Annotated in this window: 54 protein-coding genes (1 of these 54 cut by a window edge); 21 read left to right on the plus strand and 33 right to left on the minus strand. The window is 54.1% G+C overall.

The annotated features are described in order from the left end of the window. The 5 genes from AC4LF3_RS19570 to AC4LF3_RS19590 form a co-directional block, all read right to left on the minus strand. Window positions 1–84, minus strand: partial view of a DUF3299 domain-containing protein gene (locus AC4LF3_RS19570; protein ID WP_491836339.1) — the 5' end (the start) only. It extends 468 nt beyond the left edge of the window; the window shows 84 of its 552 coding nt (coding positions 1–84); it begins with the start codon at window positions 82–84; the stop codon falls past the left edge of the window. 78 nt (window positions 85–162) lie between these two features. Beyond that, entirely contained in the window at window positions 163–411 is a 249-nt protein-coding gene (locus AC4LF3_RS19575; protein ID WP_010796294.1) for a GlsB/YeaQ/YmgE family stress response membrane protein, read from the minus strand. 140 nt (window positions 412–551) lie between these two features. Beyond that, entirely contained in the window at window positions 552–1,634 is a 1,083-nt protein-coding gene (locus AC4LF3_RS19580) for a 5-(carboxyamino)imidazole ribonucleotide synthase (protein ID WP_491836204.1), read from the minus strand. After that, window positions 1,634–2,125 (minus strand): 5-(carboxyamino)imidazole ribonucleotide mutase, encoded by a 492-nt coding sequence (purE, locus tag AC4LF3_RS19585; RefSeq protein ID WP_019367489.1) that lies wholly within the window; start codon window positions 2,123–2,125, stop codon window positions 1,634–1,636. The genes AC4LF3_RS19580 and purE overlap by 1 nt, the downstream gene beginning before the upstream one ends. A gap of 207 nt (window positions 2,126–2,332) precedes the next feature. Beyond that, entirely contained in the window at window positions 2,333–3,241 is a 909-nt protein-coding gene (locus AC4LF3_RS19590; RefSeq protein WP_491836205.1) for a LysR substrate-binding domain-containing protein, read from the minus strand. 168 nt (window positions 3,242–3,409) lie between these two features. On the opposite strand from AC4LF3_RS19590, the gene aspA reads away from it, so the two are divergent. The 3 genes from aspA to AC4LF3_RS19605 all read left to right on the plus strand — a co-directional run bounded on the left by aspA (window position 3,410) and on the right by AC4LF3_RS19605 (window position 7,657). Then, window positions 3,410–4,840, plus strand: a complete 1,431-nt coding sequence (gene aspA, locus AC4LF3_RS19595; RefSeq protein ID WP_010796298.1) for an aspartate ammonia-lyase — start codon at window positions 3,410–3,412, stop codon at window positions 4,838–4,840. A gap of 406 nt (window positions 4,841–5,246) precedes the next feature. Further along, window positions 5,247–6,662, plus strand: a complete 1,416-nt coding sequence (locus AC4LF3_RS19600; protein WP_491836206.1) for an alanine/glycine:cation symporter family protein — start codon at window positions 5,247–5,249, stop codon at window positions 6,660–6,662. After that, entirely contained in the window at window positions 6,659–7,657 is a 999-nt protein-coding gene (locus AC4LF3_RS19605) for an asparaginase (RefSeq protein WP_491836207.1), read from the plus strand. The genes AC4LF3_RS19600 and AC4LF3_RS19605 overlap by 4 nt, the downstream gene beginning before the upstream one ends. A gap of 48 nt (window positions 7,658–7,705) precedes the next feature. On the opposite strand, the gene AC4LF3_RS19610 is transcribed toward AC4LF3_RS19605, so the two are convergent. Continuing rightward, window positions 7,706–8,917, minus strand: coding sequence for a YeeE/YedE family protein (locus tag AC4LF3_RS19610; protein ID WP_491836208.1), 1,212 nt, complete (start codon window positions 8,915–8,917; stop codon window positions 7,706–7,708). 245 nt (window positions 8,918–9,162) lie between these two features. Here AC4LF3_RS19610 and AC4LF3_RS19615 point away from each other — a divergent pair, with 245 nt between their 5' ends. After that, window positions 9,163–11,169 carry a putative bifunctional diguanylate cyclase/phosphodiesterase gene (locus AC4LF3_RS19615; protein ID WP_491836209.1) on the plus strand — a complete coding sequence of 669 codons (2,007 nt, stop codon included), beginning with the start codon at window positions 9,163–9,165 and terminating at the stop codon, window positions 11,167–11,169. Window positions 11,170–11,192: 23 nt separating this feature from the next. Here the strand turns inward: AC4LF3_RS19615 and oadA are convergent, their stop codons facing one another. Continuing rightward, entirely contained in the window at window positions 11,193–12,998 is a 1,806-nt protein-coding gene (gene oadA / locus AC4LF3_RS19620; RefSeq protein WP_491836210.1) for a sodium-extruding oxaloacetate decarboxylase subunit alpha, read from the minus strand. 11 nt (window positions 12,999–13,009) lie between these two features. Then, a complete protein-coding gene (locus AC4LF3_RS19625; RefSeq protein ID WP_219651280.1) occupies window positions 13,010–14,425 on the minus strand; it encodes an acetyl-CoA carboxylase biotin carboxylase subunit in 1,416 nt (471 codons plus the stop codon). A gap of 152 nt (window positions 14,426–14,577) precedes the next feature. Between AC4LF3_RS19625 and AC4LF3_RS19630 the strand changes: the two genes are divergently transcribed. Further along, window positions 14,578–15,531, plus strand: coding sequence for a LysR family transcriptional regulator (locus AC4LF3_RS19630; protein WP_491836211.1), 954 nt, complete (start codon window positions 14,578–14,580; stop codon window positions 15,529–15,531). On the opposite strand, the gene AC4LF3_RS19635 is transcribed toward AC4LF3_RS19630, so the two are convergent. Both AC4LF3_RS19635 and hexR read right to left on the minus strand, forming a co-directional pair. After that, complete coding sequence (locus AC4LF3_RS19635; RefSeq protein ID WP_010796306.1) at window positions 15,503–15,694, minus strand: PA3496 family putative envelope integrity protein; 192 nt, start codon at window positions 15,692–15,694, stop codon at window positions 15,503–15,505. The genes AC4LF3_RS19630 and AC4LF3_RS19635 overlap by 29 nt on opposite strands. A 108-nt stretch (window positions 15,695–15,802) precedes the next feature. Next, window positions 15,803–16,681 (minus strand): transcriptional regulator HexR, encoded by an 879-nt coding sequence (gene hexR / locus AC4LF3_RS19640; RefSeq protein WP_026004183.1) that lies wholly within the window; start codon window positions 16,679–16,681, stop codon window positions 15,803–15,805. A 411-nt stretch (window positions 16,682–17,092) separates the two neighbouring features. Between hexR and AC4LF3_RS19645 the strand changes: the two genes are divergently transcribed. From AC4LF3_RS19645 to AC4LF3_RS19710, 14 genes are all read left to right on the plus strand, one after another. Continuing rightward, window positions 17,093–17,611, plus strand: coding sequence for an Hcp family type VI secretion system effector (locus AC4LF3_RS19645; protein WP_010796308.1), 519 nt, complete (start codon window positions 17,093–17,095; stop codon window positions 17,609–17,611). A gap of 233 nt (window positions 17,612–17,844) precedes the next feature. Then, window positions 17,845–19,908, plus strand: a complete 2,064-nt coding sequence (locus AC4LF3_RS19650) for a type VI secretion system Vgr family protein (protein WP_491836212.1) — start codon at window positions 17,845–17,847, stop codon at window positions 19,906–19,908. Then, complete coding sequence (locus AC4LF3_RS19655) at window positions 19,905–20,759, plus strand: DUF4123 domain-containing protein (protein ID WP_491836213.1); 855 nt, start codon at window positions 19,905–19,907, stop codon at window positions 20,757–20,759. The genes AC4LF3_RS19650 and AC4LF3_RS19655 overlap by 4 nt, the downstream gene beginning before the upstream one ends. A gap of 21 nt (window positions 20,760–20,780) precedes the next feature. After that, complete coding sequence (locus tag AC4LF3_RS19660) at window positions 20,781–24,173, plus strand: toxin VasX (protein WP_491836214.1); 3,393 nt, start codon at window positions 20,781–20,783, stop codon at window positions 24,171–24,173. Between the two features lie 14 nt (window positions 24,174–24,187). Then, window positions 24,188–24,868, plus strand: coding sequence for a hypothetical protein (locus AC4LF3_RS19665; RefSeq protein WP_491836215.1), 681 nt, complete (start codon window positions 24,188–24,190; stop codon window positions 24,866–24,868). Window positions 24,869–24,925: 57 nt separating this feature from the next. Continuing rightward, complete coding sequence (locus AC4LF3_RS19670; RefSeq protein ID WP_491836216.1) at window positions 24,926–25,609, plus strand: hypothetical protein; 684 nt, start codon at window positions 24,926–24,928, stop codon at window positions 25,607–25,609. Window positions 25,610–25,668: 59 nt separating this feature from the next. Beyond that, entirely contained in the window at window positions 25,669–25,791 is a 123-nt protein-coding gene (locus tag AC4LF3_RS19675) for a hypothetical protein (protein ID WP_491836217.1), read from the plus strand. Window positions 25,792–25,922: 131 nt separating this feature from the next. Continuing rightward, window positions 25,923–27,302, plus strand: a complete 1,380-nt coding sequence (gene trhP / locus AC4LF3_RS19680; RefSeq protein ID WP_491836218.1) for a prephenate-dependent tRNA uridine(34) hydroxylase TrhP — start codon at window positions 25,923–25,925, stop codon at window positions 27,300–27,302. Window positions 27,303–27,376: 74 nt separating this feature from the next. Then, window positions 27,377–29,545, plus strand: a complete 2,169-nt coding sequence (uvrD, locus tag AC4LF3_RS19685; protein ID WP_019366458.1) for a DNA helicase II — start codon at window positions 27,377–27,379, stop codon at window positions 29,543–29,545. Between the two features lie 53 nt (window positions 29,546–29,598). Then, window positions 29,599–30,027 carry an EamA family transporter gene (locus tag AC4LF3_RS19690; RefSeq protein WP_122041228.1) on the plus strand — a complete coding sequence of 143 codons (429 nt, stop codon included), beginning with the start codon at window positions 29,599–29,601 and terminating at the stop codon, window positions 30,025–30,027. A 508-nt stretch (window positions 30,028–30,535) separates the two neighbouring features. Further along, window positions 30,536–31,399 (plus strand): Tim44 domain-containing protein, encoded by an 864-nt coding sequence (locus tag AC4LF3_RS19695; protein WP_491836219.1) that lies wholly within the window; start codon window positions 30,536–30,538, stop codon window positions 31,397–31,399. A gap of 159 nt (window positions 31,400–31,558) precedes the next feature. Further along, a complete protein-coding gene (locus AC4LF3_RS19700) occupies window positions 31,559–31,960 on the plus strand; it encodes an SMI1/KNR4 family protein (protein ID WP_010796318.1) in 402 nt (133 codons plus the stop codon). Between the two features lie 156 nt (window positions 31,961–32,116). Further along, complete coding sequence (locus AC4LF3_RS19705) at window positions 32,117–32,878, plus strand: SDR family NAD(P)-dependent oxidoreductase (protein ID WP_010796319.1); 762 nt, start codon at window positions 32,117–32,119, stop codon at window positions 32,876–32,878. A 101-nt stretch (window positions 32,879–32,979) separates the two neighbouring features. Next, a complete protein-coding gene (locus AC4LF3_RS19710; protein ID WP_010796320.1) occupies window positions 32,980–33,477 on the plus strand; it encodes an acyl-CoA thioesterase in 498 nt (165 codons plus the stop codon). A gap of 61 nt (window positions 33,478–33,538) precedes the next feature. On the opposite strand, the gene AC4LF3_RS19715 is transcribed toward AC4LF3_RS19710, so the two are convergent. After that, window positions 33,539–34,603, minus strand: coding sequence for an energy transducer TonB (locus tag AC4LF3_RS19715; RefSeq protein WP_491836220.1), 1,065 nt, complete (start codon window positions 34,601–34,603; stop codon window positions 33,539–33,541). Between the two features lie 85 nt (window positions 34,604–34,688). Then, window positions 34,689–35,657 (minus strand): CobW family GTP-binding protein, encoded by a 969-nt coding sequence (locus AC4LF3_RS19720; RefSeq protein ID WP_491836221.1) that lies wholly within the window; start codon window positions 35,655–35,657, stop codon window positions 34,689–34,691. 55 nt (window positions 35,658–35,712) lie between these two features. On the opposite strand from AC4LF3_RS19720, the gene AC4LF3_RS19725 reads away from it, so the two are divergent. Further along, a complete protein-coding gene (locus tag AC4LF3_RS19725) occupies window positions 35,713–36,081 on the plus strand; it encodes an NADH:ubiquinone oxidoreductase (protein ID WP_286787341.1) in 369 nt (122 codons plus the stop codon). A gap of 263 nt (window positions 36,082–36,344) precedes the next feature. After that, window positions 36,345–36,581, plus strand: coding sequence for a hypothetical protein (locus AC4LF3_RS19730; RefSeq protein ID WP_125888025.1), 237 nt, complete (start codon window positions 36,345–36,347; stop codon window positions 36,579–36,581). 35 nt (window positions 36,582–36,616) lie between these two features. On the opposite strand, the gene glmS is transcribed toward AC4LF3_RS19730, so the two are convergent. The 21 genes from glmS to rpmH form a co-directional block, all read right to left on the minus strand. Next, window positions 36,617–38,452 (minus strand): glutamine--fructose-6-phosphate transaminase (isomerizing), encoded by a 1,836-nt coding sequence (gene glmS, locus AC4LF3_RS19735; protein WP_150348385.1) that lies wholly within the window; start codon window positions 38,450–38,452, stop codon window positions 36,617–36,619. A 77-nt stretch (window positions 38,453–38,529) separates the two neighbouring features. Then, window positions 38,530–39,300 carry a DeoR/GlpR family DNA-binding transcription regulator gene (locus tag AC4LF3_RS19740; RefSeq protein ID WP_010796325.1) on the minus strand — a complete coding sequence of 257 codons (771 nt, stop codon included), beginning with the start codon at window positions 39,298–39,300 and terminating at the stop codon, window positions 38,530–38,532. Between the two features lie 101 nt (window positions 39,301–39,401). Beyond that, the gene (glmU, locus tag AC4LF3_RS19745) at window positions 39,402–40,763 is read right to left on the minus strand and encodes a bifunctional UDP-N-acetylglucosamine diphosphorylase/glucosamine-1-phosphate N-acetyltransferase GlmU (protein ID WP_434154112.1); all 1,362 of its coding nucleotides are present in this window, start codon (window positions 40,761–40,763) and stop codon (window positions 39,402–39,404) included. 141 nt (window positions 40,764–40,904) lie between these two features. After that, window positions 40,905–41,330, minus strand: coding sequence for a F0F1 ATP synthase subunit epsilon (locus tag AC4LF3_RS19750; RefSeq protein ID WP_010796327.1), 426 nt, complete (start codon window positions 41,328–41,330; stop codon window positions 40,905–40,907). Between the two features lie 39 nt (window positions 41,331–41,369). Continuing rightward, window positions 41,370–42,746, minus strand: coding sequence for a F0F1 ATP synthase subunit beta (gene atpD / locus AC4LF3_RS19755; protein ID WP_010796328.1), 1,377 nt, complete (start codon window positions 42,744–42,746; stop codon window positions 41,370–41,372). Window positions 42,747–42,778: 32 nt separating this feature from the next. Next, window positions 42,779–43,639, minus strand: a complete 861-nt coding sequence (atpG, locus tag AC4LF3_RS19760; RefSeq protein WP_010796329.1) for a F0F1 ATP synthase subunit gamma — start codon at window positions 43,637–43,639, stop codon at window positions 42,779–42,781. A gap of 51 nt (window positions 43,640–43,690) precedes the next feature. Next, a complete protein-coding gene (atpA, locus tag AC4LF3_RS19765) occupies window positions 43,691–45,235 on the minus strand; it encodes a F0F1 ATP synthase subunit alpha (protein ID WP_010796330.1) in 1,545 nt (514 codons plus the stop codon). Window positions 45,236–45,253: 18 nt separating this feature from the next. Then, window positions 45,254–45,790 carry a F0F1 ATP synthase subunit delta gene (locus tag AC4LF3_RS19770; protein WP_010796331.1) on the minus strand — a complete coding sequence of 179 codons (537 nt, stop codon included), beginning with the start codon at window positions 45,788–45,790 and terminating at the stop codon, window positions 45,254–45,256. An 11-nt stretch (window positions 45,791–45,801) separates the two neighbouring features. Next, window positions 45,802–46,272, minus strand: coding sequence for a F0F1 ATP synthase subunit B (locus AC4LF3_RS19775; protein ID WP_010796332.1), 471 nt, complete (start codon window positions 46,270–46,272; stop codon window positions 45,802–45,804). A 56-nt stretch (window positions 46,273–46,328) separates the two neighbouring features. Beyond that, window positions 46,329–46,586, minus strand: a complete 258-nt coding sequence (atpE, locus tag AC4LF3_RS19780) for a F0F1 ATP synthase subunit C (protein ID WP_010796333.1) — start codon at window positions 46,584–46,586, stop codon at window positions 46,329–46,331. 116 nt (window positions 46,587–46,702) lie between these two features. Next, window positions 46,703–47,566, minus strand: a complete 864-nt coding sequence (gene atpB / locus AC4LF3_RS19785; protein ID WP_491836222.1) for a F0F1 ATP synthase subunit A — start codon at window positions 47,564–47,566, stop codon at window positions 46,703–46,705. Window positions 47,567–47,582: 16 nt separating this feature from the next. Continuing rightward, window positions 47,583–47,987, minus strand: coding sequence for a F0F1 ATP synthase subunit I (locus tag AC4LF3_RS19790; protein WP_010796335.1), 405 nt, complete (start codon window positions 47,985–47,987; stop codon window positions 47,583–47,585). A gap of 144 nt (window positions 47,988–48,131) precedes the next feature. After that, window positions 48,132–49,004, minus strand: coding sequence for a ParB/RepB/Spo0J family partition protein (locus tag AC4LF3_RS19795; RefSeq protein ID WP_010796336.1), 873 nt, complete (start codon window positions 49,002–49,004; stop codon window positions 48,132–48,134). Between the two features lie 9 nt (window positions 49,005–49,013). Further along, entirely contained in the window at window positions 49,014–49,799 is a 786-nt protein-coding gene (locus tag AC4LF3_RS19800; RefSeq protein WP_010796337.1) for a ParA family protein, read from the minus strand. A gap of 8 nt (window positions 49,800–49,807) precedes the next feature. Next, window positions 49,808–50,458 carry a 16S rRNA (guanine(527)-N(7))-methyltransferase RsmG gene (gene rsmG, locus AC4LF3_RS19805; RefSeq protein WP_491836341.1) on the minus strand — a complete coding sequence of 217 codons (651 nt, stop codon included), beginning with the start codon at window positions 50,456–50,458 and terminating at the stop codon, window positions 49,808–49,810. Continuing rightward, window positions 50,458–52,350 carry a tRNA uridine-5-carboxymethylaminomethyl(34) synthesis enzyme MnmG gene (mnmG, locus tag AC4LF3_RS19810; RefSeq protein WP_491836223.1) on the minus strand — a complete coding sequence of 631 codons (1,893 nt, stop codon included), beginning with the start codon at window positions 52,348–52,350 and terminating at the stop codon, window positions 50,458–50,460. Before mnmG ends, rsmG begins: the two co-directional genes overlap by 1 nt. Window positions 52,351–52,789: 439 nt before the next feature. Continuing rightward, window positions 52,790–54,157 (minus strand): tRNA uridine-5-carboxymethylaminomethyl(34) synthesis GTPase MnmE, encoded by a 1,368-nt coding sequence (gene mnmE, locus AC4LF3_RS19815; protein WP_491836224.1) that lies wholly within the window; start codon window positions 54,155–54,157, stop codon window positions 52,790–52,792. A gap of 61 nt (window positions 54,158–54,218) precedes the next feature. After that, complete coding sequence (yidC, locus tag AC4LF3_RS19820) at window positions 54,219–55,952, minus strand: membrane protein insertase YidC (RefSeq protein ID WP_074820931.1); 1,734 nt, start codon at window positions 55,950–55,952, stop codon at window positions 54,219–54,221. A 14-nt stretch (window positions 55,953–55,966) separates the two neighbouring features. Further along, a complete protein-coding gene (gene yidD, locus AC4LF3_RS19825; protein ID WP_073450114.1) occupies window positions 55,967–56,203 on the minus strand; it encodes a membrane protein insertion efficiency factor YidD in 237 nt (78 codons plus the stop codon). Beyond that, window positions 56,196–56,603 (minus strand): ribonuclease P protein component, encoded by a 408-nt coding sequence (gene rnpA / locus AC4LF3_RS19830; protein ID WP_150348381.1) that lies wholly within the window; start codon window positions 56,601–56,603, stop codon window positions 56,196–56,198. Before rnpA ends, yidD begins: the two co-directional genes overlap by 8 nt. Before the next feature lie 14 nt (window positions 56,604–56,617). Continuing rightward, window positions 56,618–56,752: a 50S ribosomal protein L34 gene (gene rpmH / locus AC4LF3_RS19835; RefSeq protein WP_010796343.1), complete on the minus strand. Its 135-nt coding sequence runs from the start codon at window positions 56,750–56,752 to the stop codon at window positions 56,618–56,620. Window positions 56,753–57,299 lie beyond the last annotated feature (547 nt).

The following is a 57,299-nucleotide window of genomic DNA, read 5'->3' on the forward strand; positions in this document are numbered from 1 at the left end:
GGTCTCAGGCGGCTCGCCTTCTCGGGCTACGGCAGTTGTAATCTGGGAAAAAAGAAGCAGTACGGCGAGGATGAGATAGCGCATGGCAAGAAGAGTATCGGGCAATTGGGTTGCACTAGTGTGAAGCTTCTTGGCGTTGAACCCAACTGCCCGGACGGGAAATTAACGACGCTTGGTCACCATACCCCAGATGAACAGGACGATGATGGCACCGACGACTGCTCCAATGAAACCGGCGCCCTCGCCTGCACGGTAGATACCGATAGCCTGACCGCCGTAGGTGGCAACCAGCGAGCCGACGATACCCAGGATGATCGTCATGATCCAACCCATGCTGTCGTCGCCAGGCTTGAGGAAACGTGCGATCAAGCCAACAATGAGGCCGATGATGATGGTTCCAATAATGCCCATGAATCTTTCCCCTTCTGTGGTTTGCTCGATACGGCATGTGCCGCTTGCTTAATCCGACAGCAAGAAAAACGCAGGGGTTCAGCGAATTTTTATCAAGCGAAGCGGAACTCGGACCCTCGTGCGAAGAGGGCCCGTTTCGGTCACGCTTTAATCAAGGTTTCGACGTCAGCAATACGTGCCCTTAATGTGGCCGCATCGCTGCAACGCAGTGTGGCATGCCCAACCTTGCGGCCCGCCTTGAATGACTTGCCATAATGATGCAGGTGACAATCGTCGATTTGCAGAACCTGCTCCACGGCCGGGACCTTGCCGATGAAGTTAAGCATGGCGCTCTCACCTACCTTCGCGGTTGAGCCCAGCGGCAATCCAGCCACAGCGCGCAGATGGTTCTCGAACTGGCTGCTTTCGCTGCCCTCGATGGTCCAATGACCAGAGTTATGCACACGAGGAGCAATCTCATTGGCTTTCAGCCCACCATCGACCTCAAAGAACTCGAACGCTAGCACGCCGACATAATCGAGCTTGTCGAGTACACGGCCTACGTAGTCTTCCGCCAGCGCCTGCAAGGGATGATCTGTACTGGCAATAGACAGCCGCAGGATTCCGCTTTCGTGGGTGTTGTGTACCAGTGGATAGAAACGTGTCTCGCCGTTACGAGCACGTACGGCAATCAACGACACCTCGCCAGTAAACGGCACAAAGCCTTCAAGAATGCACGGTACACTACCCAGCTCGGCAAAGGCGCCTTCGACATCCGCCTGGCTGCGCAGGACCTTCTGACCCTTGCCGTCATACCCTAGGGTACGTGTCTTCATCACAGCCGGCAGACCGATGCGTGCGGCGGCAGCGTCAAGATCAGCCTGGGATTGGATGTCGGCAAACTCAGGCGTCGGGATGCCCAGATCCTTGAACATGGTTTTTTCGAACCAGCGATCACGGGCGATACGCAAGGCTTGCGCCGAGGGAAAAACCGGAACGAACTGGGATAGGAACGCGACGGTTTCAGCGGGCACACTCTCGAACTCGAATGTGACCAGATCGACCTCATCCGCCAGCTGACGCAGGTGGTCCTGGTCGCTGTAGTCGGCTCGAATGTGCTCGCCCAATGCGGCAGCGCAGGCATCCGGAGCAGGGTCCAGAAACGCAAAATCCATACCCAGCGGAGTACCCGCCAGCGCCAGCATGCGGCCCAGTTGGCCACCACCGATGACTCCGATTTTCATCAGGCTTCCCTCGGATCCGGATTGTCCAGAACGGTACGCGTCTGCTCCTCACGGAAGCGATTCAGCGCCTCGTGATACTCGGGATACTTGCCGCCCAGAATACTGGCCGACAACAGCGCCGCGTTGATAGCGCCCGCCTTGCCGATGGCCAGGGTGGCGACAGGAACGCCCGCGGGCATCTGTACGATCGACAGGAGTGAGTCGACGCCTGACAGCATGGAAGACTGCACCGGCACGCCCAGTACAGGCAAATGCGTCTTGGCTGCACACATACCTGGCAGGTGTGCTGCACCGCCTGCGCCTGCAATGATGACCTCGATGCCGCGCCCTGCCGCTTCTTCAGCGTACTGGAACAGCAGGTCGGGAGTACGGTGGGCAGAGACCACCTTCACTTCAAAGGGAATGCCCAGCTTTTCCAGCATGTCGGCGGTGTGGCTCAAGGTAGACCAGTCGGACTTGGAGCCCATGATCACGCCTACGAGTGCGCTCATCGTCGTGCCTCTTGTCAGGCGCCCGCAGGCGCATCAGAAACCAACAAGCCACGTCGGAGGACCGCACGTGGCTTGTATATGCAGACCGGTATGTAGACCGGCCTCAAGGGCCACTGAGTATACCGTAAAGCCAGACCGGACAAAGGGGTTGAACGACCTTTTATAGCGACGGGCTATTTCGTGTCTGGCTGCCTGTCCAGAGGCACTTCACGCAGTCGTCCCGGCGCCTGCTTCGAGCTTGCGCCATAACAGCCTCACCGCTGCCTTGCGCACGAGCGAGCAGCGATACAGGCGAATCTCCAGTGGAATCTGCCATTGCTCACCGCCACAGGGTACTAGCTCTCCCCGGGAGAGCTCGGCGGTCACACTCAAATGCGGCACCCAGGCAATACCCAACCCCTGCAAGGCCATGCTCTTAAGGCTATCGGCCATGGCCGTCTCGTAGACAGTGGTATAGCGCAGCTTGCGCTGACGTAGGAGTAAATTGACGGAGCGCCCGAGAAAGGCCCCGGCACTATAGGCAAGCAAGGGAAAGTTCTGCCCACTCTCCAGGTTGTACAACGGCGAACCATCTTCCCGGGCTGCACACACGGGCAGCATTGAGGTCAGCGCCAGATGAATAGAAGGGAAGATCTCCGGATCCATCTGCAAGGCGGCGTCGGGATCGTAAAACGCCATCATGAGATCGCAGCCGCCTTCCCTCAAGGCATGAACCGCTTCGCCGACGTTGGTGGCAATCAGACGACTCGCAATGTTGAGCCCTTCGCTTCGCAGACGAGCAATCCATCCCGGAAAGAACCCCAGCGCCAGGGAGTGTGCCGCCGCAAATTGCAGAACCTCGCCCTGCCCGCCTTCCAAGTGATGAAGGTGGCGGATCACTTCGCCAAGCTGCTCCACCACACTGCGCGCGGTGACCAGAAAGAGCTGTCCGGACTCGGTCAGCGATACTGGTGTACGCGATCGGTCAATCAGGGTCAGCCCCAGGCTTTGCTCCAGGCTGCGAATACGTCGGCTGAACGCAGGTTGAGTCACGAAGCGGCGCTCGGCCGCCTGGGAAAAACTATGGGTGGCAGCCAGGGCAATAAAGTCTTCAAGCCATTTCAGTTCAAGGTTCATGGTCATACTCAAGGGGATGGATACGCCTGCCGATCCTGACGCGTCACATCACATCATATGCAATTTCGGCATAGGGTGCGCCGATACAGCATTGGTCAGCGTCTGGCTGGAAGCCTTATTGTATAACGCATCAGGCTTTTGCCACCCACCGGGAAGTGATCCCCTATCATGTCCGAATCTGCATTATCTCGCCTCGAAAAAGATCTGCTTGGTACCCTCGAAGTCCCCGCTGAAGCCTATTACGGCATTCAGACGCTGCGTGCGGTCAACAACTTCCGCCTCTCCGGCGTTACGCTGTCTCACTACCCCAAGCTGGTCGTTGCGCTGGCAATGGTGAAGCAGGCCGCTGCCGAGGCGAACTATCGCCTCGGCTACCTGCCGGGAGACAAGTACGAAGCCATCGTGATGGCCTGTACCAAGATCATCAACGGTGAATACCACGACCAGTTCGTGGTGGACATGATTCAGGGTGGCGCGGGTACGTCCACCAATATGAACGCCAACGAGGTTATCGCCAACGTGGCGCTGGAAGTCCTCGGTCATGGCAAGGGTGAGTACAAATACCTGCACCCGAATAATGATGTAAACATGGCGCAGTCCACTAACGATGCCTACCCAACAGCGATCCGCCTGGGTTTGCTGCTGGGCCATGACACCCTGCTCTCTAGCCTGGAGAGCCTGATCGAGTCGCTGTCAGGCAAGGCGGTGGAATTCGCCAGTGTTCTGAAGATGGGTCGTACCCAGCTTCAGGACGCTGTACCGATGACCCTCGGCCAGGAGTTCCGTGCCTTCGCTACTACGCTGGGCGAGGATCTGGGCAAATTGAAAACCATAGCGCCGGACCTGCTGACCGAAGTGAACCTGGGTGGTACGGCTATCGGTACCGGCATTAATGCGGACCCTGGTTATCAAACCCTGGCCGTGCGCAGCCTGGCTGAAATCAGTGGCCAACCGCTCAAGCCTGCCGCCGATCTGATCGAGGCCACCTCCGACATGGGTGCCTTCGTACTGTTCTCCGGCATGCTCAAGCGCCTGGCGGTCAAGCTGTCCAAGATCTGCAACGACTTGCGCCTGCTCTCCAGCGGCCCGCGTACCGGCATCAACGAGATCAATCTGCCAGCCCGCCAGCCAGGCAGTTCGATCATGCCGGGTAAAGTGAATCCCGTTATTCCAGAAGCCGTTAATCAGGTCGCCTTCGAGGTGATCGGCAATGATCTGGCGCTAACCCTGGCAGCTGAAGGCGGACAGCTTCAGCTTAACGTGATGGAGCCCTTGATCGCCTACAAGATCTTTGACTCGATCCGCCTGCTCAAGCGTGCCATGGATATGCTGCGCGAGCACTGCATCGATGGCATCACGGCTAACGTCGACCGCTGCCGCGAGCTGGTGGAGCATTCCATTGGCCTGGTCACGGCGCTCAACCCTTACATCGGCTACGAGAACTCGACCCGTATTGCGCGTATGGCGCTGGAAACCGGCCGTGGTGTGCTGGAGCTGGTCCGAGAAGAAAACCTGCTCGACGAGATGACCCTGGCTGACATTCTTCGCCCGGAAAACATGATCGCTCCGCGCCTGGCGCCGAAAAAACTCAACGCTTAACCGGCGCTCCTCACACCCCCTCGTGAGGAGCTTTGAGCGGGTGCCCTCGGGTGCCCGCTTTTTTTTGAAGCTCTCTAAATCAGGCTTATCAGCCACATACGTTATCAAAGGCAGGTGGTTTTTACCGCTTGCCCGTTGCAACAAGCAGCACTGTTTCAATAGATCCTTTGAGGCAGTTAGATTTGATCTCTTCTGCTCTCTTCTGGATGATACGCGCGCTAACCTTGCCGCCTGCCGTGTTTCCGGCTCGCACACCTTGCGATTTAGGGGTTCTGTCATACCCTTGGGTTGGCACTGAAGGCAGCGGATATCCCATTGATGGCTTACCGCTCGCCCACATAATGCCTTGGCCAGGAATTATCCGGAGCCCAGGTGCTTCCATTACTACAATTAGGCGAAAGCACTCATGCTTGATCTCCTGAATGACTTTCTTTGGGGCAAACTGCTCATTGTCGGCCTGATTGGCCTGGGTATTGTCTTTACCTTGTTTTCGGGCTTTGTGCAGTTCCGCTATTTAGGCAGCATGTTCGGCATCCTTGGTGAAGCCTTTCAACGAAAACCCGGACAACTGAGCTCCTTCCAGGCGCTGATGCTTAGCGTGGCGGGCCGTGTAGGTGCCGGTAATATTGCAGGGGTTGCAGTTGCCGTTACGCTGGGTGGTCCAGGGGCGGTCTTCTGGATGTGGGTAGTAGCCCTGCTGGGTATGGCCACAAGCTATTTCGAATGTGCGTTGGCCCAGTTGTACAAACGAAGCGATGGCAACGGTCTGTATCGTGGCGGTCCCGCCTTCTACATCCTGCATGGTTTGAAACAGCGCTGGCTAGGTGTCCTGTTCTCGATCCTGCTGCTGGTAACGTTTGGTCTGGGCTTCAGCGCACTGCAGTCCTACACGATCGCCTCCTCGCTCTCCGACTCGCTGGGCCTGCCTACGCTGGTTACCGGGCTGGTCTTCACGGCAGTAATAACCCTGATCATCTTTGGTGGCGTGGTACGGATCGCCAAGGTAGCCGACATTCTGGTACCGGTAATGGCGCTGTCTTACATAGCCATTGCGCTGGGTGTAATCGTTCTGCACATTGATCGTGTTCCCGAGGCGTTGACCCTGATCGTACGCAGTGCCTTTGGCCTTGAACCTGCGTTTGCCGGTGGCCTGGGTGCAGCGCTGATGATGGGCGTCAAGCGTGGCCTGTTCTCCAACGAGGCGGGTCTGGGCAGTGCTCCAAACGTGGCCGCCGTAGCGGAAGTTTCCCACCCGGCAGCCCAGGGTGTTGTGCAATCGTTCAGCGTATTCATTGATACCCTGATCATCTGCACCTCCACCGCGCTTATCATCCTGCTATCCGGCGTCTATGAGCCGGGCGCCGATATCCCCGGTGTTGTTCTGACCCAGACGGCACTGGCCGCAACGGTTGGCGAGTGGGGCCGGATCTTCATCAGTATCGCCCTGCTGCTGTTCGCCTTCACAACGATCATCTACAACTATTATCTGGGTGAGAATGCCTTGAGCTTCTTCACCAAGAGCCGCGTGGCGCTGATGATCTATCGGGTTCTGGTGGTGGCGCTGGTGATCTGGGGCTCACAACAAGACCTGACTACCGTGTTCGGCTTTGCCGACCTCACCATGGGCTTGTTGGCAGTGGTCAACCTGATCTCCCTGGCATTCCTGTTCAAGGTGGGTCTGCGCATCATGCGTGACTATGACCGTCAGATCCGGGCAGGAAACAAGGTTCCAACATTCGACCCCAAAGGCTTTGCCGATCTGGATCTTGATCCGGCGGTCTGGAAAGCCTCTGCCTCGACCAAGGACATGACAAAGCCATGATTCAAACCGGTCACTCACAACGCCTGATGGTGCTTTATACCGGCGGCACCATCGGTATGCAGGCCACCGAAAACGGTTTGGCGCCCGCCTCAGGCTTTGAGGCACGCATGCGTGCCTTTCTGGCCCAGGCGCCTGAGCGGGCGTTACCGGAGTGGCATTTCCGGGAGGTGCTGCCTCTGATGGACAGCGCCAACATGACGCCAACCTACTGGCTGACGCTCAGTGCAGCTATAGTCGAGGCAGCCGAACAGGGCTACACCGGCGTATTGGTGCTGCATGGAACCGATACGCTGGCCTACACCGCGGCGGCAATGAGTTTTCACCTGCTGGGGCTCGATATTCCTGTTGTACTGACAGGCTCGATGCTTCCGGCCGGCGTACCGGACAGCGACGCCTGGGAAAACCTGGACGGTGCCTTGCAGACGCTTGCAGACGGTGCCCCCCAGGGCGTGCACGTTTACTTTCACGGCGAGCTGTTACATGCGGCCCGCTGCAGCAAGATTCGCAGCTTTGGCCGTCATCCATTCAAGACACTCGCGCGCCAGCGACTGGCCCAACCACGTCAGGCTGTACCCGCCGAGCTAAAGGCGGGCCAAGCCAGACAGGTTGCCCAAGTAGCGGTTCTACCACTGTTTCCGGGCATCTCGGCTCAGTACGTATCTGCCCTTGTAGGTACCGGCGTGCAGGGCCTGGTGCTCGAATGCTATGGCAGCGGAACAGGTCCCAGCGACAATGATGCTTTCCTGACCAGCCTGAGCGAAGCGTCTGCCAAGGGCGTTGTACTGCTTGCCGTCACGCAGTGCCACGAAGGGGGCGTCGAATTCGATGTCTACGAGGCAGGCAGCAGGCTGCATGCCTGCGGCGTTGTGTCGGGTGGCGGCATGACACGCGAGGCGGCTGTCGCCAAACTGCAGGTGCTGATTGGCTCGGGCTTAGCGCCTGAGCAGGTCAACCACTGGCTGCAGCAGGATCTCTGCGGCGAGCTTGGCGAATAAGCCATACGAAAAAAAGGGCCCCGAAGGGCCCTTTTTTTCACCTACCGCTTAGCAACCGGTCAGCTGAGTAACAGGACGTTCACCCGGGAAGAACACCGGACGAATACGGACTCCTACGCTGTTGCCGATAAAGGCTGCGACCAGCCACAGCCAGCCATGCAGACTGCCGGAGGCGATACCACTAAAATACGCCCCGATGTTGCAACCGTAGGCCAGACGTGCGCCATAGCCCAGGAGCAGGCCCCCTATCATGGCAGCTACCAGCGAGCGCGTCGGAATCTTCAGACTGGGCGCGAAGCGTCCAGCCAGACCCGCGGCAATCAATGCCCCCAGGATGATGCCGAAATTCATCACGCTGGTAACATCGAACCACACAGGCTGGCTTAGGGCCTTGGCGTTAGCCGGCAATTGCCAGAAGTCCCAGCTGGCAACATCGATACCTAGCAGCTGAGCGCCTTTAGCCCCCCAGACCGCAAAGGCTGACGTGATCCCCCACGGACGACCCGCCAGGGCAAGCGTACAGAAGTTCAGGATCGCCAAGGCAATAGCGCCCCAGACCAGCGGCCACGGCCCGCGCAGAAAACGCGCTGCGCCTTGATGCTCATTGGGTACCGTCGCTTCCAGACTGCCATAGCGACGGCGCTCCAGACGTACAGTCATCCAGGCGATAAAGGCAAACAGCGCGAGACTGACCGCAATTCCAGGCATAACGCCCAGGCTGGTTACGAGGGAGATCTTGGGCAGTGAGGGCAACGCGAACCACCAGCCCAGATGATGCGTGGCGATAACGGAGCCAATCACGAAGAACAGCAGCGTTACCAGCATGCGTGCGTTACCACCCCCCACCGTGAACAAGGTACCGGAAGCACAACCGCCGCCTAACTGCATACCGATGCCAAAGATAAAGGCACCGATTACAACGGAGGTTCCTGCAGGCGATACCAAGCCGGTAACCGGCTGGCCAAACAGCGTACCGGCACCTAGGGCCGGGAAAAACAGCACAACGGCAATGGCCAGCATGAGCATCTGAGCACGCAGGCCCGCGCCACGCCGGTCACGAATGAACACCCGCCAGGCAGACGTGAATCCGAAAGCGGCATGATAAAGCGTCAGCCCCAGTGCACCGCCCAGGATGAACAGCAAAGCTTGCCGTCCGCTGACAGCCATATCCAAAAACACAGCCCCCAGAACCACCAGCCCCAGCGCCACTACTGGCGTGGTGATCTGGCGAGGCGCCGTGGACGTAATAGAAAGGCTCATTGAGAATCCTCGACATCATTAAGCCTGACTATTTTAGTCAAGAATTAGCGCGATACCAATATCTAAATGTCATATCCACCATTAAGACGGCTATTAGTCCGCTGGTCCGGTGAAGATTACAGGATGTGAACTATTTCGCTAAATTTGGTCTTTTGGTGATGGCAAAACGCTACATCCCTAAAAGGCCAGGTGCTGCTCATTTATGAGCTCTACCGTGACCTTCGCACTTTTAAACAGGTTCCGGCATGACCTTATCCAGCGATCTTGGCAAGCAAATCGAGATTGATATTGCTTATCCGTCTCGCGTGCTGATGTTTAGCGCCATGGTCGAGAATCAATACCAAGACGATATCCACAGGCGGCGCAAGCGACATATCTATCGGTCACATGTAACCGCTTTCTTCGCCTATAACAGCTTTCTTCTTTGTGAATGGCTAATGTTGAAGGACATTTTCTTTCAAGCCATTCTCTGGCATTTATTTTGCGCCTCGCTGCCAACACTGGCCTGTCTTTTTACCCTGAAGAAAACGAATTCTTATCGACTCAGGGAGGTCTGTGCCTGGCTGCCCTGCCTTGCAGGATTTATCGCAGCGGTAGCCATTATCCTGTCGTCCTCGTCACCGGACAGAGCCTTGTGTCTGTTTTCACTTCCTTTGATCCTGATCTACGCTAATAACACCACGGCGTTGCCGTTCCGATACGCGTTGCCTTTTACGATACTGGTACTTCCAATCATCGTGGGCTGCGCCTTTACCGTAAACATGACCTTTCCCCAAGGGCTGTTTGCTACCTGCATTGCTCTGGTCACCGGTGCCTTTTCCCTACTGGCCAATTTCTGGCTGGAGCGCTCGGAGCGGTATTCCTACCTTCTTAATCTCAGGGAAAAACTGCGTGTTCAGAGTCTTTCCAGTACGAACCGTACCCTGCAGACGCTTTCAGATACCGACTCGCTGACCGGTATCGCCAACCGCCGCTATTTCGTCGCACAACTGGATGATCTGTGGAATCGGTACGAAGCAGGCGGTGCGCCTTTCTCTCTGCTGATCCTGGACGTTGACCACTTCAAGCGCTTCAACGACCTGTATGGGCATCCGGCCGGTGATAACTGTCTGCAGTGCATTGTTTCTGCCTTGCGTGAGCAGCTGCGTGAAGTCGATCTGCTGGCCCGGTATGGAGGTGAGGAATTCGCCGTTCTCCTGCCTAACTGCACCCTGGAACAGGCCCATATCACGGCCGAGCGCCTGCGGGCCGCCATTGAAACATTGGGCCTTCCTCATCAGGCTCGGGGCGATGAGCTGCTCATCGTCTCTATCAGCATTGGCGCAGCATGCAGCGATCAGGAATCACCCCAGCCAGATGACCAATCGCAATTGATTGAATTCGCCGACCGCGCGCTTTATCGGGCCAAACGGCTGGGACGTAATCAGATTGCATTGGCCAGCCGAGCGGACAGCCAACTCTTCGAGACGCCTGATGGCCTGCCCGAATTGAAGCCGGCCGACTTGCGTCGCGCCCTGGATGAGGGTCGGCTGTACATGCAGTACCACTCGATCCATGAATGCTCGAGCACAGAAGTCGTCGGCTATGAAGCCCTGCTCCGCTGGGATGACCCGGCCCGGGGTCTGGTATCACCCGACTTTTTCATCCCTCTGGCCGAGCGAAGCGGATTCATCCTGGAGCTGGGCGAGTGGGCCCTGCGTACCGCCTGCCATCAGGCCGTTCAATGGCCAAAGGCCTATTCTCTTTCGGTAAATGTCTCGCCGCTGCAATTCGCCGATCCAAATTTCGCCGCGCGGGTAGCCGAGGTCTTGAGAGAAACCAAGCTGGCGCCTTCACGCCTGATCCTTGAGTTGACCGAAGGTGTTCCCTTGAACATCACCCCACAGGTCCGTGAAACGTTTGCCACCTTGCAAGCGTCCGGTATCCGCCTATCGCTGGATGACTACTGCACTGGGCATTCCAATATCGCCTATCTGCTTGCGCTACCGTTCAATACCGTAAAGATCGATTCTTCCATTATTCAGGTGGAAGATGCCGATAAGCGCCGGGCCCTGCTCAAGTCTCTGGTCGACATGAGCAGCGCGTTTGGTGCCAGAATCATTGCTGAGGGTATCGAGACCCAGGAGCACCTGGATCTCTTGTGTGAGCTGGGGTGCGATCTGGCCCAGGGCTTTTTCCTGGCGGAGCCCCTCCTGCCGGAAGCTCTGGCACATCAACACACCCGTTGGACGGCAGAGCGGGCCGCTTTGTAAGCGCTACCAGCTCTGCCGTTGGCTCAAGCCTCGATCTCGACCAGAACCTCGCCTGGATTGACGCGATCGCCTTTCGCCACGTGTACAGCCTTGACGGTTCCGTTGATAGAGGCCTGGATCTCGGTCTCCATTTTCATCGCCTCGGTGATGAGTACCGACTGACCCGCCTTGACCACATCACCTTCCTTGACCAATACATCGACGATATTACCCGGCATAGTCGTACTGACATCCCCTGGCGCGCTGGCCTGACGGCGCTTGCCATCACCGCCTGAAACGTAGCTATTGAGCGGCTCGAAGACCACCTCTTCCGGCATACCATCAATGGACAGATAAAAGTGCCGCTTGCCCTCGCTCTTCAGGCCGATACCAGTGATATCCACCCGATAGCTTTCACCGTGTACATCAATCACGAATTCAGTCGGCACGCCCTCACGCGCCAGAGGCGTACCGCTTCCATCCGGGATGGGCAGCAGCTCTTCAGGCTGCAAGGTTCCGGCTGCACGCTCTTCCAGAAACTTGCGCCCGATATCCGGGAACATGGCAAATGTCAGGACATCTTCCTCGCACCGGGCAAGCTCTCCTGCCTCTCGGCGCAGGTTATCGAGTTCCGGCTTGAGCAAGTCGGCTGGACGTACCTCGATCACTTCCTCATTACCAATGGCTCGCTTGCGCAGCAGCTCGCAGACCTTGCCGGGTGCCTTGCCGTAACGGCCCTGCAGATACAGTTTCACTTCATTAGTGATGGTCTTGTAGCGCTCTCCCGCCAGAACATTGAAAAAGGCCTGGGTACCAACGATCTGCGATGTCGGCGTCACCAGCGGTGGATAACCCAGATCGGCGCGTACACGGGGAATTTCTGCCAGCACCTCGCCCATGCGATTGAGTGCACCCTGCTCGCGCAGCTGGTTGGCCAGGTTGGAGATCATCCCGCCCGGCACCTGATTGACCTGTACGCGCGTATCCACTCCCGTAAATTCGCTTTCAAACTGGTGATACTTCTTGCGAACGGCATGGAAGTACAGGCCGATCTCCTGCAACAGCTCAAGGTCCAGCCCTGTGTCATAGGGCGTTCCACGCAACGCGGCAACCATGGATTCGGTCCCTGGATGGCTGGTCCCCCACGCCAGGCTGGAAATGGCGGTATCGATATGGTCCGCTCCGTTTTCCACCGCCTTGAGCTGGCACATGGCAGCTACACCGGCAGTATCGTGGGAGTGGATGAACACGGGCAATTCCAGAGCCTCTTTCAGGGCCTTTACCAGCTCGCCCGTCGCGTACGGCGTGAGCAGTCCCGCCATGTCCTTGATGGCAATGGAATCCACGCCCATGCCGGCCATGGTCCGCCCCATCTCGACAAACGCCTCGACGGTATGCACCGGGCTGGTTGTATAGGCAATGGTGCCCTGGGCGTGCTTGCCACTTTTCTTGACAGCCTTGATAGCTGTTTCCAGATTGCGCACATCGTTCATGGCATCGAAAATCCGGAAGACATCGATCCCGTTTTCCGCCGCCTTGGCTATAAAGGCCTCGACCACATCGTCGCTATAGTGGCGATAACCCAATAGGTTCTGACCCCGCAGCAGCATTTGCAAACGAGTATTGGGCAAGGCGGCCCGCAGCGTGCGCAAACGCTCCCACGGGTCTTCTTTCAGAAACCGCACACAGGCATCGAACGTCGCGCCGCCCCAGACTTCCAGTGACCAATACCCGACCCGATCCAGCTTATCGCAAATGGGCAGCATGTCTTCCGTACGCATGCGCGTTGCCAGCAGGGATTGGTGTGCGTCACGCAACACGGTATCGGTAACAAAGATCTTCTTGGACATTCTTGTTTTCCTCACAGGCCGGCATGGGCGGCAATGGCGGCCGCGATGACCAGGGCCAGTTGCTCGGGGTTACGCTTGATCGAGTACTGCGTCAGCTCTGGATGGCTTTCCACAAAGCTCGTATTGAATTGGCCGCTACGAAATTCCGGGTTGCGCAGAATCGCTTCGTAATAAGGTGCTGTGGTCTTCACACCCTGCACTCGCATGTCGTCCAGTGCCCTTAGGCCTCTCTCCAGTGCTTCCTCCCAGGTCAACGCCCAGACAATCAGCTTCAAGCACATGGAGTCGTAGAACGGTGGGATCACATAGCCGGTATAGATGGCGGTATCCGTGCGCACCCCAGGGCCACCGGGTGCGTAATACCGGGTGATCCTCCCAAAGCTGGGCAGAAAGTTGTTTTTAGGGTCTTCCGCATTGATACGAAACTGCAGGGCAAACCCACGATGGATGATGTCTTCCTGCTTGACCGACAGCGGTTGTCCAGCGGCAATCCGGATCTGCTCGCGAACGATATCGATCCCGGTGATTTCCTCGGTGATCGTATGTTCGACCTGAACCCGGGTGTTCATCTCCATGAAGTACACCTCGCCTTCCGCGAGCAGGAACTCCACCGTACCGGCATTCTCGTATCCGACCGCCTTGGCAGCGCGTACCGCCAGATCGCCAATATAGGCACGCTGCTCAGGTGTCAGCTGCGGGCTGGGTGCAATCTCGATGAGCTTCTGGTTGCGGCGCTGGATCGAGCAGTCCCGTTCGAACAGGTGAACGGTATTGCCCAGGCTGTCCGCCAGAATCTGAGCTTCGATATGCTTGGGATTGACGATGCACTTCTCGAGAAATACTTCAGCACTACCAAACGCCTTGGTTGCTTCGGAAATGACGCGGGGATAGGCCTGCTCTAGTTCTTCACGGCTATTACAACGCCGGATACCACGGCCGCCACCACCAGACGTGGCCTTGAGCATCACCGGATAGCCGATGCGCTCTGCTTCGATCAGTGCCTCATTCAGATCGGCTACGTTTCCTTCGGTGCCTGGGGTACAGGGCACGCCTGCTGCAATCATGCTGCGACGCGCCTCGGTCTTGTCTCCCATCCGCCGAATAACTTCAGCACTAGGGCCGACAAATTTGATTCCGCGCTGCGCACAGATCTCTGCCAACTCGGCATTCTCGGATAAGAAGCCATACCCCGGATGTAACGCATCACACCCGGTCTCAACTGCCAGGTTCACGAGCTTGCGAGGGTTCAGATAGCCTTCGAGCGGATCGCTGCCGATGCTATGTGCTTCATCGGCCCGTTTTACATGCAGCGCATGGCGGTCAGCCTCTGAATAGATAGCTACCGAGCGAATACCCATTTCGGCACAGGCACGCACGATACGTACCGCAATTTCGCCACGATTGGCGATGAGGATTTTCTTGATCACACGCCGGCCTCTTGAGCGAGATAAGGAGCCCTTTGGGCATTTGTTCTTGTTCGCTCACAAACCTAGACGGCAACAAGGATTATGGAAAATCAATAATTATTAGCGTATCTATAAGGTATTACTTATGGATCAACGATGAGGCCGGCTCAGCCATGCGTAAACCTTTGATGCGTATCACCTTACGCCAGCTGCAAGTGTTTGAGGCCGTATGCGAGACACGCTCTTATAGCCGTGCAGCCGATATCATGGCTCTAACACAACCAGCCGTCAGCCTGCAGATTCGCCAGCTGGAAGAGCTGCTCGGACAACCACTGTTTGAATACAGTGGCAGAACCCTTTACCTGACCGAAGCCGCCGATGCCTTGCTGCGCGCCGGGCAGGATATCTTTGGACGCCTCAACAGTCTCGATATGCAGCTCTCCAATCTCCTGGGCTCGCTTCACGGACAACTCCGTCTGGGGGTAGAAACCAGCGCGCAATACCTGGCGCCCCATCTGTTCGCTGCCTTCAAGCAGCAGCACCCGGAGGTCAGTGTTCATCTCTGCGTGGGCAACCACGATCACATGCTCAGACGGCTGTCTGAAAACCGTGACGAAATCATGATCATGTCTCTGGTACCGTCAGACCGAGACCTGGAGTTTCTTCCTTTTCTCAACAACGAGATTGTTGCAGTGGCCGCTCCGGAACATCCTGTCAGCCAAACCGGCAGCCTTACCTTGAAGGATCTGAGCGATTGTCCGCTGCTGGTACGAGAGTCGGGCTCCGGCACCCGTCAGGCGTGTGACGAGTACTTCAAGCAAAAGCGAGCCCACTTTTCAGACGTGCAAGAACTGACCTCGCTGGAAGCCATACGGGAAGGTGTCATTGCCGGATTGGGTATTGCACTGCTTCCACGACTGGCTGTTCACCGAGAGCTTAAGGCTGGCGTACTGTGCGAGCTATCGGTACAGGAGCTTCCACTTTGCCGCAGCTGGTGCGTGGTTCATCCGCGCAGCAAACGCCTGTCTCCTGTGGCACAGGCGTTTTTTAACTTCATTCGGGAAGAACGGAGTCGAATCGCCGCGCTAGCCGAACGAATCAGTGCGCTGAGAGCTGAGCGCTCATAGCGACCGAAGCAGAAAATAGTTCGGGATAATCCGTTAACTCCTGCTCCAGACGTAACTGCTCGTTGCGATCCTCAATGGCACGTCGAAAGGCCATTCGGCGTTGATCCGCCAGTTTACGGCGAGTTTTGGCGTCGAGAAAATCGCTGTCCATAGACATGGCCATACCGTATCTCCCAAGCAAAGGTGGAGCCTTTAGCCTGCTCAGGAAAGATGACGGTTTGGCGAAGCCTTGGTGAAGCTTAAGGGACAGCCGAAGAGCTGCACCTGATCATCAATGCGAGTCGCGCTCGTCCTGATGTTTGATGCTCTTGGGTGATAACCGCAGGCTTCGCAGACTGCGCTTGACACCTTTGAGGTGGTTGACCAGCGTCGGGCCCCGGGACATCGCCACCCCCATCGCCAGCACATCGATAATGACCAGGTGTGCAATACGTGATGTCAGCGGCGTATAGATCTCGGTATCTTCCGGCACATCGATCGTCAGGCTGACATTGGCTAACTCTGCCAAAGGCGTCTGGCTTGGACAGATCGTGATCAGTTTGGCCCCACTGTCCCGGACCAGGTTGGCCGTGATCAACAGGTCTTTCGAGCGTCCCGACTGGGAAATACAGATCGCCGCGTCATCCGGCGTCAGGGTTGCCGCCGACATCGCCTGCATGTGGGGATCAGAATAGGCAAACGCACTGAGCAGAAGACGGAAGAACTTGTGCTGGGCATCCGTCGCCACGGCGCCAGAAGCGCCAAAGCCATAGAACATTACCCGCTTGGCCTTGGAAATCTCTTCGATAGCCTGCTCTAGCGCCTGCATGTCCAAGCGCTCGCGGATATCCATCAGCGTGTGCAGCGTGGTATCGAAAATCTTCAGGCTGAAATCGACAACCGAGTCGTTCTCATGGATGGCGAACTGTCCAAAACTCGCCCCTGAAGCCAGGCTCTGGGCCAGACGCAGCTTCAAGTCCTGAAAACCATCGCACCCAATAGCACGGCAGAACCGCACGATAGTTGGCTCACTAACCCCTACCTCATGAGCAAGATCCGCCATCGAACTGTGCATGACAGCCGCAGGATCCAGCATGACGTGCTCAGCCACCTTGAGCTCAGACTTGCGCAATAAATGGCGCGACTGGGCGATATGTTGCATCAGGTTCACAAGCGGCACTCGACTAGCAGAGGTGGAAAAGGCATGTAGTGGTACGTCTTTATACTACATCGACGCCAGGTCATTCATTCACTTAGTATTTCGCGTAATGGACATCTTTGCACTGAAGCCATAAGACAACCCGTCTACAGCGCAACTTTTGGCACACCCTCACCCGTCCACATCCTCGAAAAAAGCACAGACAAGGCGAGTTCACTCGCTTCTAGCGTAGTGCGCAAGATTTCTGCCTTAATGCGCAAAAAGCTGCGCACCTTTATGTGACAGCTGTCGCAAAGCTCATGCGGAACACACTTCATTAAATCATAACTGATTGATTAATAAAGAATTTATTTTATTGGCACAGGGTTTGTAATAGGTATGGCTCCCGGGCCAAGGGCCCACTATTCAGGCAAGGAGAGCATCATGCCAACACCCGCGTATCTGTCCCTCGAAGGCACCAAGCAAGGTCTGATCACTGCAGGCACCTTCACGGAAGACTCCGTCGGCAATATCTTCCAGGAAGGCCATGAAGACCAGATTCTGGTTCAGGCTTTCAATCACCAGGTCATCATCCCACGCGATCCGCAGTCCGGTCAGCCGACTGGTCAGCGTGTACACAAGCCGCTGATGATCACCAAGGTCTTCGACAAGTCCTCTCCGCTGATCTTCAACGCACTGACCTCCGGCGAGCGCCTGAGCAAGTGCCGCCTGGAGTGGTACCGCACTTCTGCTACTGGTACTCAGGAACACTACTTCACCATCGAGCTGGAAGACGCCATCATCGTTGACGTGCAGTCCCGCATGCCGAACTGCCAAGACCCGAACATGGCTCATTTCACTCACCTGGAAGACGTGTACTTCACGTACCGCAAGATCGTCTGGACTCACGAAGTATCCGGCACTTCCGGCTCCGACGACTGGCGCTCCCCGATCTCTGCTTAATTTCGCGGCGATCCGTCAGACAGGTGTGAATCGGTGTCGGCTTCTGATCCCCTCCAGAAGCCGATTGGTCAGAAACAGACCCGATTCACTGCCTGCTAACCGATTGAGGTGGCACAATGAGTCAAGCGCCATGATGTCTGGCATTGGCTCATTCCATGCTAGTACGGTTAGCCTTTTCGGCCAGGTTTCCTGGCCGAAATTGTTTTTGCGACGACCATCTGGAGGAACACGGAATGTTCAACCCAGCGAATACGACTCACTTTTCGCTATCCATTCACGGATCGACCTCAGATGGGGTCATGCCTGACTTCCAAGTCCTGAGTTTTACGGGACAGGAGTCGATCAGTCAGCCCTTTCGCTTTGACCTCGAACTGGTCAGCGAACGGCCCGACCTCGACCTTGAAGCCCTGCTGCATCAGCGCGCCTTTCTGGCCTTCTCGCCCAGCGGTAACGGCGTGCATGGTCAGCTCTACCAGATCGGCCAGGGCGATGCCGGCAAGCGCCTCACCCGCTATCACGTCGTGCTGGTGCCGCGTCTGACTTACCTTGCGCACCGTACCAACCAGCGCATCTTCCAGAAGCTCACCGTCCCGCAGATCATCGCCCAGGTGCTGGAAGACCACGGCATCCTGGCGGACGCCTACCGTTTCCAGCTGGGGCCAACGGTCTATCCGCCTCGCGAGTATTGCGTCCAGTACGATGAGACCGACCTGCACTTCATTCAGCGGCTCTGCGAAGAGGAAGGCCTGCACTATCACTTCGAGCATACCCAGGATAACCACGTCCTGGTGTTTGGTGATGACCAGACCGGCTTTCCCAGGCTGACCCCACCCACTGCCTATGTGCAGGGCTCCGGTCTGGTGGCAGACGAGCCGGTGGTCAAACGCTTTGGCGTACGCCTGGAAACCCGTACCGCCCGTGTCTCGCGCCGCGACTATGACTTTGAGCAACCGCGACTGCGCATGGAGGCCGCCTACAAGAGCGAGGCCAAGCCCGACCTGGAAGACTATGACTACCCAGGCCGCTTTACCGATCGCACCCGCGGCAAGCACCTCGCCCAGCGCGCCCTTGAACGTCACCGCAGCGACTATCAGCTGGCCGAAGGTGAAAGCGATCAACCCCAGCTGGTGACCGGCCACTTTCTGGAACTGTCCGAGCATCCCCGCCGTGATTGGAACCAGCTGTGGCTACTCACCGCTATCTGGCATGAGGGTAAACAGCCCCAGGTGCTGGAAGAGTCGGTTACCAGCGATGTGGACAAGCACGACGGCTTTACCCAGGGCTACCGCAACCGTTTCACAGCGACGCCTTGGGACGTGCCCTTCCGTCCTGCGCTTGAGCATCCCAAGCCCAAGATCCTGGGCAGCCAGACCGCGGTGGTCACCGGTCCCAAGGGCGAAGAGATCCATTGCGATGAGTACGGCCGGGTCAAGGTGCAGTTTCATTGGGACCGTGAAGGCCAGGCCAACGAACAGACCAGCTGTTGGCTGCGCGTCTCGTCCAGCTGGGCGGGTGATCGCTACGGCGGTATCGCCATTCCTCGCATCGGTATGGAAGTACTGGTCACGTTTCTAGAGGGCGACCCAGACCAGCCCCTGGTCACGGGCTGCCTGTTCCACATGGAACATCAGGTGCCGTATGACCTGCCGGCCAACAAGACCCGCAGCGTTTTCAAGACCCTGAGCACACCGGGCGGCGGTGGCTATAACGAGCTGCGCATTGAGGATAAGAAAGGCCAGGAGCAGATCTATGTTCATGCTCAGCGGGACTGGGACGAGAACATCGAGCACGACCAGAAGATCCGCGTAGGGCATGAGCGACACGACATTGTCGAGGCCAACAGCTACACGGAATACAAGGCTGAGGAGCACCGCACCACGGATGCAGACCGCAAGGTTGAGATCAAGACTAACGACCACCTCACCGTAGGGCAAAACCAGCATATTAAGATCGGTACGGGTCAGTTCGTCAGTGCGGGGCAGGAAATCCACTTATCCAGCGGTTTGAAGGTTGTTTTAGAGGCTGGCAGCGAGCTTACGTTCAAGGCCGGCGGCAGCTTCATCAAACTGGACGCCAGCGGCATCACTATCGTCGGTCCAACGGTCCGCATCAACTCTGGAGGCAACGCAGGCAGCGGAACCGGTGCATCCCCTCTGCTGCCGGGGCCTGTAAGGCCAGCCGACACCGATAAGGCGGGTGCGCTTTTAGTGCCTGCTCAACGCCAAGCGCTGCTTAGAGCAACGCCCCGTTGTGAGATTTGCGAGCAAGCCAAGCAACAGGCGGAAACTGCTTTATGAGTTATCAATATAACTATCTATTAGTAGATGGCGTCTTGCGGCAAGACGCCTTGAAATGGTTATACGGGCAGGATGAACAGCTGGATATCGTACCGCTTTATATCGGTACACGCTGGCAAGAAACACATGACCTGGGACCAATTTTAGTTAAAGCCCAGACAGGTTCGCGCCTGATAAAGGCAGTTAAAGCGGATCCTGCCCTTCAGGCCTGTAGCAGTCTTTTATTTAGCTCAGCCACCATAGCGGCAGTAGCCAAGCACTTAAGCCAATTTATTACCGTGACGGACAACTCGGGTAGCCATAGCCTATTCCGTTTTGCCGATCCGTTAATCACGGCTTATTGGCTGGATAGCTATACCCAAGACAGTTATAACGCGTTACTTGGTCCTGTCGAAACATGGACAGTAGCCATTACACCGCCGCTATGGAGCAAGGAACAGTCTGTACAGTGGCGACACTATCAAAGCACCAATGAGCAAATAGCGACCGTAAAAAAACCTAATCACTTGCAAGACGATCAGGTAGCGGCACTCGAAAAAGCCTACCGGCAGCGTTTCAAAGGCCGACTCTATGACTGGCTTATCCATAGAGAAAACCGTTTCTTTGAATACTTTGATGACCATGCATGGAACTGCTGGCTAGAGCGGGTCTTGAACAGTGCTCATGCCTGGGGACTCGTGAGCGAACGCTCGTTTGCTATGTGGGCAGAAATGAGAGCCGATTGGGGAGAAGACTTTCTGGTAAATCCAGGCAGCCCATACCAACGTTGGCTAAATGATCACCCGGAACAAAGTCGTCTCGCTCCAGAAAACCGCATAGATGCACTGAGCGCTTATTGTCAGCGTGCGTAATACGCAAAAGGATATTTGCATATGAACAAAGCCGGTACCTCACAACAGCGGCTGAACGCCCAATTCAGTAGCCAGCCAGCAAATGCGGTAGGCAGCTGCCCTTTAAAAGAACGCAAAATCGCAATAGTGCCGGTGCGCTACGCATTGGATCGCTCCTATTACGATAAATCCCCAACGACACTTACTCCACTTCTGCACGATGGCCATTGGGCCAACCTACCCAAACTGCACACACGTTCTTACACGTTAAGACAGCTAAGGGATGGTTACATTTATATTTATAACGAAACTACTAAAGTATTAGATAGCTATACGTACACAGCCAGGACAGGAACATACCAACCACTTGCTAATAGTGGTACAGATCAGCAGCAAACTAGCTCATGCGTGGGGGGACTCCCTTATCTGCTCTACCCGCGTGAGCATTATCTTTTTATAGCTTTTTCAAAAGAGCCATGGACGCCCAGAGTTCATGAACTCATGTTCTCCAACATAACGTATCGTCGCTCATGGATGCGAGCGTTGGACTTGAAACGCTATGGCCAAACAATGAGCGCGCAGCATACGTTCCCATTACAGCGCATCGCTGAGGCGGTAGCTGATGTTGATCAAGGCGCTATCATAAATGACGATCGCTTTGCTGACTGTGCTTATTCATCCACTGCCCCGGGCGAGGATTACGAAAATTATGTCGTCCCCCTGGCTGCCGATGTATTTTGGAAAGGCAGTGTGCCCGATCAAGACAGCGCTTTATGCGTTGCTTTAGATGATCCTTTGGCCGTTCTGCAAGATCTGGGAGCACAATTACAAACAGCACAGGCCGCTTGGTTTGATTGGCAGGAAAAATACGAGCACAAGCTGAACATCGGTAAAATTGTAGAAGGCTTGTGCGGTATAAATCTGGAAAAGAGTCAGTTACCCGTCTCTATTCGTAATGATGAAAATAAAACTCGCCAATATTTAAGCGATCTCGAAAATTATTACGCTCAACTTTCTTCAGAAGAGACAATGGCTCGTGGTGCGGAGTCCTTAATTTCATTACCTATCAAAGCGCCATCTGACGGGACGAAGCAGAAGATAATACAGCAATACGGCAGCCTACCCTCTGATAACGCAAGAAGAGACTGGGAGGCTAGATGGAAGTGGCGAAAAGAGGCTGACCTTAATCAAGCTCGGGCTTATATACAACGCCATCAGCCTGAAAAAGAAGTTCTCCTGGAGCGAATCAAGGCTATCCGTCATGATTTGAAAATATGGGCAGAACATATCGGTACAGAGCCCTTAAAACTCTTTATTGATACAGGCAACGAAAATACATTAAAAAGTCTTCAGGCTGATATTTCTGAGCTATTAGAAATTATTGTGCAGGATTTTGACGCTCACGAATGGCTAGCTAAAGAAGATATACAGGCAAAAACACTTTTTGGCCTTGTACGGTTTGGCTTTTCAGAAGAAATAAAAACGTTACTAGACCATAAAGCCAATGAGCTGGTTCAAGGTATTGGAGACAACAATACTATTGCAGGACGCATAGGGGAGCTTAACGGCTTCTTAACCCATGATGATCTCGCAAGCAAAGCCTGGATGCAGGCATTAACAAAACCTGCTCGAGATACGCTAAATACCATAAGTATAATTGCAAAGGGGGCAGGAAAAAGTATTTATGAAAAAACGTTAATAGCATTACTGCCTGTAGACAGCCAATTATTAAAAAGTAAAAATAATAACTTAGCAGCTTTATTGCGCAATACGCTAATAAGCCATTTACTTACCAATCATCCCGATAGAATTCAATTTGATATAGGCTTTAGCAAAAACTTCAGTGCCTGGAAATCTAAATGGATATCTTTAGTTTCAAAACGACTTAAGATTATTAATCACTGGAACTATCCTAGCACATCAAGATATAACCGCCGCTCTTTAGGTAGAGAGCTTAACAAAATTGAAAAAGAACTTGAACTACTAGCACACAAAATCCCTACAGCTATTGACTATAGAAATAATAAATACATTCAAATACTGCGCGATGAAGTAACTAAATTTACATCCAATAAAATTGACTCACTGAAAAAATGGAATGATAGCGCTAAAGCGTTAAGTGAAAAATGGGGCTCAACCATTACATGGGGGGTGGTTGTTACCAATCTTATAAATACAGTTGTCACCTATCAAACCGTAAGTAAGGATACCACTCTAAGCAAAAAAGATTTGGCTAAAATTGGTTCAAGTATTGCTTATACTGGGAATGCTTTATCAGCAGTTTTTGTAGAGGTTAAATGGGGATTTATAAAGGGACTGCAGAAAGATATTAAAGGCGACAGCTTTAGAATTATAGAAAAATCAGCAAAATTTTGGGAAAAGCATTCAATAGAAACCCAAGGTTGGGGTAAACAACTGAGAGGATTTAGTAAAAGGCTTATTGGCTTAGGCTTCTTCGCATTGATAGCAACAGGGTTAGAGCTATGGGATATACGTGATGATCTTGAAAGCTCTTCAAATAATAAAGAAAGCAAAGCCTTAATATTTAAGGGAACAGCTGTTGCAGCCATGGCCGTTGTCGGGCTTATCCAATTAAGTGCGGGGGCGGTAGCCTCTATGGGTATAGCGCCATGGTTAACAGCTTTTGCTATGGGACCTTGGGTAGCTGGAATTGCTATCGTAGCAGGTTTAATTTACCTAGCTGCTAGCGCGGCACTAAACTACTTCAAAATGGATGCTATTGGTCAGTGGTTACATAAATGCTGCTGGTCGCGTTATCCTAACGAGCGCTTGGCCGATACTCCAGCGGGTAGAGCAGAAGAAGTCCGCTCTTTTCTGGAAATACAAATCAGCCCAAGTTTATATATCAAACCAACCTATAATGAAGAATATTACCCAGACCCTTACGCAGATGGCGCGATGACGAAACGCACTCAACTCAACGGGGCTTGGATACAGATATTGCTGCCGAAAGAAACGAGAGACTCACTAGTCAACGTTAACTTGACTGCCAGTTATAGACCATTAAACATTTTGCCTATGAGTAGGCTTACAGACTCCTTGCAGGAGTCTTTCATTAACAACGGCCAATTCAAAGAAAAATCAACATTTGGACGGGCATCTAATAATCGTCTACAACGTGATCCCTTAGCCCCGATCTGTCCACCTATGCCAGCGGACGACCAAGAAATAGTTTGGCAGACATGGGTTCCCTTGCCAGAGCAGGCTCAATACCTTGAGCTTCAACTTTGGTACCCTACAGATTTGCTTCCAGCGGGAGCAGATGATAGGGGTTATCGCTATCAGCTAGAGCTGGCAAAAGAAGGCCAATCCGATCAAAAAGACAGCCTTTTAAGTAGCCTTGATTCCAGTATGCTTCAGGTTCAAACCTTAGGTGGACGTAACCAAGGTGTTGAGCTGCCTGTAGCTTATTAAAGGAGTAACGTAAAGTGGAATTAGAAAATACGGAGCATCAGGTCAATAATTACAATCATATTAATAAAATAAAAAACATATTTACTTGGAAAGTCAAATCAATACCTGCCCCACCAAGTGCTGTATTAAAGGTAAGAATCATATTCACTATTTTATTCTTACTATTCTTTGGCGGAATATATATGCTTTCCAAACCCACCTCTGCAGATAGTATATTTGCATTGTATTTGCTGTGTTTTTTAATATTTGTCTTAAAAGTTGTGCTTGGACAGAAAAATATTTATCACTACCGGCTCACAACCGAGGGAGCTGAGGTAAGCTATTACTTGGACTTCCCCAAAGCCGCAGGTATCTTCTTTAAATGGCTGTCCTATCTTTTCCTGCTTGTAGTATTCGCTATGCTAGCCTATGACTTCAGTCTGGCTCTGATACTCTCTGGCCCAGCAGGCATGGCTTTTTTTGGGGCTCGCTTCTTCCTTAGCTGGAAAAACACACCAACCCATAAACAAACATACTGGTCGAAGTATGATCTTCTTATACTTGACCAGAAAAGAAATATGGCTATTGCAAGCTATACCGATGAGCCTGAGGTCGGCTTTGAAATGTATCTGCCAAAAGACAAACCTGAAGATGTTATAAAGATTATAAAACAACGCTTACCCCAGGCTGAAGTTAGAGAATGCGACTGGATCTAGGTAAAATAAGCTAACAAATTAGGATAATTTATCTTATCCAAAATAGCTAAGGAAAGCATGGCAGAAGATAGTATGGAGCAACAAATTAATGAAAAAAGTTCTCCTCTATTAAGCGAGAAAGTCATAATAGATTGGAAAGTTAAAGCAATACCTGCTCCGCCAACTGCGACACTAAAGATAAGATTATTATTTACCGCTATAGTTATGATAGCGTTCGGTAGTTTATACATTTTCTCAGAACCGACATCTGCTGATGGTTGGTTTGCTGTGTATATATTACTTCTTATATTATTCTTCTTGAAATTTGTAATCGGCCAAAAGACTGTTTATCACTACAAACTTACAAGTGATGGCGCTGAAGTAAGCTACTACTTAGACTTTCCCAAAGCTGCAGGTATTTTCTTTAAGTGGCTGTCCTATCTTTTTCTGCTTGTAGTAGTCGCTATGCTAGTCTATGACTTCAGTCTGGCTCTGATACTCTCTGGCCCAGCGGGCATGGCTTTCTTCGGAGCTCGCTTTTTTCTCGCTTGGAAAAACACGCCTAAAACAGACGATACGCTCTGGAAAAATCACGATCTGATCATTCTTGATCGTAAAAGAAATATGGCTATAGCAAGCTATACGGATCACCCTTTATTTTGCTTTGAAATGTATCTACCAAAAGACAAACCTGAGGATGTTATAAAGATTATAAAACAACGCTTACCTCAGGCTAAAGTTAGAGAATGTGACTGGGTATAACTTCAAACATGGGATGTTTGAAGTTAACTCCTAAAACCTAGAGCGTTAAAAATTAAATCATGGCCCAGCAAACCGTTGAGCTGCGTAAGCGCCACACCTTGTTCTGGATTCCGATGCACTATTGGGCATTCCCGTTGGGGGTACTGGGATTTGCAATGCTGCTGGGCAATCTAGTCGCTTAATTGCATTCAAGTAAGGGTTCGCCAAGCCTTAGCGAATCCTTACTGCGAGCAGCATCAATAGGTTTATAGACTTGGGTCAATACAGTCCACAGCCTGCTCTCATAAGCTCATGGTTTTGAAGTCGCTATTCCATGAGCATCACACCTTTCTTCAAACCCGAACTCCTCTCCCCTGCCGGTACGCTCAAATCCATGCGTTACGCCTTTGCTTATGGTGCAGATGCCGTTTATGCAGGGCAGCCACGGTATAGCCTCCGGGTCAGAAATAATGAATTCGACCATGAGCACCTCGCGCTGGGTATTAATGAGGCACATGCGCAAGGCAAACGATTTTATGTGGTGGTGAACATTGCGCCGCATAACGCCAAGCTGAAGACGTTTCTGAAAGATATCGAGCCCGTCATTGCGATGGGCCCGGATGCGTTGATCATGTCAGATCCTGGCTTGATCATGCTGGTGCGTCAGGCATTTCCCCAGATGCCGATTCATCTGTCAGTACAAGCCAATGCGGTGAATTGGGCGAGCGTGAAGTTTTGGGAGAGCCAAGGCCTGTCGCGTGTGATTCTGTCCCGAGAACTGTCGCTGGAGGAGATTGAAGAAATCCGCCAACAGGTGCCGGGAATGGAGCTGGAAGTGTTCGTTCACGGTGCGCTGTGCATGGCTTATTCCGGACGCTGTCTGCTGTCCGGCTATATCAACCGGCGCGACCCTAATCAGGGCACCTGCACCAACGCCTGTCGCTGGGAGTACAAGGCTCATCCAGGGAAAGAGGATGCATTAGGCGCTATCGTCCAGCATCATGACCCTATTGTACTCAACGTACCGGAACCAACACTAGGCTCTGGTACGCCTACAGATGAGGTTTTCCTGCTGGAAGAAGCGGGTCGACCGGGTGAGCTGATGGAGGCCTATGAGGATGAGCATGGCACTTACATCATGAATTCCAAGGACTTGCGAGCCGTTCACCATGTCGAGCGGTTGGCGAGGATGGGTGTGCACTCATTGAAAATCGAAGGCCGGACCAAGTCCCATTACTACGTGGCACGTACGGCGCAGGTCTATCGCAAGGCTATCGACGACGCAGTGGCGGGCCGCCCTTTCGATAAATCCTTGATGGATACCTTGGAGTCATTGGCTCACCGCGGTTACACCGAGGGTTTTCTGCGCCGCCATGTGCACGACGAGTATCAGAACTATAACCAGGGCTATTCGGTATCCGAGCGCCAGCAGTTCGTGGGTGAGTTGACCGGTGAACGTCGCAACGGACTGGCTGAAGTAATCGTAAAGAATCGCTTCGACTTGGGCGATTCTATCGAGGTCATGACGCCTAACGGCAATCTGAACCTTTCAGTCGAGGCGATGGAAAACGTGCGCGGTATCCACCTGGAAACCGCTCCGGGCAGTAGCCATACCGTCTACTTGGCGGTTCCGGAAGGTATCGATCTCGCCTATGGATTGTTGATGCGCAACTTGGAAGCAGGTACGACCACTCGAAACCCGCAATTTCGGTAAAAAAGCGGCTGGTTCGTGCATGAAGCTGACCAGCCGCCCATGCAGTCCAGCGCGCGAGTCGTTACAATGTGCTCATGCATGATGACCTCTCTCTCCTCCTGAATTCCCTGAATGCCGCCCAGCGTGAAGCGGTGGCGGCGCCCCTTGGCCGACAGTTAGTGCTTGCGGGTGCCGGTTCCGGCAAAACCCGGGTGCTGGTGCACCGCATCGCCTGGTTGATCCAGGTCGAGCATGCGTCGCCCCACTCGCTCCTGGCGGTGACCTTTACTAACAAAGCCGCTGCCGAAATGCGCCATCGGATCGAGCAGCTCTTGAACATGAATCCGCAAGGCATGTGGGTCGGCACGTTCCACGGGCTTGCCCATCGTCTGCTCAGAGCTCATTGGCAGGAAGCCAAGTTGTCCCAGAACTTTCAGATTCTGGACAGCGACGATCAGCAGCGGCTAGTCAAGCGGGTCATTCGGGATCTGGGGCTGGATGAGCAGCGCTGGCCGGCACGGCAGGCGCAGTGGTTCATCAACGGCCAGAAAGACGAAGGCTTACGTCCGCAGCATATCCAGGCCAGTGGCGATCTGTTCCTGGCCACCATGCGCAGCATCTACGAGGCGTATGAAGCGGCGTGTGCTCGTGCCGGCGTCATCGACTTTTCCGAGTTGCTGCTCCGTGCCTTGGAGCTGTGGCGCGATAATCCGGACTTGCTTGCCCATTACCAGCGCCGTTTCCGCCATGTGCTGGTAGATGAATTCCAGGATACCAATGCCGTGCAGTACGCATGGCTCAAGCTGCTCGCCCAGGGCGGAGAGAGCCTGATGGTAGTGGGTGATGACGACCAGTCCATCTACGGTTGGCGTGGCGCGCGTATCGAGAATATCCAGCAGTTCAACCAGGACTTCTCTGCCGCCATTATTCGTCTGGAGCAGAATTACCGTTCCACCAGCACGATTTTGCAGGCAGCCAATGGCCTGATCGCCAATAACAGCGATCGGCTCGGCAAAGAGCTGTGGACGGATACAGGTGAAGGCGAAGCCATTACTTTGTACGCGGGCTTCAACGAGCACGATGAGGCCCGCTACATCGTCGAAACTATCGAAAGCGAATCGAAGAAGGGTCTCTCGCTAAGCGAAATGGCCATTCTGTACCGCTCCAACGCCCAGTCACGGGTATTGGAAGAAGCGTTGCTGAGGGAAAAAATTCCCTATCGCATCTATGGCGGCCAACGCTTCTTTGAACGCGCCGAAATTAAGAATGCGATGGCGTATTTGCGCCTGATTTGTCATCGCCATGACGATGCGGCGCTGGAGCGTGTCATCAACGTCCCGCCCCGCGGCATTGGTGAAAAGACGGTCGAGATCCTGCGTAACACTGCACGCACAAACGGCTACTCCATGTGGCAGGCGCTGCATGATGCGGTCGGTACCAAGTCGGTATCCGGTCGGGCGGCGTCCAGTCTGAATGCCTTTGTCGAGTTGATCGATGAACTGGGGCTCAGGTCTGAAGATGTCCCGCTGCATACGCTGACTCAGATCGTGATCGAGCAGACAGGGCTTGTGGCCTATCACAAGGCTGAAAAGGGCGAGAAAGGTCAGGCACGGGTCGAAAACCTTGAGGAGTTGATCAGCGCCGCGAAGTCCTTTGATTTCAGTGGTGACGATGATCGTTCTCCTCTGGCTAACTTCCTTGACCATGCGGCCTTGGAATCTGGGGATAATCAGGCAGACAGCCATGAAGACTGTGTACAGCTCATGACGCTGCACAGTGCGAAGGGTCTGGAGTTTCCGTTGGTCTTCTTGGCTGGTATGGAAGAAGGCCTGTTCCCTCACAAGATGAGCCTGGAAGAGTCCGGCCGCTTGGAGGAGGAACGCCGCTTGGCCTATGTGGGAATTACCCGGGCCATGAAACGTCTGGTGATGACCTATGCGGAAACGCGCCGGCTTCATGGAACCGAGACCTATAACAAGCTCTCGCGCTTTATCCGCGAGGTGCCACCAAACCTGATTCAGGAAGTCCGCCTGTCCAATTCGGTCAAACAGCCATTTGGCGTAGGTCGACCTAATCCGTTTGCGGGTGCCGCCATTCCGGATACAACGTTTGCGTTGGGCCAACGAGTCAATCACGCCTTGTTTGGCGAAGGGGTCATTCTGAATTACGAGGGCTCCGGTCCACATGCACGTGTTCAGGTGAATTTCGACGCCGAAGGCAGCAAGTGGTTAATGGTGAGTTACGCCAAGCTGGAACCGGTTTAACATACGATCCAGGGCGGCCTTCGCCGCCCTGTCTGTTTGAAGAAGGACATTGCGTGGCGTCTTCCTGGCTCTTCTGGGCATTGCTGTCAGCCGTTTTTGCGGCGCTCACAGCCATTTTTGGCAAAATTGGCGTTGCCCAGGTCAATTCGGACTTTGCTACCTTGTTGCGGACTGGAGTAGTGCTCCTGTCGCTTGTGCTGATCGTTTATGCGACCCGCCAGTATCAGCCCTTAAGCTCGATTTCGCCAAAGAGCTATCTCTTTCTTGTGTTATCTGGATTGGCTACCGGTGCCTCCTGGATCTGTTATTTCCGAGCCTTGAAGATGGGTAACGCTTCGCTGGTAGCGCCAGTAGACAAGCTGAGCGTAGTGCTCGTGGCCCTATTCGGTGTACTGCTGCTAGGCGAAAAGCTGACGCTGCGCCAATGGTGCGGCATTGGCGCAATCGGTTTTGGCGTGGTGCTGTTGGCGCTGAAACCCTAGGGTTGAAGGCGCAAGGAAAGGCTTGTCAAACGGTGGGAGATTGCCGAAGCATGCAAGACAAGCCTATTCCCTGCATAGAGGTGCTCAGGCGCCCTACTCACCGAGCCCCGCCACGACTGCTTCTGTCAGGCATTTACAGGCCGGTATCCTTGTAAAGCGATAGCTACCATCCCTTGCATCACAACACTCCACTCCCGTAGCCCAAGATGCAAATGGTTTGGACAGCATACCGTCTCAAGATAGTAATGAAATGATAGCGCTCAGCCATCAATTTCAGATCTGTGCTTTTAGCCACAGCCGATGTTTAGAAAACACCCTAATTGAGTACGCGCTAACGCTTTTTTGGAGCTGACCAGTGGTTTGAAATATTGCGCATAAAGCAATAGTCCAACAGCAAACGATAAGGCTTGAGTAAACCATGCAAAAAGCCGAAACAATTAGCGCTAGCCCTTACGCAATGTCCGGCGCAAGATGGACATCAACGTAGTTCACGATAAGAGATCTTACGATGCAACGCATAATGAGTTTTTTCATGATCATCTGCCTGGGCCTGACCCTGAGCCTTGATGCCAATGCCAAGCGCATGGGTGGAGGCAAGTCGGCTGGTGCAGCTCCCATTCACCAGACACGCCAGGCGGCACCGCCTCAACAGCAACCGGGCGCAGCGGCAGCCGCACCGGGTCGTCAGGCGCCAGCCGCTAGCGGTGCTTCTCGCTGGCTGGGTCCGTTAGCCGGTCTTGCTGCTGGTGGCTTATTGGCTTCCATGTTCATGGGCGACGGTTTCGAAGGCTTCCAGTTCTTCGACTTCCTGATCATGGCCCTGATAGCGTTTGTTCTGTTCAAGCTATTCACGCGCCGCCGTCAGCAGCAACATCAGCAACATCAGCAACATCAGCAGCATCAGCCCGCTCCGGCAGGCCACGCGCCGATGTATCGTGAAGCGCCTGTACAGCAGCCTGGCGGATTCGGTCAGGGTGGTGCCGCGCCAGTCATGAATGCGCCTGCCTGGTTTGATGCAGAGCGTTTCGTTGCAGCTGGCCGTGAGCACTTCATGTCTCTGCAGCAGCACTGGGATGCCAACGAGATGGACAAGATCGCCGAGTTCGTGACGCCTCAGATGCTCCAGTGGCTGAAAGATGAGCGTGCCAGCTTGGGTGAAGGCTTCCAGTCCACCTACATCGAGAACTTGCAGGCCGAGCTGGATGGCGTGGAAGAGCTGGAAGGTAAGACCATCGCTACCATCACGTTCTCTGGCTTGTCGAAAGAGTCTCGCTTCGACCAGGGTCAGAATTTCAGCGAAAGCTGGCGTATGGAGCGCCTGGCAGGTAGCAACCAGCCCTGGCTGCTGGCCGGTATCCGTCAGAACTCTTGATCGCTCTGTGTTTCAGAAAAGCCCGGTCATGCCGGGCTTTTTCATTTCTACCGTTTGTCGCGCTGCTCGTACAGGTAGCGCATTCTCGATGGCACCTTTTCCATCTTTTATATTCTTGACTAGGGTATAACACGCACCCCTGCATTAGAGGATGTATTGATGGAAGACGTGATTGAAAGGCTGCGCGAAGAGAACGAGCCTGTTCCGGTACCGCTCGAGCTGCCCGATGAGGACCTGTTGGTCGAAATCGAAGAAGAACTGTTGATCAGCCTTCCGCCCGAGTTTCGCGAGTTTCTTCTCACCGTCAGCGATGTGGTATACGGCAAGCTCGAGCCCGTAACGGTGACCGATCCGCAGTCCCATACCTACCTTCCTGAAGTGGCCGCTACAGCCTGGTCGGAAGGTCTACCTCGCGATCTGATACCCATTTGTGAGGACGGTGACGGCTACTACGCCGTCAGTCAGGAAGGCGAGGTTCTGCTCTGGACGGATGGTGAGCTGGACGATGACACCTGGGATTCCGTCTGGATCTGGGCACGGGATGTCTGGCTGGAAAGCTGATCATTGATCAGCTCTATAGCGTTAGCCTGCCGCTATTGGCAGGCTTTACGAGACGCTTATAGCGGATTGCACGAGAATGGCAGGCCAGACGCTGAACGTAAGCGGCTGCGCAAGGTCTGGATATAGCTATCTTTTCCGCTAGAAGGTAATCCCTGGATGAGCACTCCTGTCGTTCTGATCACTGGTGCCGCTGGCGGGCTCGGTCGAGCACTGGCCCAGCGTTTTTCACAGAGTCACTGGCGCGTTGCAGCGGCAGATCTGGACAAGGATGGCCTGCATGATCTCAATGGCAATGTTCCCCTGGATTCGAGCGTCGTAGCTGATCTACGGACGGCCGAAGGCTGTCGTAACCTCATCAGCAAGGTCATGGCGCGTACCGGCCGCCTCGATGCTCTGATCAATGCGGCAGGTGTCTGGCGCGAAGGCCCTGTCGAGACGTTCAGCGAAGAGGATTATGACCTCGTCATGTCGGTCAACCTCAAGTCGACCTTCTTCATGTGCTCCGCTGCCATCCCGTTTCTCAAGGAAACCCGCGGAACGATCATCAATATTTCGAGCGGTGCGGGTCGCCAACCTGTCTCGGGTGCTGCCGCCTATGGCGCTGCTAAAGCTGCTATTCGTTTCTTCAGCCAGAACCTCGCCATTGAGCTGGCCAAGGACGGTGTGCGGGTCAATGCTGTCTCCCCAGGCGATATCGATACGCCCATGCTGGATTTTCAGGCGGCCCATTATGGCCAGGGCGATCCTACCGGCTACCGGCGCAACTTGCTCAATCGGTATCCGCAAGGTGATCAGGCCCGCTTTATCCAGCCTGAAGAAGTCGCTGAACTGGTGTACTTCCTATGCCAGCCGCAGGCCTCTGCTATCTCGGGGGCAGACATGCCTATCGATAGGGGCTTGTCAGCGGGTCGCTCATAAGACGGATATAGCTAACGCACGAATCCTATGGCAAATCGCCATAACATTGCATACTGACGCCGCCGGAATTACCGGTGATTTGAGGATATGACGAGGCCTATATGGAAGCCGGTAATCACCAGCTCAGTATGACCATTCTGATGACGCCCGATTTGGCGAACTTCTCTGGCAAGGTGCATGGTGGCGCCTTGCTTAAACACTTGGATGAAGTGGCCTATGCCTGCGCCAGCCGTTATGCAGGCCGTTATGTGGTGACACTGTCGGTTGATCAGGTGATCTTTCGCGAACCGGTCAACGTAGGTGAATTGGTTACGTTTTTGGCATCGGTGAACTACACCGGAACGACGTCTATGGAGGTCGGTGTAAAGGTCATTACGGAAAACATTCAACAGCGCTCGGTACGCCATACCAACAGCTGCTTCTTCACGATGGTTGCATTGGGTGACGACGGCAAGCCCTGCCCCGTTCCTCAACTGGAACCCAAGACGTTCGACGAGAAACGCCGCTGCATACAGGCACAGCAACGCCGGCAAATTCGCCGAGAGTTGCAAGAGCGGTATCAGGCGATCAAGGAAGACGTACTTCCTTCATCTGGCTGATCAGGGCCTAAACAAAAACGCCGCGATTATCCGCGGCGTTTTTATTGAAGCCTGTCGGCCGTTAGCGGCGTTGCAGCTTGAAGATAAATACCTTGGTAGCCTTGCGCGGTACGATTTGTCCACCTGATACGCGAGGAGCAAAGCGCCAGCTGCTCAACGCATCGAGCACGGAGCGCTCGAACATCTTGTTGGACGACTCCAGCACTTCCACATCAGTAATACGGCCATCTGCGGTTACGGTAAATAGCACTTTGACCTCCCCGCTTAATCCGCGACGACGCAGCACATCAGGATATTTGGGTTGATCCATCTTCAAAGGACGGATATCGCTGTCGTCGATGCTCCCAGTAGGGAGGCCTGCAGGACCTGCAGAAGCGGCGGTCTTGGCGCCAGGCGTGGCCACGGGTGCCTGAACAGGTGCGCTTGGTGCAGCCGCAGGCGTAGGAGCACTTGCTGCCGGTGCAGCAGGCGCAGGGGCTGGCTCAGGCTCTGCTTTGGGCTCAGGCTTCTTTTTGACCGGTAGCGGTTTTTGCTGGGTGTGCTCAACCGGCTTGAGTTTCGGCTTTGGCTTGGGCTTTTCGACTACCGGTTTGGGTGGTTCGACGGGCTTGGGCGGTTCAACCGGCTTAGGAGGCTCCGGCTTAGGCGGTTCGGGCTCTGGTGGGGCCGGAGGTGTAGGCGCTGCTGCCGGAGGCTCCGGGGCAGGCTCCTTTTTGGGCAGCTGGATAAAGCTGACCTTCAGCTCGCTTGGGCTATCACCCTTGCTGATTTTGAGTTCGGGCGGAGTCTGTACGACAAAAAACAATGCAGCCGCCAGCGCCGCGTGCATAACAAAGGAAGTCCCCGAGGCCAGCCACCAACGACGAGGAGGCGTTGTTTCGGTTGTCGGCTCGGCGTTGCCGACGTTCTCCTCCAGCGGAGGCACCTCATCGCTTCGTGAATACCCTTGCAGCGAAATGATCTCTGCGCCTGGATCCGTACGGCTGGCATTTACACCATCAACAGGCTCAACCTCACTGCGCACGACATACAGACGTACTCCTTCAGCCGATTCAGCAGGGTGCTCAGGCTGCAGCGAAGGGTCTTGCTCAGACGATTTTGATCTCGCCGGCAACGTCAACGACATAGGAATGATCCACAAAGGCGGTCAGATTTAATAATCATTATCATTAAGATAACGAATTTATCAACTTTTAGCGACAACAGGATTCCTATTGCATGTAATTCATCAAATCTGACTCTAGGGCGGCCGCATCTACGACCGTTTCGAAGATCAATTCTATCCGGCTATCCTTGCGCCACTCACTGATCCGCCATTCACCTTGTCCACTGGCTTGATTGAAGCTCCACCACTGCCCATCTGCATGCAGAATGGCTTTTGCCCTGAGCAGTGCAGGTAATGCGCCCAGCCATGTCTGAACTGCTTGGCGGTTGAATTGGCTGCTATGGTGAAACCGCCACCCTATGGCGAAGCGCCCTTCAGCCTCATGAATTTGCCTTAAGGGCTGTCCAGGTAACAGCAGCGAAGGTAATGGTCCCTGCTGACCAGGGGGAGGCACTGGGAGTGAATCGGGAGCACGTTGGCCAGCTATACAAGCGCTTCCGGGCAAAAGATTAAAAGGCAGCCTTCCCTGCTGGGTCCATTGCCACTGGATGTCGGGCAAGGAGGCTAGAAGCGCCTGTCGGCTTCTGTCATTCAACAACTCAGACTTGTTGAGTACCAACAGCCCAACCCCGGGTAACGCCTCACGTTGAGCATCAGGCAGCTGTTCCCCGCTCGCCAAGCGGTGAGCATCAACCACCATGACTGCCGGTTGAATCGCCAGTACGCCCTGCCAGGTACCTTCGGCGAGCTGCTTGAGCAATGTAGCCGGATGCCCCAGCCCTGACGGCTCAATGAAAAGGCGCTGGGGCTGAGCCCTGCGCAACAACTGCACCAGGGCTACCTGCAATGGCGCACCGTTGACGCAGCACAGGCATCCTCCCGGCAATTCAGTCAATGAGATACCGGCATCCGTGGTATGCAACAACGCAGCATCAAGCCCTATCTGACCGAACTCGTTAACCAGTACTGCCCACCGCTCGTGTTGAGGACGCTGCGTCAGCAAATGCCGGATGAGGCTGGTCTTGCCTGCCCCCAAAGGTCCTGTTATCACGTGGGTAGATATATGCTTGAGCATGTTTATGTCTCGATTCGGTCAGTGGTAGAGTCGCCGATTTAAGCCGGTTACCTCTATGTATCGCCTATTTGCCTGCCTAGCCTTCCTCGCTCCGCTCTATGTGCAGGCCGAAGCGTGCCTGGTCCACAGCAAGGGTAAAGGCGTCGATGTGAAAGTCTGCCAGCAGAATCGCTCGATTCCAGCGAATCTATTTCATGATGGGTTTTGTAAGCCTCAACTGGCAGAACAGAACGTTGAGGTTACCTTTGTTGAACAATGCCCTACCGGCGGATTCGGTATCTGCCAGAACGCCCAGGTACAAGGCATGCCGTACAGACAGGACATCCATTATTACGGTATTGCTACGGATGCACGCTTCTTGAAGCCGTTCTGTGAACAGCAGAGCCAGGGCACGTGGTTGGACACATCCAAGCGGACTGAATGATGACAGGCTCTGATGCCTCTATGGATCATCCTACTGATGGCAAAGGCTACTGGCACAAGGCAAATAGGTTATAAGATAACAACCTAATCTGTTTGATGGTTTTCTATCTTATGAAAAGACCACCAGCCTGGTCTCTACTACTTGCCCCTTCCTTGCTGTGCTCATCTTTTGCATTTGCCGATGGCTTACCTGTGAATTGTATGAGTACGGGGCAAATAGTCAGCTGCGAAGACCTTGCAGGCAGTCACTATCATGTATCGGTTGTGGATAAACATATTTTTATCCAAGGATACGATGCTGCAACCCAGCGCACCTGGACGCAAACCCAGGCACACTATGGTCGAATCAGTTTCTTGATGGGTTACGCCTCGGATGGCGAGATCTGGTCCGGCTTTACACGGGCCATTGGTTGGACTTCACGTGGACGCGTCTCCAGCTCGTCTGCAGGTCGACAAACACTTTTATGCGGCCGTATTGGTGGCTGCACGTCCAACCCATAAAAAAAGCCCCGTTTAACGGGGCTTTGCTGAATACATTATTCAACCGTTACCGACTTGGCTAGATTGCGAGGCTGATCTACATCAGTCCCTTTCAATATAGCGACGTGATAAGACAGCAATTGCAGCGGTATGGTATAGAGGATTGGCGCCAGCACATCATGAATGCTGGGCATCCCGATCAGGTGGGTGCCTTCCCCGTTGGTAAGACCAGCTTCTGCATCCGCGAAGACAACCAGCTGACCGCCTCGAGCGCGTACTTCCTGAAGGTTGGATTTCAGCTTTTCCAACAACTCATTATTGGGCGCTACCGTAACCACAGGCATGTCGGTGTCCACCAGCGCCAGCGGGCCGTGCTTGAGCTCACCCGCCGGATAAGCCTCGGCATGAATATAGGAAATCTCCTTGAGCTTGAGCGCGCCTTCCATTGCCACCGGATATTGAGCTCCACGGCCGAGGAACAAAGTATGGTGCTTCTCTGCAAATAGCTCGGAAATCTTCTCTACGCGCTTATCCATGGCAAGCGCTTCATCAAGACGCGCGGGTAAACGGCGAAGCTCTTCCACCAATTCAGCCTCAACGCCAGCCTCAAGACGGTTTTGAACACGGCCTAACGACAGCGTAAGCAGCAGCAGCGCAACCAGCTGAGTCGTGAACGCCTTGGTAGAAGCAACCCCGATCTCAGGGCCAGCCTGTGTCAGTAAGGTCAGGTCCGACTCACGTACCAGCGAGCTGGTCGCGACGTTACAAATTGCAAGACTGCCCAAATAGCCCAGCGGCTTGGCATTTCTAAGCGCAGCCAAGGTATCCGCTGTCTCCCCTGATTGGGAAATGGTCACAAACAGCGTGTCAGCCTGTACCGCTACACGCCGATAGCGGAACTCACTTGCCACTTCGACTTGGCAAGGGATACCCGTAAGCCCTTCCAGCCAATAGCGCGCCACCATACCGGCATGAAAACTTGTGCCGCAGGCAACGATCTGAATATTCCTGACACGCCCAAACAGGTCTGTTGCCTGAGGACCGAATGCCTCGGTCACCACATGATCAAGACCCAACCGCCCTTCCAGGGTGCGTTGAACCACAGCAGGCTGCTCATGAATCTCTTTGAGCATGAAGTGGCGGAACGAACCTTTGTCAGCGGCTTCGGCCCCTTCGGTAAACTGAACAACTTCACGTGTTACCGGTTCACCGTCCACCGACCACAGCGAGACGCCATTCAGACGAATCTCTGCAATGTCGCCTTCTTCCAAGTAGATAAAGCGATCCGTTACCTGCCGGAGCGCCAACTGGTCCGACGCCAGGTAGTTTTCTCCAATACCCAGGCCGATCACCAGGGGGCTGCCGCTTCTGGCAGCGACCAGACGATCAGGCTGATCGATATTCATGACCGCTACACCGTAAGCACCATGCAGCTCTTTCACCGCTGCCTTCAGCGCATGCGTGATATCACCGGTTTCCTTCAGCTTGTGATGCAGAAGATGAACGATGACTTCGGTATCGGTCTGGGAGGTAAAGACATAACCGAGCCCCTTTAACCACTCGCGCAGGGGTTCATGGTTTTCAATGATCCCATTGTGGACCACTGCAATCTGACCATGGGAGAAATGAGGATGGGCATTCGCTTCAGTTGGCGCACCATGCGTGGCCCAGCGGGTATGGGCAATACCGAGGCGACCTGTCAGGCCTTCACTCTTAAGCGCGCTAGCCAGCTCGCTGACCTTGCCGGGGCGACGAATGCGCTCAAGGGTCTGCTGCGCCGTCAGTACGGCAAGACCTGCGCTGTCATACCCACGGTATTCAAGGCGCTTGAGCCCTTCAACGAGGATAGCGGTGATATTACGCTCAGCAATGGCGCCTACGATGCCACACATGGAAAACTCCTAAACAAGCGATGCATATGAATGCTTTGTTCAAATTTTAAAGAGTGGCTGTGGATATTTGATGGAGATCATTTATCCACAGCCACACAAATGACAGTAATGCCCCGTTGTTCCAATTGGTGTCTGGCTTCATCAGGGAAACGCCCATCAGTCACAAGCGTGTGAATGTTCGACCAGGGCAGTTCCAGGTTGGGAATACGTCGACCAACCTTGTCCCCTTCTGCCATAACGATGACTTCTCGGGCCACTTCAGCCATTACACGTGACAAGCCCAATAATTCATTGAACGTTGTCGTGCCCCGTTCAAGATCCAATCCATCAGCACCAATGAATAGCTGATCGAAGTCGTAAGAGCGCAAGACCTGCTCAGCCACTTGCCCTTGAAAGGATTCCGAATGAGGGTCCCAGGTCCCGCCAGTCATTAACAAAACCGGCTCATGCTCAAGTTCACGCAAGGCATTGGCGATATGAAGCGAGTTGGTCATCACAACCAGACCTGCTTTGTTTTCCAATTCGGGAATAAGCGCAGCGGTCGTGCTGCCACTATCAATAATGACCCGGGCATGTTCGCGGATACGTGAAGAGGCAGCCCGTGCAATGGCCTGCTTATACGGTGATGGCGCTTGAGCAAGATCGCTCAGAAGCTCATGGGGAATCGAAACGGCGCCACCGTATCGGCGTAGTAAGAGACCATTCTTTTCGAGCGCAGCCAAATCCTTTCGAATCGTAACTTCTGAGGTGGCAAACAGTTTGGTCAACTCATCAACTGTCACCTCACCCTGTTCATTCAAACGGGCAAGGATGTCGTGGCGACGTTGTGGAGTGTTGCGCTTGGCCATAAGTTTCGATTCGAAATTTATATACTTCGAATCAAAACCCTTAACGGAAAAAAAGTCAACCCAGAATGAAAAAGGCTGTGAGTATTTCACAGCCTTTTGGGTTACTTCTTCTTGATAGGACGTTGCCAATCAGGCTTGTTAACCTGTCTTGCCCTACCCAGTGCCAGCGTCTGTGCAGGCACGTTTTCCGTAATGGTAGAACCTGCAGCCGTGGTTGCTCCATCGCCTAACGTGACTGGTGCTACCAACGAACTGTTGGAGCCAATGAAGACGTCATCGCCAATCTCGGTTCTATACTTGTTGGCACCATCATAGTTGCAGGTAATGGTGCCGGCGCCTACGTTACAGTTCTTTCCTAGGACAGCATCACCCAGATAAGACAGATGCCCCGCCTTGCTGCCTTCATTAAGATGAGCGTTTTTCAACTCGACGAAATTGCCCACATGAACTCTGGCTTCCAGAACAGAACCGGGACGTAGCCGAGCAAAGGGACCTACATCGGCACCCTCACCCACTACTGCGCCATCCAGATGACTGTTGGCCTTGATAACCGCCCCGCGTTTCAACGTGCTGTTGTGGATAACACAGTTGGGCCCAATTTCGACGTTGTCTTCGATAACCACCGTGCCACTCAGAATAACATTGATATCAATAGTGACATCACGGCCAGTCTGGACCTGCCCACGCAGATCAAAGCGTGTCGGATCCAGTAGTGTTACACCTTGCGTCATGAGCGCTTGCGCAGCGCGCCATTGATAGTGTCGCTCAAGATCAGCCAACTGCTTTCTGTCATTGGCTCCCTGAACCTCCATGGCATCGTCTGGCTCAGCCGTTGCAACGCGCAAGCCATCGGATACGGCCATTGCGATGACATCCGTCAGGTAATACTCCCCTTGTGCATTGCTGTTGGAAAGTCTACCGAGCCACTCTCCCAATCGCTCGCCCGGAACGGCCAGAATACCGGTATTACCTTCGCGGATTGCCTTCTGCGTTGCATCGGCATCCTTATGCTCAACAATTGCATACACCTCACCGCGGTTATCCCGAAGGATACGTCCATAACCCGTGGGATCTGCCAGTTCTACAGTCAACAATGCCAGCTGCTGAGCGCTAACCTGCTCTAGCAGACGCTCAAGCGTAGACTTCTCAATCAGCGGAACATCGCCATATAGGATCAGTACCCGCTCCGCCGACAGATGGGGAAGCGCCTGGGCGACAGCATGGCCTGTACCCAACTGCTCCTGCTGGACGACGAAGTTGAGGTCATCTGCTGCCAGACGCTGCTTGACGGTTTCGGCTCCATGGCCGATCACTACATGGATCCTTTGCGGAGTCAGTTCGCGGGCGCGATCGATCACGTGTCCCAGCATGGCCTTCCCGGCAATCGGATGAAGAACCTTGGGCAGAGCGGAGCGCATACGGGTGCCTTGCCCCGCAGCAAGAATGACAATTTCAAGGGACATGTTTACGCCTCGATAGGGCCGTTAAGCCGTTAGACACGGATAAAGAGTCTCAGAAGAGAAACGGGCTCAGCAAGTGCTCACGGCCAGAAATGAAAAGGGGTAGCCGAAGCTACCCCTTTCATATACCCGAAGCGTATTGCTTCAGCGCTTGGCCTTGTTGCGTAGCTGCTGAATGGTACGCAGCTGAGCTGCGGCTTCAGCCAACTGTGCAGAGGCAGCGCTGTAATCGAAGTTCGAGCCTTTCTCGCTCAGCGTCTTCTCAGCCAGCTTCATGGCTTCCTGAGCAGCCGCTTCATCAAGATCGCTCGCCCGGCTGGCAATATCTGCCAACACTTCGACGACATTCGGCTGGACTTCGAGGAAACCACCAGAGATATAAAACACCTCTTCCTCGCCGCCCTGCTTGATCAGGCGAATCGGGCCAGGCATGAGATCAGTCAACAGCGGAGCATGGCCGGGAGAAATACCCAGATCCCCCAGGTTACCGTGGGCGATCACCATCTCCACCGCTCCGGAGAAGATGGCTCCTTCCGCGCTGACGATATCGCATTGGACTGTCTTGGCCATATGCATGCCTCGTAAGGCGCCCGTTTCCGGGCGCACGGATTACAGTTTCTTCGCTTTTTCGATAGCTTCGTCGATGCTGCCAACCATGTAGAATGCCTGCTCAGGCAAATGGTCGTAGTCACCTTTCAGAATGCCGCCGAAACCAGCAATGGTGTCCTTGAGCGAAACGTATTTACCTGGCGCACCGGTAAATACTTCTGCAACGAAGAACGGCTGGGACAGGAAGCGCTGGATCTTACGAGCACGGGATACCAACTGCTTGTCCGCTTCGGACAGTTCGTCCATACCCAGAATCGCAATGATGTCCTTCAGCTCCTTGTAGCGCTGCAGAACATACTGAACGCCGCGAGCAACGTCATAGTGCTCCTGACCGATCACCAGCGGATCAAGCTGGCGAGAAGTAGAGTCCAGCGGATCCACAGCTGGGTAGATACCCAGGGAAGCGATGTCACGGGACAGTACGACGGTTGCGTCCAGGTGAGCGAACGTGGTCGCAGGGGACGGGTCAGTCAAGTCATCCGCAGGTACGTATACGGCCTGGATGGATGTAATCGAACCGGTTCTGGTGGAGGTAATACGCTCCTGAAGAACGCCCATCTCCTCAGCCAGCGTCGGCTGATAACCTACTGCGGAAGGCATACGGCCCAGCAGAGCGGATACTTCCGTACCGGCCAGGGTGTAACGGTAGATGTTGTCGATGAACAACAGCACGTCACGTCCTTCGTCACGGAACTTTTCGGCCATGGTCAGGCCAGTCAGGGCCACGCGCAGACGGTTGCCCGGCGGCTCGTTCATCTGACCGTAAACCAGGGCTACCTTGTCCAGAACGTTGGAATCCTTCATCTCGTGGTAGAAGTCGTTACCCTCACGAGTACGCTCACCCACGCCTGCGAACACAGAATAACCGCTGTGCTCGATGGCGATGTTACGGATCAGTTCCATCATGTTAACGGTCTTGCCTACACCGGCACCACCGAACAGACCAACCTTACCACCCTTCGCGAACGGGCAAACCAGGTCAATAACCTTGATGCCTGTTTCCAGCAGCTCGTTGCTACCGGACTGATCAGCATAGGACGGTGCCTTGCGGTGGATTTCCCAACGCTCTTCTTCACCGATGGGGCCCGCCTCGTCGATCGGGTTACCCAGAACGTCCATGATACGGCCCAGCGTCTTCACGCCTACCGGTACCTTGATCGCTTCACCAGTGTTGTTAACGTCCAGACCACGCTTCAGACCCTCGGTAGAGCCCATCGCGATGGAACGAACAATGCCGTCGCCCAGCTGCTGCTGAACTTCCAGCGTAGTTTCCACGCCCTGCACTTTCAGAGCGTCATAAACTTTCGGTACGGAATCGCGTGGGAATTCCACGTCGATTACGGCGCCGATGATTTGTACGATACGTCCGCTACTCATTTCGCGTTCCTCGAAGAATTAGAACCAGTCCGTCAAACCGCAGCGGCGCCGCCGACGATTTCCGAAATTTCCTGCGTAATCGCTGCCTGGCGTGCCTTGTTGTAGATCAGCTGCAGTTCGCTGATGATCTCGCCCGCGTTATCCGTAGCGTTCTTCATCGCGATCATCCGCGCCGCTTGTTCACAAGCGCTGTTTTCTACAACTGCCTGATACACCTGGGATTCCACGTAACGCACCAAGAGGCCGTCCAGCAACGTCTTGGCATCTGGTTCGTAGAGGTAGTCCCAATGCTTTTGCAGGCTGGTGTTCTGCTCAGCCACTAACGGAACCAGCTGCTCGATTGTCGGCTTCTGGACCATGGTGTTGACGAACTTGTTGGACACTACGTACAGGCGATCAATACGGCCATTCAGGTAAGCGTCGAGCATGACCTTGATACTACCGATCAGGTCGTTGATCGAAGGCTCTTCACCCAAATGGCTGATGGCTGCGACTACATTACCGCCGTAGCTGCGGAAGAAGGACGCCCCCTTGCTGCCAATCACACCGAGATCGACTTCAGCATTGCGATCGCGTTGCTCTGCCATGTCGCGAATCAGCGTCTTGAACAGGTTGATGTTCAAGCCGCCCGCCAGACCACGGTCGGAGCTGACCACGATATAGCCCACGCGCTTTACCGGACGCTCCACCATAAACGGATGGCGATATTCCGGGTTCGCATTGGCCAAGTGGCCGATCACAGCACGAATACGCTCAGCGTAAGGCTTGCTGGCAGCCATGCGCGTCTGAGCTTTGCGCATCTTGCTGACAGCTACCTTTTCCATGGCGCTGGTGATCTTCTGTGTGCTTTTGATGCTCGCGATTTTGCCGCGAATCTCTTTTGCGCCTGCCATGTAACACCTATCGGGTTAGCAAGCGGGAGCGCTTGACGCTCCCGCCTGGGCTTACCAGGTTTGAGTGGCCTTGAACTTCTCGAGACCGGCCTTGATGCCAGAATCGATTTCGTCGTTGAAGTCGCCCTTCTCGTTGATCTTGGCCATCAGTGCGGCGTGATCACGGTTGAAGTACGAAATCAGGGCCTGCTCGAAGCTGCCAATCTTGTCCAGCGGGATATCCGACAGGAAGCCACGCTCGGCGGCGTACAGCGACAGAGCCATCTCGGCGATGGACATCGGTGCATACTGCTTCTGCTTCATCAGCTCGGTAACACGCTGACCATGCTCAAGCTGCTTACGTGTTGCTTCGTCCAGGTCAGAAGCAAACTGGGCAAATGCTGCCAGTTCACGGTACTGAGCCAGTGCGGTACGGATACCACCGGACAGCTTCTTGATAATCTTGGTCTGAGCGGCACCACCCACACGGGATACGGAAATACCCGCGTTAACCGCAGGACGAATACCCGAGTTGAACAGACTGGTTTCCAGGAAGATCTGGCCGTCGGTAATCGAAATTACGTTGGTCGGAACGAACGCGGAAACGTCACCTGCCTGAGTCTCGATCAGCGGCAGAGCAGTCAAGGAACCTGTCTTACCGGTAACGGCGCCCTTGGTGAACTGTTCTACGTACTCCTCGGATACGCGAGAAGCACGCTCCAGCAAACGGCTGTGTAGATAGAACACGTCGCCTGGGTAAGCTTCACGGCCCGGCGGACGACGCAGCAGCAGGGAAATCTGGCGGTAAGCCACAGCCTGCTTGGACAGATCGTCATAAACGATCAGTGCATCTTCACCGCGGTCACGGAAGTATTCACCCATGGTGCAGCCGGCATAGGGAGCCAGGAACTGCAGGGCTGCGGACTCAGAGGCACTGGCAGCTACCACGATGGTGTTCTGCAGTGCGCCGTGCTCTTCCAGCTTGCGTACGACGTTGGCAATGGTCGACTGCTTCTGACCGATAGCAACATAGACGCAACGAATGCCACTGTTGCGCTGGTTGATGATCGCATCCACCGCCATGGCAGTTTTACCTACCTGACGGTCACCGATGATCAGCTCACGCTGGCCACGGCCAACGGGGATCATGGCGTCAACAGCCTTGTAACCAGTCTGTACAGGCTGGTCTACCGACTTACGCCAGATTACGCCCGGAGCGACTTTTTCAACCGCGTCGGTTTCTTTGGCGTTGATCGGGCCTTTGCCATCGATCGGATTACCCAGGGCATCAACAACGCGACCCAGAAGCTCCGGACCAACCGGTACTTCAAGGATACGGCCGGTGCACTTGGCACTCATGCCTTCAGCCAGGCCCAGGTAATTACCCAGAACCACGGCACCTACGGAATCCTGCTCCAGGTTCAGTGCCATGCCGTAGACGCCGCCCGGGAACTCAATCATTTCCCCGTACATAACGTCGGCCAGACCAAAGATGCGCACGATACCGTCAGAAACACTGACGATAGTACCTTCGTTGCGCGGTTGCGAAGAGACATCGAGTTTCTCGATGCGGCTCTTGATGATTTCACTAATTTCGGAAGGATTGAGTTGCTGCATGCTACTGCCCCTTCAAACTCAAGGTTTCAACGCTTCGGCCAGTTGCGCGAGCTTGCCGCGAACGGAGCCATCGATTACCAAGTCGCCGGCGCGAATTACCACACCACCGATCAGGCTTGCATCCTCGGATGCATGAAGTCGCACATCGCGACCGAGCCTTGCGCTGAGAGCCTTGGCGAGTTTGTCTTGCTGTTCGTCGCTCAAAGCGAAAGCACTGGTGACTTCCGCCTCGATGGATCTTTCCTGCTCGGCCTTGAACTCTTCGTAGAGTTCAGCAATGGTCGGCATCAGGTCGATCCGGTTGTTTTCTGCCACGGTCCGAACAAAGTTCTGGGCCTGCACATCCAGCTGATCGCCGCACACGTCAATGAGCAGCTTGGCCTTGGCGTCCGCGGTCAACTGCGGTTGCTGAAGCAGCTGGCGCACGGTCCCATCCAGAGTTACCGCGGCGAGCAGTCTCAGCTCCTCGGACCATTTGGCCAGATTCTGCTGAGACTGTGCGAACTCGAAAGCTGCCTTGGCATATGGCCGGGCCAGCGTGTTCAGTTCTGCCATGATGGCCTCGCTTAGATTTCCGCAGCCAGTCGGTCGACCAACTGTGCGTGGGCTTGGGGATCAATCGTTTTGCCCAGGATCTTCTCTGCACCAGCGACAGCCAGAAGGCCAACCTGTGCACGCAGAGCTTCCTTGGCGCTATTGATTTCCCGGTCGATTTCAGCCTGAGCCTGCTCTTTCAGACGATCGCCTTCAGCACGGGCCTTGACCTGCGCTTCTTCGATGATCTGGGTAGCACGCTTGTTAGCTTGCTCGATGATTTCAGCTGCCTGACCTTTCGCTTCGCTCAGTTTCTGGGTGGCTTGTTCCTGAGCCAATTCCAGGTCACGAGCCGCGCGGTTGGCAGCGTCCAGGCCGTCAGCAATCTTCTTTTCACGCTCACGCAAAGCCGCGATGACCGGAGGCCACACGAACTTCATGCAGAACAGCACGAAGATAAAGAAGGCAACGGACTGGCCAATCAGGGTTGCATTAATGTTCACGCCAACACCTCGCTCGTTCGTTGTCTGTCAATCATACGAATCATCGATTCGGATGATTAACCAGCGATCTGACCAACGAAGGGGTTAGCGAAGGTGAAGAACAGGGCGATACCAACACCGATCATGGTTACGGCGTCGAGCAGACCCGCTACGATGAACATTTTCACCTGCAGCATCGGAACAAGTTCCGGCTGACGGGCAGCGCCTTCCAGGAACTTGCCGCCCAACAGGCCGAAGCCAATGGCAGTACCCAGTGCGCCCAGACCAATCAGCAGTGCTACGGCGATAGCGGTCAGTCCAACTACAGTTTCCATTTTTCCTCCCGACTTTTAAGTCGTCTTGGTTAAGGTTGAAGCAAAAAAATTGTTATTCCCCATTGCCCTCGCGGGCATCCTCCCCTTTCGGAGAGGATCATCAAGTGCTCTAGCTCTTAATGACTTTCTTCATGCGCCATCGACATATAGACGATGGTCAGCATCATGAAGATGAAGGCCTGCAAGGTAATGATCAGGATGTGGAAGACCGCCCACGCCCACTGCAGGACAATACCTAGACCACCCAGCGCCAGACCGTTGGCGAACATCATGGCGATCAGGATAAAGATCAGCTCACCGGCATACATGTTGCCGAAGAGTCGCAAGGCCAAGGAAACGGGACGCGCCACCAGCGTTACGAACTCGAGCAGGAAGTTGATCGGAATCAGGATGATCTGAACCAGCATGTTCTTGCTATGGAACGGATGCAGAGTCAGCTCGCCCAGGAAACCACCAACTCCTTTTACCTTGATGCTATAGAAGATCAACAGGGCAAATACGGACAAGGCCATACCAATAGTGGCATTCGGGTCGGTAGTCGGAACCACACGGAAATATGTGTGCTCACCACCTATCAGGCCAGCCAGGGACGGCAACCAGTCAACCGGCACCAAGTCCATGAGGTTCATCAGGAAGATCCAGACGAAAATCGTCAGTGCCAGAGGCGCGATCAGCGGATTACGGCCATGGAAGGTGTCACGGACACTGCTGTCGACGAACTCGATAATGACTTCGACGAAATTTTGCAATTTACCGGGCTGGCCACTGGTGGCCTTGACCGCTACGGCACGGAAAATGCAAATAAAAATCAGGCCTAGAACGACCGACCAACCCAGAGTATCCAGGTGGAAGGCCCAAAAGCCCATTTCTTTCGCTTCTTGAGGGGTGTGGGCGAAACTCCAACCATTTGCCGGATGCAGACCATAGGTCAGATTCTGCAAGTGGTGCTGGATGTAACCCGAAGCGGATTCTGCTGCCATGTTTGCCTCGAACGCTTTAAGGTCTAGAAGATCGTTTGACAAGTAGGGGAGCGCATCCATTGACAAAAAGCGTCAATAGATAGACACCAAACAACGCCAGTGGCATGAGTGGCTTTATCCCCGCAAACGCCACTGTAAAAAGCAGTGCCGTCAAAATTAGTTTTCCTGCCTCTCCCGCATAGAATGATCGAACTATGTCGCGAGCAGCTCGGGCGCCCGAATAACGGAACGCTTTATAAGAGAAATATGTATTAGGCAACCAGGCGATTAAACCACCCATCAAACCAGAATAAGCAGCGACCCTACCAACGAAGCAAAACAAAAATAACGCTGCACATATCGTGACGGCCAGTTGGACGAGCAGCAGGTTAAATGCTGGCTGACGGTGAAAAGGCAGGCGTTTGGGCGTGCGATCAACCATCGCGCTCGAAGTCCTCTGGCGTCGGCTTATTATTTAAGCCTTGGCATACTTTGTGCCGACGTAAAGCGCGCAGAGTATAGGAGTCTGCACGCGCCCATTCAAGCCATGCGGTAGTCTTTACGACTATTCGCTACCATTAGAATATTAGCGAATGTGAGCAAGAACGCCCTGCAGCTCATCAAGTGAGCTGTAACGAATCACCAGCTGCCCCTTTCCCTTCTGCCCATGGCGGATCTGTACGGGAGCCCCCAGACGCTCAGCCAGCCGTTGCTCCAGGCGCATAATATCAGGATCAGCCTTCTCTGGAGGCTCAACCGCTTCTTTCTTATTCAACCACTGCCTTACTAAGGCTTCTGTCTGACGCACGGTCAATCCACGTGCGACAACATGACGCGCCCCCTCGACCTGTTTTGAGGCTGGCAAGCCCAACAATGCCCTGGCATGGCCCATTTCCAGATCGCCATGCGCCAGCATGGTCTTGATCTCTTCTGGCAACGCTATCAGTCGAAGCAGGTTAGCCACACTGACGCGTGATTTGCCCACTGCATCGGCCACCTGCTGCTGCGTCAGCTGAAATTCCTGCTGCAGCCGCTGAAGGGCCATGGCCTCTTCTATCGGACTTAGGTTTTCACGCTGGATATTCTCGATTAGCGCCATCGCAATGGCGGCTTCGTCAGGAATATTTCTGACTAGTGCTGGGATACGCTCAAGCCCTGCCTGCTGGCTGGCACGCCAGCGACGCTCCCCGGCAATGATCTCATAGCGATTGTCAGCAATGGGACGTACCACGATCGGCTGCATCAAGCCTTGGGCGCGAATCGACCTGGCAAGCTCTTCGAGCGCGACCGGGTCCATGTCACGGCGTGGTTGGTACTTGCCGCGCTGGATAATGTCCAACGGCAGATGCTGCAACTCACGCTGGTCGGCCTTGACTGCTTCTTCCTGCAGTACGCTAGCCGTAGCCCCGCTCAGCAGCGCATCCAGACCGCGGCCCAGTCCCCTTTTCTTGACAGCCATGTGTATTCCTTAAGCGATTGCTTTTGCAGCCTTGCGCTGCCGACGAGCCAGTTCGTTTGCCAAGGCCAGGTAGGCTGCAGCCCCTGTTGATGCCTTGTCGTAAGTCAACGCGGGCATACCATGACTGGGTGCCTCGGCAAGACGCACGTTGCGCGGGATAACCGTATCGTACAGCGTATCGCCAAAATGCGCCTTGAGCTGGGCCGCTACGTCGTTCGCCAGATTGATACGAGGGTCATACATCGTGCGCAGCACACCTTCGATCTTCAGGCCTGGATTCAGAGCTTGTCCGATGCGCTGGATGCTACCGATCAGGTCAGTCAGCCCTTCAAGTGCGAAATATTCGCACTGCATGGGAATGATAACCCCATCCGAAGCGACCAGCCCGTTGATGGTCAGCATCGACAATGACGGCGGGCAGTCAATCAGTACGTAATCGTAATTTTCCCGTATGGGCGCCAGCGCTTCACGCAAGCGGCTCTCGCGCTTGCTCATGTCCAGAAGCTCAATTTCGGCAGCCGTCACATCACGGTTCGACGGTAGCAACTGGTAACCACCATGCTCGGAAAACTGCATGGCTTCGATGAGATCACACTGTCCGATCAGCACATCCAGAACCGAATGTTCCAGATTGTGCTTATCCACACCGCTTCCCATGGTCGCGTTGCCTTGTGGATCGAGATCGATCAACAGTACCCGACGTCGGGTAGCAACGAGCGAAGCAGCCAGATTGATGCAGGTCGTAGTTTTCCCCACCCCGCCTTTCTGGTTGGCTATCGCAAAAACCTTGGCCATGAGCCGCTTTACCCCTCTTCAACAATGCGGCGCAGTATCAATAGATGCCGCTGCCCTTGGCAACCTGGAACCTGCAAGGCGTGTTCTGCTTCAACCTTAAAATCCGTTGGCAACGCTGCAAGCTCATCCACAGGATGCAGTCCTTTCATGGCGAACCATTGTGTCAATGAATCGCCCAGATGTCGTGTCCAGTTTGTGAAATCAGCGAGCGAGCTGAACGCTCGCGACACAATCCCGTTGAAACGATAGTCAGGCGTAAATTCTTCTACACGACTGTGGATAACCTGAAGGTTATCCAAGCCGAGCTCAATTTTTGCCTGTGTGAGAAAGCGTGTTTTCTTACCGTTGCTGTCCAGAACGGTAAAAGCGCTTTCCGGGAACAGGATGGCTAGCGGGACTCCCGGCATACCCCCACCACTGCCCACATCCAGCCATCGACCAGCCCTGATATGGGGGACAACACTTAAACTATCAAGCAGGTGACGTGAAACCATTTCATCTGGATCACGGACTGCCGTCAGGTTATAGGCTTTATTCCACTTTTGCAGCAGGCCCATGTAGGCCAGCAATTTCTCAACCTGTTCATCAGACAGCTCGACACCTAGAGATTTAGCTCCTGAGCGAAGCTCCTCGCTGTAACGAATCATTCCTTCCAACATCAAGCCATCTGCTCCAACTGGCGTCCGGCCGAACGCTTTTTCAGGTGAATCATCAAAAGGGAAATGGCTGCAGGCGTTACACCGGGAATCCGCGAAGCCTGCCCAAGTGTTTCCGGGCGGCCCTGGCTCAGCTTGTGCTGAATTTCCTTCGACAAACCGGATATGGCGGTGTAATCCAGATCCGCCGGTAGACGAATGCTTTCACTGCTGCGCAGCCGCTCGATCTCGTCCTGCTGACGCTCGATGTAACCTGCGTATTTGGTCTTGATCTCTACCTGCTCGGCAACCTGCGCGTCTTCGATGACACCGCCGGTTACCTCCATCAAGCCGACATAGTCGATTTCCGGACGGCTCAGAAGACTTTGCAGATTGTACTCATGGGTCAGCGGTGTACCAAAGCGCTCAGCAATGGCATCACCTTGTACAGTCCCTGGACGCACCCACGTACTCTTCAAGCGCTGCTCCTCAAGGGTAATGCGCTCACGCTTCAGGCAGAACGCCTCCCAACGAGCATCGTCTACCAGACCGAGCTGCCGACCTTGTTCGGTCAGTCGCAGATCCGCATTGTCTTCACGCAGAATCAGTCGATATTCCGCACGGGAGGTAAACATCCGATACGGTTCCTGCGTACCCAGCGTGATCAAATCATCGACCAATACACCCAAGTAAGCTTCGTCACGACGTGGACACCAGCTGTCCTTGCCCTGTGCACGCAAGGCTGCGTTGGCACCTGCCAGTAGCCCCTGGGCGCCAGCTTCCTCGTATCCTGTCGTTCCGTTGATCTGACCTGCAAAGAAGAGTCCACCAATGACCTTGGTTTCCAGGCTGTATTTCAGATCACGCGGGTCGAAAAAGTCATATTCGATGGCATAACCAGGACGCAGGATGTGGGCATTTTCCATACCCCGCATCGACCGCACCAACTCCAGCTGAACATCGAAGGGCAAGGATGTGGAAATGCCATTGGGATACAACTCGTGAGTTGTCAGTCCTTCAGGCTCCAGGAAAACCTGATGGCTGTCCTTGTCCGCGAAACGGTGGATCTTGTCTTCGATCGATGGACAGTAGCGTGGGCCGATCCCTTCGATAACGCCTGAATACATCGGCGAGCGATCAAGATTGTTGCGGATGATGTCATGGGTCCGACTGTTGGTATGAGTTATCCAACAGCTAACCTGCTGAGGATGCTCATCCACTGATCCCATGAATGACATTACGGGCAGAGGTTTATCCCCAGGCTGCTCCGTCATGACAGAGAAATCCACTGTACGACCATCAATGCGTGGAGGTGTACCGGTTTTCAACCGCGATACACGCAGTGGCTGCTCACGAAGCCGTTTGGATAATGCATTGGCAGGGGCATCCCCTGCCCGACCGCCTGAGTAATTCTGCAGGCCTATGTGGATAAGCCCCCCCAGAAAGGTGCCTGTGGTCAACACAACGTTATCCCCAAGGAAACGTAGACCCATCTGGGTAACGACGCCTCTGACCTGATCCTGTTCAACAATCAAGTCATCACAGGCCTGCTGAAATATCCACAGGTTGGGCTGATTTTCCAGCATATAGCGGATTGCAGCCTTGTAGAGGACGCGATCGGCTTGAGCGCGCGTTGCACGCACCGCAGGGCCTTTACGGCTATTGAGTATCCGGAACTGGATGCCTGCTTTGTCGGTAGCCAAAGCCATCGCACCGCCCAAGGCATCGATCTCCTTGACTAGATGGCTCTTGCCGATACCACCAATAGCCGGGTTACAGCTCATCTGCCCCAATGTTTCAACATTGTGGGTCAGCAATAAAGTTTTGACACCCATGCGTGCAGCAGCAAGTGCAGCTTCGGTGCCGGCATGGCCGCCGCCGACCACTATGACGTCAAAACGGGAAGGGAAATCCACCACGCACCTCGTGCCTGTTTGGTTAGGGGATTAGGGAAGGCGCAGAAGTATAAGGGCTCCTCTGCTCTCTATGAAGTCCTTTTGAACAAAAAATGATCAACTGCAGACTTGGTGGCATCAGGTAATAGAAATAATAAGGAAGAAATATATAAAAGCATTGTTAATGCGATTATGTATGGTGAGCCTCTTTTCTGTGGATAACATGCGCTTGCCTTTACCCACAGGGCATTACAGCCAATGATAAGTCAGAGGAGAACCTGTAACTCTCCTTATCAAAAGCTCGTGAGTAGCTGTGGATAATTAGGGAGGTTACCAACAACACCTTTTCAGAACAGCTTAAGCCCTGACTTCTGCCCAGACCTCAGCTAGGGTTATCAACAGGCAAAAAAAAAGCCCCAGCGGGTAATCCCGCGGGGCTTCCTGAATCGATGAAACGCGGCTATTTGCCGATGCAAAAGCTGGAGAAGATCCTGCCCAGCAGATCATCGGAACTGAACGCTCCTGTAATCTCGCCCAATGCCTGCTGCGCCACTCTCAGGTCTTCCGCCAAGAGCTCCCCAGAGCCATTCACTACGAGTTGCTGGTGCCCGTGCTCCAGATAATGACGGGCTGTGTGTAACGCTTCGAGATGACGTTGGCGTGCGCTAAAACTGCTTTCGGCAGTCTGTTCAAATCCAACGCAGGCTTTGAGGTGCTCTCGAAGATGCTCGATGCCCTCACCTGTCATTGCACTAAGGCTTAAGGTATGAATACCTTCTGAGGTTTCCTGAAGCGCAATAGGTTCACCCGAAAGATCAGCTTTGTTTCGGATGACTGTTACTTTGTTTTGATCAGGTCGATGTGACAGAAACTCTGGCCAAAGTGCATCGGGATTCCGAGCCTCGGGTGCCGTGGAATCTACCACCAGCAGTATCCGGTCGGCGCTCTCAATAGCACTCAGGGCGCGCTGTACGCCGATCTGCTCAACCCGATCGGTAGTGTCCCGTAATCCTGCCGTGTCGATGACATGTAATGGCATACCGTCGATATGGATGTGCTCGCGTAAGACATCGCGGGTCGTGCCTGCGATGTCCGTCACGATGGCAGCTTCATGGCCTGCCAGCGCGTTGAGAAGACTCGATTTTCCTGCATTGGGTCGTCCAGCAATCACTACCGTCATGCCATCGCGTAACAGTGCGCCACGACCGGCTTCTTTTTCCACCTGCGCCAGTTCCTGGCGCACACCGTTGAGCAGGCCCAGCACATGGCCATCCGCCAGGAAGTCGATTTCCTCTTCGGGAAAGTCGATGGCTGCCTCCACGTAAATCCGCAACTGGATCAGTTGTTCCGTCAGGCTTTCTACTCGCTTGGAGAATGCCCCTTGTAATGAACGTAGCGCATTACGGGCAGCTTGCTCGGAACTCGCCTCGATGAGGTCGGCGATAGCTTCTGCCTGGGCAAGGTCCAGCTTATCGTTGAGAAAGGCACGTTCGCTGAACTCTCCTGGACGGGCTGAACGCGCACCTACCGCAATGACAGCCTTGAGCAGTAAATCCAGAACGACTGGACCGCCATGGCCTTGGAGCTCGAGAACGTCCTCGCCTGTAAAAGAGTGGGGTCCTGGGAAGAACAAGGCGATTCCCTCATCAAGGGTAAGACCAGCGCTATCCTTGAAGGGACCATAATGAGCATGGCGAGGTGTTAAAGAGCCACCACAGATTGTTTCTGCGATGGTTCTTACCGCAGGCCCGGAAACCCTGACGATACCTACCCCACCTCGGCCTGTGGCTGTAGCGATAGCAGCAATGGTGTCTTGAATTGGATTCATTCTTCATTCTCCAGAATGCACAACGCCCCTCGAAAGGGGCGCTGTGTAAAACGTAAGGCTATCAGGCCGGTTTGGCAGTGCCATTGATCCGACGATTGATATACCACTGCTGCGCGATCGACAGGCAGTTGTTCACGATCCAGTACAGCACCAGGCCAGACGGGAACCACAGGAAGAAGAAGGTAAAGATAATGGGCATCATCTTCATCATCTTGGCCTGCATGGGGTCCGGAGGCGTGGGGTTCAACATTTGCTGAACCAGCATGGTACCGCCCATAAGGATCGGCAGGATGAAGAAAGGATCCTTGGACGAAAGGTCAGTGATCCAGAACATCCAGGGAGACTGGCGCATTTCCACGCTCTCCAGCAGAACCCAGTACAAGGCCAGGAATACCGGCATCTGTACGAGGATCGGCAGGCAGCCACCCAGCGGATTGATCTTCTCCTTGCGGTACAGCTCCATCATCGCCTGGGACATCTTCTGGCGATCATCACCATACTGTTCCTTCAACGCCTGAAGACGCGGAGAAACTGCACGCATGCGAGCCATGGAACGATAGCTGGCTGCAGAAAGCGGGAAGAAAATAGCCTTGATGATGATAGTCAACACGATGATCGACCATCCCCAGTTTCCAAGGATGCTGTGAATATGTTGCAGCAGCCAGAAGATCGGCTGAGCAATGAACCATAGGAAACCATAGTCGACGGTCAATTCAAGACCTGGGGACAACTCCTTCAGATACTCCTGCAGCTTTGGACCAGCATAAAGCGTTGCCGATGTTTCTGCCTGGGTACCCGGTGCTACGCTAAGCTGCGGACCGGTAAAGCCCACCAGATAATTGCCCTGGCTGTCCTTGCGACCCTGGATCTGGTGCTGCTCATCCTTGTTGGGCACCCAAGCCGTCACGAAGTAATGCTGCAACCAGGCGACCCAACCGCCCTTGGCCGTTTCCTGCAGAGCCTGCTTGTCGATATCTTTCATCGACACCTTGCGATATTGCTCCTCCGGCGTTCCGACAGCAGCGCCCAGGTAAGTCGAAACTCCTGTGGCTGTTGTGGAAGATGGATCACCACTGGAGTCACGCTTCAGCTGTGCATAGAAAATACCATTCCAGTTCTGGCTGCTCTGGTTGTCGATGACATAGCTGACCTGCACCTGATAGGCATTGGGGTTGATGCAGGAAATTTTCTTCTGTGCCTTTTCGGTATCCGAGCAATCAAGCTTCAGGCCGCGATGGAAGGTAAAGCGCTTGACATAGTTGACGCCGTTTTCAGCAAAGTTCAGATCGACAGTCAGTTGATCCTGACCGTCTGCCAATACGTAGTTCTGCTGTGCACTCTGATAAACAGGGCGGCCTGTCTGACGTGCGTCCGGACCGTTGGATCCAGTTAAACCACTTTGCGCCAGATACAGACGTTCGTTGCCATTATCAAACAGGGTGAAAGGTACATCCGGATGATCCTGGCGACGAGGATACTGGACAAGCCCCAATTTGACGATGTCACCACCACGGGGATCAATCGTGACATCCATGACATCCGTACGGACATGGATGGGTTGACCATTGCCACTTACAGTCTGTGGAGCCGTTCCGTTCGTCGAGCTTTCGCCTGCAACGGTTGGAACATCGGCCGCAGCAGTATTGCCTGTTGGCGTGTCAGTCGGCAGCGCCGCAGCGGAGGATTGTGCTGAAGAAGGCGTTTCGGGCTGGCCGTAATCCTTATTCCATTGCAACACCGCTGTGTAAGACACAATCGCTAGAGCGGCGATGAGAAACGTGCGCTTTATATCCATGATTACTCGGCCATCTAAGAGGTCGGTGCTTGGGATGGGTCTGCTGGTACCGGATCATATCCATCAGCGAGCCTGAAATGGCAAAGACGCCATTGGCGCATTGCCATCCAGCCATCGTGCAAGAAATTGCACAGCGCAATCACTTGGGACGTATGGTTTGAACAACTGGGATAGAAACGGCAATGAGATGCCATCATCGGTGTGATGACATAACGGTAGAAGCGGATAAGCAGCAGAGCCGGCTTACGCATAAGAACCGTTTGCCTGTTTCGAATGTTCGGAAGGATCGGTCTTTTGTAGCTGTTTACGTGCCAGACGATTCCAGAGTTTGCCCAAGTGCTGATGCAAGTCGGGATTCTCAATATCACCGAAGCCCTTACGTGCAATCACAACGATATCCAGACCTTCAAGCATGTGCTGATGGTGACGAAAGGAATCTCGAAGGACACGCTTGAGCCGGTTACGCTCGACTGACAGCTTGACGCTCTTCTTACCTATCACCAGCCCAAGGCGGGCATGCGACAAGCCATTCTGACGTACAAGCAGAAGAACACTATTACCAGGAACCTTGAGAGTGGGAGAGTCGAAGACATTTTGAAACTGTCTTGAAGTCAGAAGCCGTTTTTCGCGGCTGAAGTCTCGACTCACCACCTGTACCGGGGCTATCAGACTGCCAGACGCTTACGGCCTTTGGCACGGCGACGGGATAGAACCTGACGGCCATTCTTGGTAGCCATACGAGCACGGAAACCGTGAGTACGGGCGCGCTTCAGAGTACTGGGTTGGAAAGTGCGTTTCATGGTCATTTACCTAGGTGTGAACGAAGCGAGGCGAAATCACCCCGTTTAAATAGACCGGCGATTCTAGAGAAAGCCAGTGAATAGGTCAATTTCCATACAGCACCGGTTGTCAATAAAAATTCAGCAAAAAACAACAAAAGAACGAATTAAAAAGAAGATAGATGCAGTGTTAATGTATATAAAAGCCTTTTCCTGTGGATAAGAGCGTGAGGGCTGCATTCCTGCTCACGTCTGTCATTGTATAACTATGCGGTAAAGCCGTCGAACTGCTGTGCTGCGCCTGGATACTAGCTGTGGATATCTAAGGTACTTAGCCACAACTGAGTTATCAACAAGCAGTTACCCTACAAACAAACCGCTTTCGATCTGCGCTTATCCACAACAAAGATTTTTTGATTTTTCGCTCTCTATGTAACTGATTGAATGGTTGATGTGGATAAGTGACAGGGGCGACGGTACAATGTCGTGCTGCATTCACCTTTGCCTGAACACGTTGCTTCTTTACATACAGAGGCAATAACAGGGTGACTTTCTTTCTGGAGTGACT

It is taken from the genome of Pseudomonas sp. C2.3V (genome assembly GCF_058536325.1).

What these genes read in the sequence shown, in the direction of transcription:
- AC4LF3_RS19575 (WP_010796294.1), bottom strand. Translation starts at nt 411, where the DNA reads ATGGGCATTATTGGAACCATCATCATCGGCCTCATTGTTGGCTTGATC.
- AC4LF3_RS19580 (WP_491836204.1), bottom strand. Translation starts at nt 1,634, where the DNA reads ATGAAAATCGGAGTCATCGGTGGTGGCCAACTGGGCCGCATGCTGGCG.
- purE (WP_019367489.1), bottom strand. Translation starts at nt 2,125, where the DNA reads ATGAGCGCACTCGTAGGCGTGATCATGGGCTCCAAGTCCGACTGGTCT.
- AC4LF3_RS19590 (WP_491836205.1), bottom strand. Translation starts at nt 3,241, where the DNA reads ATGAACCTTGAACTGAAATGGCTTGAAGACTTTATTGCCCTGGCTGCC.
- aspA (WP_010796298.1), top strand. Translation starts at nt 3,410, where the DNA reads ATGTCCGAATCTGCATTATCTCGCCTCGAAAAAGATCTGCTTGGTACC.
- AC4LF3_RS19600 (WP_491836206.1), top strand. Translation starts at nt 5,247, where the DNA reads ATGCTTGATCTCCTGAATGACTTTCTTTGGGGCAAACTGCTCATTGTC.
- AC4LF3_RS19605 (WP_491836207.1), top strand. Translation starts at nt 6,659, where the DNA reads ATGATTCAAACCGGTCACTCACAACGCCTGATGGTGCTTTATACCGGC.
- AC4LF3_RS19610 (WP_491836208.1), bottom strand. Translation starts at nt 8,917, where the DNA reads ATGAGCCTTTCTATTACGTCCACGGCGCCTCGCCAGATCACCACGCCA.
- AC4LF3_RS19615 (WP_491836209.1), top strand. Translation starts at nt 9,163, where the DNA reads ATGACCTTATCCAGCGATCTTGGCAAGCAAATCGAGATTGATATTGCT.
- oadA (WP_491836210.1), bottom strand. Translation starts at nt 12,998, where the DNA reads ATGTCCAAGAAGATCTTTGTTACCGATACCGTGTTGCGTGACGCACAC.
- AC4LF3_RS19630 (WP_491836211.1), top strand. Translation starts at nt 14,578, where the DNA reads ATGCGTAAACCTTTGATGCGTATCACCTTACGCCAGCTGCAAGTGTTT.
- AC4LF3_RS19635 (WP_010796306.1), bottom strand. Translation starts at nt 15,694, where the DNA reads ATGGCCATGTCTATGGACAGCGATTTTCTCGACGCCAAAACTCGCCGT.
- AC4LF3_RS19645 (WP_010796308.1), top strand. Translation starts at nt 17,093, where the DNA reads ATGCCAACACCCGCGTATCTGTCCCTCGAAGGCACCAAGCAAGGTCTG.
- AC4LF3_RS19650 (WP_491836212.1), top strand. Translation starts at nt 17,845, where the DNA reads ATGTTCAACCCAGCGAATACGACTCACTTTTCGCTATCCATTCACGGA.
- AC4LF3_RS19655 (WP_491836213.1), top strand. Translation starts at nt 19,905, where the DNA reads ATGAGTTATCAATATAACTATCTATTAGTAGATGGCGTCTTGCGGCAA.
- AC4LF3_RS19660 (WP_491836214.1), top strand. Translation starts at nt 20,781, where the DNA reads ATGAACAAAGCCGGTACCTCACAACAGCGGCTGAACGCCCAATTCAGT.
- AC4LF3_RS19670 (WP_491836216.1), top strand. Translation starts at nt 24,926, where the DNA reads ATGGCAGAAGATAGTATGGAGCAACAAATTAATGAAAAAAGTTCTCCT.
- AC4LF3_RS19675 (WP_491836217.1), top strand. Translation starts at nt 25,669, where the DNA reads ATGGCCCAGCAAACCGTTGAGCTGCGTAAGCGCCACACCTTGTTCTGG.
- trhP (WP_491836218.1), top strand. Translation starts at nt 25,923, where the DNA reads ATGAGCATCACACCTTTCTTCAAACCCGAACTCCTCTCCCCTGCCGGT.
- uvrD (WP_019366458.1), top strand. Translation starts at nt 27,377, where the DNA reads ATGCATGATGACCTCTCTCTCCTCCTGAATTCCCTGAATGCCGCCCAG.
- AC4LF3_RS19695 (WP_491836219.1), top strand. Translation starts at nt 30,536, where the DNA reads ATGCAACGCATAATGAGTTTTTTCATGATCATCTGCCTGGGCCTGACC.
- AC4LF3_RS19700 (WP_010796318.1), top strand. Translation starts at nt 31,559, where the DNA reads ATGGAAGACGTGATTGAAAGGCTGCGCGAAGAGAACGAGCCTGTTCCG.
- AC4LF3_RS19705 (WP_010796319.1), top strand. Translation starts at nt 32,117, where the DNA reads ATGAGCACTCCTGTCGTTCTGATCACTGGTGCCGCTGGCGGGCTCGGT.
- AC4LF3_RS19710 (WP_010796320.1), top strand. Translation starts at nt 32,980, where the DNA reads ATGGAAGCCGGTAATCACCAGCTCAGTATGACCATTCTGATGACGCCC.
- AC4LF3_RS19715 (WP_491836220.1), bottom strand. Translation starts at nt 34,603, where the DNA reads ATGTCGTTGACGTTGCCGGCGAGATCAAAATCGTCTGAGCAAGACCCT.
- AC4LF3_RS19720 (WP_491836221.1), bottom strand. Translation starts at nt 35,657, where the DNA reads ATGCTCAAGCATATATCTACCCACGTGATAACAGGACCTTTGGGGGCA.
- AC4LF3_RS19725 (WP_286787341.1), top strand. Translation starts at nt 35,713, where the DNA reads ATGTATCGCCTATTTGCCTGCCTAGCCTTCCTCGCTCCGCTCTATGTG.
- glmS (WP_150348385.1), bottom strand. Translation starts at nt 38,452, where the DNA reads ATGTGTGGCATCGTAGGCGCCATTGCTGAGCGTAATATCACCGCTATC.
- AC4LF3_RS19740 (WP_010796325.1), bottom strand. Translation starts at nt 39,300, where the DNA reads ATGGCCAAGCGCAACACTCCACAACGTCGCCACGACATCCTTGCCCGT.
- glmU (WP_434154112.1), bottom strand. Translation starts at nt 40,763, where the DNA reads ATGTCCCTTGAAATTGTCATTCTTGCTGCGGGGCAAGGCACCCGTATG.
- AC4LF3_RS19750 (WP_010796327.1), bottom strand. Translation starts at nt 41,330, where the DNA reads ATGGCCAAGACAGTCCAATGCGATATCGTCAGCGCGGAAGGAGCCATC.
- atpD (WP_010796328.1), bottom strand. Translation starts at nt 42,746, where the DNA reads ATGAGTAGCGGACGTATCGTACAAATCATCGGCGCCGTAATCGACGTG.
- atpG (WP_010796329.1), bottom strand. Translation starts at nt 43,639, where the DNA reads ATGGCAGGCGCAAAAGAGATTCGCGGCAAAATCGCGAGCATCAAAAGC.
- atpA (WP_010796330.1), bottom strand. Translation starts at nt 45,235, where the DNA reads ATGCAGCAACTCAATCCTTCCGAAATTAGTGAAATCATCAAGAGCCGC.
- AC4LF3_RS19770 (WP_010796331.1), bottom strand. Translation starts at nt 45,790, where the DNA reads ATGGCAGAACTGAACACGCTGGCCCGGCCATATGCCAAGGCAGCTTTC.
- atpE (WP_010796333.1), bottom strand. Translation starts at nt 46,586, where the DNA reads ATGGAAACTGTAGTTGGACTGACCGCTATCGCCGTAGCACTGCTGATT.
- atpB (WP_491836222.1), bottom strand. Translation starts at nt 47,566, where the DNA reads ATGGCAGCAGAATCCGCTTCGGGTTACATCCAGCACCACTTGCAGAAT.
- AC4LF3_RS19790 (WP_010796335.1), bottom strand. Translation starts at nt 47,987, where the DNA reads ATGGTTGATCGCACGCCCAAACGCCTGCCTTTTCACCGTCAGCCAGCA.
- AC4LF3_RS19795 (WP_010796336.1), bottom strand. Translation starts at nt 49,004, where the DNA reads ATGGCTGTCAAGAAAAGGGGACTGGGCCGCGGTCTGGATGCGCTGCTG.
- AC4LF3_RS19800 (WP_010796337.1), bottom strand. Translation starts at nt 49,799, where the DNA reads ATGGCCAAGGTTTTTGCGATAGCCAACCAGAAAGGCGGGGTGGGGAAA.
- rsmG (WP_491836341.1), bottom strand. Translation starts at nt 50,458, where the DNA reads ATGTTGGAAGGAATGATTCGTTACAGCGAGGAGCTTCGCTCAGGAGCT.
- mnmE (WP_491836224.1), bottom strand. Translation starts at nt 54,157, where the DNA reads ATGAATCCAATTCAAGACACCATTGCTGCTATCGCTACAGCCACAGGC.
- yidC (WP_074820931.1), bottom strand. Translation starts at nt 55,952, where the DNA reads ATGGATATAAAGCGCACGTTTCTCATCGCCGCTCTAGCGATTGTGTCT.
- yidD (WP_073450114.1), bottom strand. Translation starts at nt 56,203, where the DNA reads ATGCGTAAGCCGGCTCTGCTGCTTATCCGCTTCTACCGTTATGTCATC.
- rpmH (WP_010796343.1), bottom strand. Translation starts at nt 56,752, where the DNA reads ATGAAACGCACTTTCCAACCCAGTACTCTGAAGCGCGCCCGTACTCAC.